The sequence below is a fragment of the Mycobacterium sp. NPDC050441 genome, from assembly GCF_040655355.1.
In the GTDB taxonomy this organism is placed as follows: Bacteria; Actinomycetota; Actinomycetes; order Mycobacteriales; family Mycobacteriaceae; genus Mycobacterium.
On the sequence record NZ_JBFAJS010000013.1, the window covers coordinates 1 to 56,405 of the forward strand.

Genomic DNA, 56,405 nt, shown 5'->3' on the forward strand with positions numbered 1-56,405 from the left:
AACTTCACCGAACTGCCCCGGATCCGTTCGGAGCGCCCGGCGTTCGAGCTGCACTACCCGCACATGGTCGAGCGGATGCGCGCCGAGGCCCACGTGGGCCGTGCGCATCACCCAGAGCTCGAGTCTGCGGACAGCTCCAGCTGACGGGTGACAGCAACCGGGGGTGAGCACGTCGAAGGTGTTTCGATGACCGGTGCTCCCCGAGAGCGCTCGTCGGTCCTGATCACCGTCACCGGAGTCGATCGGCCGGGCGTCACCTCAGCACTGTTCGAGGTGCTCGCCCGCCATCAGGTGGAACTACGCAACGTCGAACAGGTCGTGGTCCGCGGCCGGCTCACCCTGGGTGTGCTGGTCGCGGCACCGATCGAAACGGTTACCGACGCGCTGCGCAGTGACGTCGAGACAGCGATTCACCGCCTCGGCCTGGACGTGTCGATCGAGCGCAGCGACGACATGCCCGTCATGCGCGAGCCGTCGACCCACACGATCGTGGTGCTGGGCCGTCCGATCACCGCCGAGGCGTTCAGCGTGGTGGCCCGCGCGGTCGCGGGACTCGGCGTCAACATCGACACGATCCGCGGGGTCTCCGATTACCCGGTGACCGGCCTGGAACTCCGCGTGTCGGTTCCGGCGGGGGCCGCGTACAGCCAACTGCAGACGGCGTTGGCCCAGGTGGCGGTCGACGAAGGCGTCGACATCGCGCTGGAGGATTACAGCTTGTCCCGGCGGGCCAAGCGTCTCATCGTCTTCGACGTCGACTCCACCCTGATCCAGGGCGAGGTCATCGAGATGCTGGCCGCCCGTGCCGGCATGGAAGCCCAGGTGGCCGCTGTCACCGAAGCCGCGATGCGCGGCGAGCTTGATTTCGCCGAATCGCTGCACCGCCGGGTGGCGACCTTGGCCGGCCTGCCCGCCTCGGTCCTCGACGATGTCGCCGAACAGGTCGAGCTGACGCCGGGCGCCCGGACCACCATCCGGACGTTGCGGCGACTCGGTTTCCACTGCGGCGTGGTGTCAGGCGGCTTCCGTCAGGTCATCGAACCGCTCGCCCACGAACTCATGCTGGACTACGTGGCTGCCAACGAACTCGAGGTCGTTGACGGCAAGCTGACCGGGCGGGTCATCGGCCAGGTCGTCGACCGGCCAGGAAAAGCCAAGGCGCTGCGCGATTTCGCCCAGCAGGTCGGCGTGCCCATGGAACAGACCGTGGCAGTCGGAGACGGGGCCAACGACATCGACATGCTGGCGGCAGCCGGCCTCGGCGTCGCCTTCAACGCCAAACCCGCATTGCGTGAGGTCGCCGACGCATCGCTGAGCCACCCCTACCTGGACACCGTGTTGTTCATCCTCGGCGTCACCCGCGGCGAGATCGAGGCCGCCGACGCTCAGGACGGCGTGTTGCGCCGCGTCGAGATCCCCGAGGACTGACATCGCGCCGGGCCACCACTGACGTAGGGTAGGGGCATGGCGAACATGAAGCACACGGTCGTGGTTGGCGTGTTCGCCGTTGCGGCGGTTCTGGGACAGTTGGCAGTCGCGGCCCCGGCCGAGGCCAAGCGATGCCCGTCGGGAACAGTGCAGACAAAGTTCGAGGGCGTGTGCGTGGCCGGTTCGTCCGGCGGCGGGATGGGCGCGGTGGCACCGCCGGTGATGGCGCCCAGCGCCGGGGGAACCAACATCACGAACCGGCCGGGCGAGCTGCCGACGGTGAACGGGATTCCCTGCACCATCGAGCATTACAGCACCTGCTACGCAATGTCGCAGCAGCCCTGATCGGCTGACTAGACCACCAACGTCTGGGGCGCGGCACTGAGCGTGCCGGTGATGCTGTGCCAGGCCCGCACCAACAGTTGTACGGCCCCTTCCAGTTCCGGTTCCGGCAGCGCATAAGGCAGCCGGATGAACCGCTCCAGCGTGCCGTCCACCCCGAACCGCGGCCCGGCGGGCACGTCCAGACCCAACCGCATCGCGGCGGCCGACAACGCGGTGCTCATGGGCGCGGGCAGCTTCACCCACAACGACATTCCGCCGCGACCGCGGCCCGGCTGCCAGTCCGGCAGCTCACGGGCCAGCAGTGCCACCAGAAACTCCCGACGGGCGCGGATGATCTCGCGCCGTTCCGGCAGCACCTCCGCACGCATCGCGAGTAGTTTCGCGGCGGCGAGTTGTTCGAGGATCGGGGTACCGAGGTCCACCGAAGGCCGGATCGCCGCGATGGTGGCCAGCGTGCCGCGCTCGGCGCGGATCCAGCCGACCCGCAGGCCGCCCCAGAACGATTTCGACATCGAGCCGATGGTCAGAACCAGATCATTGCGGGGCACCGAGGCGGCCAGCGGTTCGGGCGGCGCCTCGTCGATCCACATGTCGGCGATCGATTCATCGACGATGGTGCGGGTTCGCGTGTCGGAAATGATCTGCCCCAACCGCTTTCGCTCGGCGGCGGGCATGGTGAACCCGGTCGGGTTGTGGCTGTCGGGAACCAGGTACGCCAGGCTCGGCGCGAGCTGTCGCAGCGCGGCCTGTACAGCGTCGAGTTCCCAGCCGTCATCGGTGAGTGCGACGGGGACCGCCCGTGCCCCGGCAGTCGAGATCGCAGACAGCGCACCGTGATACGTGGGTTGCTCGACGAGGACCCGGTCGCCGGGCTGGGTGTGGCTGACCAGGATCAGTCCGATGGCGTGCTGGGCGCCGCTGGTCACCATGATCTGGCTCGGATCGGTGGGAAGTCCTCTGCTGCAATATCTTTCCGCGATGGCGGCACGCAGCGGGCCGACGCCCATCAGCTCGTGACCCGGCTCGCGCAGATAGGGCGCGATATCGCGGGCGGCTTCGGCGAAGGCTTCCAGCACGGCGGTACCGGGCGCGGACAGCGCCGCCGCGGCCAGGCTGACCGTCGGCGTGGTGGTGTCGGGCTCGATGTGGCCGGCAGCGGGCAGGGCGGTGACGCTGCGGGCTCCGCGACGGGCGTGCAGGTAACCGTCGTCGCGCAGTTGGGCGAAGGCCGCGGTGACCGTGGTGCGTGACACCCGCAGCGACTCGGCCAGCGCGCGTTCGCTGGGAATGCGTGACCCGACCGGAACGCGGCCGTCCACGATCAGCAGCCGGATGGCGTCGGCCAGGCCGAGGTAGGCGGGGCCACTTTCGCTGGAGGTACGCCAGTTGCCCAGTTCGCGAGCCAACAGGTCCACATCGAGGGCTCTTGCGGCCATATCCGTCGACATAATGAGGCCAGTATGAGCCAACTGGATATTGAAGAGCAAGCCACATGGACGGAACTATCGGATTATGCGAACAAATTGGCTATCTCGACTGGCTAATTCTCTGGCCCGGGTGTTCAACTGGCAGCCGCCGTCCGAGAACTTCGATCACACAGACCGTGACGCGGAACGGATACGCCGTGAGCTGGATCTGATCCGGCTGCGCTTCCAACACCACTCATGACGACCGCACTGCGGCGTGGCGCCCTGCTGCTGGTCGGTCTGTGCGGCTATGGCGTGTCGATGGCGATGATGGTGCGCGCCGGCCTCGGACTCGATCCGTGGGACGTCTTCCATCAGGGCCTCACCCGGCACACTCCGCTGTCCCTCGGGATGGCATCGGCCGTCGTCGGCGTCGTCGTCCTCCTGGCCTGGATCCCGCTGCGCAACCGGCCCGGAATCGGGACCGTCGCCAACGTCATCGTCATCGCTGTCACGGTGGACGCAACGCTGGCGGTCCTGCCGGCACCGTCGGCGTTGCCGGTGCGAATCGCCATGTTGATCGGTGCCGTGGTGCTCAACGCCATCAGCACCGTGCTCTACATCGGCGCCGGCCTGGGGCCCGGACCCCGGGACGGCCTGATGACCGGGCTGGTCGCCCGCACCGGATGGTCGGTGCGGCTGGTGCGCACCGGAATTGAGGCGACTGTGCTGGCCGTGGGCTGGGTGATGGGCGGCACCGTCGGGATCGGCACCCTCGTCTACGCCTTCGGGATCGGGCCGCTGGTGCAGCTGTTCCTGCGGCTGACTCCGCGATCATTGTTGTTCCACGATTTCAGCGGCGGACGTGCCCGGGCGGAACGGGAACCGATCACTACGATGGGCGAGTGGCCTCAGGGGAACGCACCGATTCGACAATCAACGATGACGGAGACGGAACCGACCCCGACCTGTTGATCGACTTCGCCAGGGTGACCCTGCGCCGAGGCGGCAACATCCTCGTCGGGCCGATCACCTGGACCGTCGAGCTCGACGAGCGCTGGGTGGTGATCGGCCCCAACGGCGCAGGCAAGACCTCGCTACTGCGGATCGCGGCCGCCACCGAGCATCCTTCGTCCGGCACCGCGTACGTGCTCGGTGAACGCCTGGGCCGCACCGACATGTCCGAGCTGCGGGCCCGCGTCGGCCTGAGCAGCTCGGCGTTGTCAGAGCGGATACCCGACAGCGAGGTGGTGCGCGACCTCGTGGTTTCGGCTGGCTATGCCGTGCTGGGCCGCTGGCGCGAGGACTACGAGGACGTCGACTACGCACAGGCGATCGACATGCTGGAAAGCGTCGGTGCCGAACACCTCGCCGAGCGCACCTACGGGACGCTGTCGGAAGGCGAACGCAAACGGGTCCTGATCGCCCGCTCGCTGATGACCGATCCCGAACTTCTACTGCTCGACGAGCCCGCGGCCGGACTCGACCTCGGCGGCCGCGAGGACCTGGTGGCGCGGCTGACCGATCTGGCTGCCGACCCCGATGCGCCGGCCATGGTGCTGGTCACCCATCATGTCGAGGAGATTCCGGTGGGATTCAGCCACGCGCTGATCCTGTCGGAAGGCCATGCGGTTGCGTCGGGTCTGCTGACCGAGGTGTTGACTGCTGAGAACCTGTCCAAGGCGTTCGGTCAGTCGATCGCCCTGGATGTGATCGACGGGCGCTACTTCGCCCGGCGAACCAGGAGCCGTGCGGCTCATAGGAGGCGTGAATGACGACCAGCAGCACCGGCGAGGGCTTGCCCGAGGAGCCGACCGGCACCGACGAGGGCTTGCCCGAGGAGCCGACCGGCACCGACCCTCTGGTGCCGCGTCCGGCGGCCACCGTGATGCTGGTCCGGGACACCGCCGAAGCGATCGAAGTCTTCATGATGCGCAGGCACGCGGCGATGGAGTTCGTGGCCGGCGTGATGGTGTTCCCCGGCGGCGGAGTCGACGAGCGTGACCGCAACGCCGACATCGCCTGGTTCGGTCCGGAACCGGACTGGTGGGCCCAGCGCCTCGGCGTGGACACCGGGCTGGCCGAGGCGCTCGTATGCGCCGCGGCCCGGGAGACGTTCGAGGAGTCCGGGGTCCTGTTCGCCGGTCCCCCCAGCGGAACGGGCGATCCGGGCATCGTGTCCGACGCGTCCGCCTACGGCGACGCACGTGCCGCCCTGGCCAACCACTCGTTGTCGTTCGCGGACTTCCTGCGCGACGAGAAGCTGGTGCTGCGTGCAGACCTGCTGCGGCCGTGGGACAACTGGATCACCCCCAAAGAGGAACGCACCCGTCGCTACGACACCTTCTTCTTTGTGGGCGCGCTGCCCGAGGGACAGCGGGCCGACGGCGAGAACACCGAAACGGACCGGGCGTTCTGGAGCACACCGCAGGCCGGCCTCGACGACTTCGAACAGGGCAATTCATTCCTGCTGCCGCCGACCTGGACCCAGCTCAATTCGCTCAGCGGTCGCTCGGTCGCCGACGTGCTGGCGACCGAGCGCAAGATCGTCGCCACCGAGCCCAACCTCTCCCTGGGTGAAGGGAGCTGGCAGATCGAGTTCTTCGACAGCGGCCGGTACAACGCGGCCAGAAACCACCGGGCGCCTTTGGGCCGGGGCGCCGGGGATCCTGCCCAGTGAGCGAGTTCGTCAGCGTGATCACCGGGCTGACGCCGGAACAGGACGGCGTCGGCACCCTGATGCTGTCGCGGCCACCGACCAACGCGCTGACCCGGCAGATGTACCGCGAGATCGTCGCGGCCGCCCATGAGCTCGGTGAACGTACCGACGTCTCCGTGGTGATCCTGTTCGGTGGACACGAGATCTTCTGCGCCGGTGACGACGTACCCGAGCTGCGCACGCTGAACACCGCAGAGGCCGCCGCCGCGGACACGGCGCTGCGCCAGTGCGTCGAAGCGATTGCGGCCATCCCCAAACCCACTGTCGCCGCGATCACCGGCTACGCACTGGGCAGCGGGATGACCCTGGCGATGGCTGCCGATTGGCGGGTGAGCGGCGACAACGTCAAGTTCGGCGCAACCGAGATCCTGGCCGGCTTGGCGCCCCGCGCCGGCGGCGGTGCGCGGCTGGCCCAGACCATCGGAGCCAGCAAGGCCAAGGAACTGGTGTTCAGCGGACGGTTCGTCGGCGCAGAGGAAGCACTGGAGCTCGGTCTGATCGACCAGATGGTGGCACCCGACCACGTCTTCGACGAGGCGCTGGCCTGGGCAAGGCGATTCGTCGACCATCCGGTGGAGGTGTTGGCCGCGGCGAAAGCTGCCGTCGACGGAGTGGTGGACCGGCCCTGACGCCGAGGAGACCCGGGCCGTTAGGCTGCCCTGCATGACTGACATCAAGGATTCCGGCACCGACGCCGATATTGCCGGCATGCCGACTCCTAACCCGCACGCCACGGCCGAGCAGGTCGAGGCCGCGATGCACGACAGCAAGCTCGCGCAGGTGCTCTACCACGACTGGGAAGCCGAAACCTACGACGAGAAGTGGTCGATCTCCTACGACCAGCGGTGTATCGACTATGCCCGCGGCCGGTTCGACGCGATCGTGCCCGAGGCCGAGCAGCGTGAGCTGCCGTACGACCGGGCCCTCGAGCTGGGCTGCGGTACCGGGTTCTTCCTGCTCAACCTGGTCCAGTCCGGGGTGGCGCGGCGCGGTTCGGTCACCGACCTGTCCCCGGGCATGGTCAAGGTGGCGACCCGCAACGGTCAGTCACTCGGCCTGGACATCGACGGACGGGTTGCCGACGCCGAGGGCATCCCGTACGAGGACAACACCTTCGACCTGGTGGTTGGGCACGCCGTGTTGCACCACATCCCCGACGTCGAGCTCTCGCTGCGCGAGGTGGTCCGGGTTCTCAAGCCGGGCGGCCGTTTCGTCTTCGCCGGCGAGCCCACCACCGTCGGCAACAAGTACGCGCGCGAGCTGTCGACTCTCACCTGGCACGCCACCACCAACCTGACCAAGCTGCCCTGGCTGAGCGAATGGCGTCGCCCCCAGGCCGAACTCGACGAGTCCTCCCGCGCCGCGGCGCTGGAAGCCGTCGTCGACCTGCACACCTTCGACCCGGCCGATCTGGAGCGGATGGCCGCCAATGCCGGCGCGGTCGAAGTTCGCACCGCCAGCGAGGAATTCACCGCGGCAATGCTCGGCTGGCCGGTGCGCACCTTCGAAGCGGCGGTGCCGCCCGGGCGTCTGGGCTGGGGCTGGGCCAAGTTCGCGTTCAACAGCTGGACCACGCTGAGCTGGGTGGACTCCAACGTGTGGCGCCGCGTGGTGCCCAAGGGCTGGTTCTACAACGTCATGATCACCGGGGTCAAGCCGTCCTAGATTTCGGCTTGGCCCACGTCTCGTATCTGCGCTCCGATGCGGGACAGCAGGCACTGACCCAGGTCGCCGGGATGTCGCTGGCCGGAGCGGCATTGGTCAGCGATATCGCCTCTGTCCGAGCACAATTCGGTGACCACGCGGCGGTGCTGGTCGAGACCGTGCAACTGCGCAGGCGTGCGAAAGCCAAGTTCACCGACCCGGACCACTGGCTGTTCACCGACGAGGCACTGCAACAGGCGACGGCAGCACCGGTGGCTGCGCACCGGGCCCGCAGGCTGGCCGGGGCCCGGGTTCACGACGCCACCTGTTCGATCGGCAGTGAGCTTGTGACACTGCGTGATTGCGCCGCTCAGCTGGTCGGCAGCGACCTCGATCCGGTGCGGCTGGCGATGGCGGCGCACAATCTGGATGACGGCGGCCCCGCTGTCTCACTGTGCCGCGCCGACGCGTTGGCGCCGGTCACCCGCGACACGGTGGTGATCATCGACCCGGCCCGCCGGTCCGGCGGGCGTCGCCGCTTCGACCCGCGGGCCTACACCCCGGCGCTCGATGCGGTCCTGGACGTCTACGGTGGCCGGGATCTGGTGGTGAAGTGTGCCCCGGGAATCGATTTCGACGAGCTCACCAAGATGGGGTTCACCGGGGAGATCGAGGTGACCTCGGTGGGCGGCAGCGTACGGGAGGCCTGCCTGTGGTCACCCGGTCTGACCGAACCCGGTGTGCGACGGCGGGCCAGCATGCTCGAAACCTCCGAACAGATCACCGACGCCGAACCCGACGACTGCCCGGTCGCCGAGGCGGGCCGCTGGATCGTCGACCCCGACGGTGCGGTGGTGCGCGCCGGGCTGGTGCGTCACTACGCGGCCCGGCACGGCCTGTGGCAGCTCGACCCCGACATCGCCTACCTGTCCGGTGACGAGTTGCCCGCCGGGGTGCGCGGTTTCGAGGTCCTCGAGCAGCTGCAATTTCAGGAACGCCGACTTCGGGCCGCGCTGGCCGCCCGGTCGGTCGGGGCGCTGGAAATCCTGATCCGCGGCGTGGACGTCGACCCCGATGTGCTGCGGACGCGGATGCGGCTGCGCGGCACCGAGCGCCTGGCGGTGGTGATCGCCCGGCTCGGTTCCGGGGCGGCCAGTCGGGCAACGGCATTCATTTGTCGCCCGTCTCGATAACCGCCAAGTAACCTGGACCCAAACACGCCGGTGGATCCACCGGTGTGAGTTGATCGCCTGCGAGGACGACTGACGATGCGAATTCCCCCTGTGACAGCGCTGCTGGCGGCCGGTGCGCTGCTCGGCTGGCTCGGCATGCCCGTGGTGGCTGCTCAGTCGGCCTGTGTCGACCTCGGCGGCACCGTCGACGGCGACCAGATCTGTCAGGTGCACACCGCCAATGCCACCTACACACTGGATTACACGTTCCCGGTCGGCTATCCCGATCAGCAAGCCGTGGCCGGATACCTGACCCAGACCCGCGACGGCTTCGTCAACGTCTCGGATATGCCCGGATCACGCGATCAGCCGTACGTCCTGGACGCCAAGGGCACGGCCTACAGTTCCGGGACGCCGCCACACACCCAGAGCCTGGTGTTCGAGGTGTATCAAAACGTCGGCGGCGCCCACCCGCAGACCTGGTACAAGACGTTCAACTACAACGTCGCCACCCGGGCACCGATCACCTTCGACACCTTGTTCAAGCCCGGATCCAGGCCGCTGGACGTGATCTTCCCGATCGTGCAGCGCGAATTGCAGAAGCAGTCCGGTGTCGAGCAGGCCATCGCGCCGGCCGTCGGCCTGGACCCCACGCACTATCAGAACTTCGCGATCACCGACGACTCGGTGATCTTCTTCTTCGGCCAGGGTGAACTGTTGCCCGAGGCCGCGGGAGCCAGCCAGGCCAACGTCCCGCGGTCCGCCGTGGCAGGCCTGCTGGCCTGAGCTCCGATCACGCAGGCGCGAACCCGTACACCTGACCGTCACTGGTGGCGGTGACGATCCGGTGGTCGGGCCCGATCGAAACCCCGACCGGCCAGCCGGTGGCCTCGGGTACCGGATAACTGTTGAGGGTGTGCCCGTCTCCGGTGTCGAAGACCAACAGCGTCTGGCCGTGCCCACCCTCGCGGGCAATCGTGTAACCCACACCGTCCGCGCGGCTCGACGTGGTCAGCGGTACGACGTCGTCGCGGGTCCAGGCCACCTCGCCGCGGTCTCCGGCATCGCGCACCGCGGTCAGCTTGGCCTCCGGCCCGCCGCCCGCCACGATCAGCCCGTCCGGTGACACCGACGGCGGGGTCTGGGCCAGATAGTTCAGCGGCACCGACCATTTCGGCGAGCCGTCGGCGGAGTTGAGCGCCCACAGTTTCTGATCGCGACCGTTGACGTACACCGTCGAACCGTCGGCCGACAGCACCGGGCTGGCCAGCGGCCCGCGGCCCACGGCGGTGCTCGTCCATTCCTGCGTCAGCAGTGTCTTCTCGCCGGGGTGATAGCGCAATCCGATCAGCACGGGCGCCTCGGCGCCGGGCTGCCACACACTCAGCACCACGAGGCCGGCCTGATGGGAGAACGCCGGTGCGGCGGCCACCGGGCAGCGCGACCGGGCCGGTTGGCAGTCCCCGAGACCGCGCTGTGAATCGGTCGGGTCCACACCGGAGACCAGATCCAGCGGCGTGCCCTCGACCGTTCCGCGATGCCCGTTGAACACCAGCACCTGGCCCAGATGGGTAACCACCAGCAGTTGGCCGTCATCGAGAAGCCTGGGTGTGGTCGGCATGCCGATCACCGGTTGGCGCCAACGGATCCACTGCGTAGGCGGGAAGGACAGGATGGTGCCGGGCTGGCCCACGTAGACGTTGTCGAACCCGTCGAACAGGGGACTGGACCAGCCACCACCCAATACCAGTCGCGTGCACCAGCGTTGGCGGGCGTTGTTGTCGGCCTCCCACACCATCAACGAACAACCCCCGGCGGTCTGCGCGTTGACGGCCAGGCGGCCATCCGAACTCAGCGCCACCTGGGCAGCCAGCTCACCCTTGACCGAGCGGCTCCACTCCAGCCGGAGCGCTTCGGGACCACGGGATCGGATGAAACTGCTGTTGGCGGCGTCTCCGTATTGCGCTGACCAACCCTGTGCGGCGTGTGCGTCCACCCATGAATCGGTGTTCTCACAACCGGCGAGCAGGCCCGTGAACAGCACCGCGACCGCCAGTGCAAGGTATCGCCGGAACACGATGTCCTTTCGTCGCCGAACACGCAGGGCGCTCGTAATTGTGACCTGGTGAGGGTAACCCGACGGCGCTGCGGTACAGGACCCGGAAGCCGTCGGAAGTGCTCGCGTAGGCTGTCCGGCCATGACGACGATGTGGGGCGCCCCGATCCACAAACGCTGGCGGGGCTCCCGGCTACGTGATCCGCGCCAGGCCGACTTTCTGACGAAAGCGTCGCTGAAATGGGTCATCGACAACCGCGCCTACACCCCGTGGTACCTGGTGCGGTACTTCCGGCTGCTGAAGTTCAAGCTGGCCAACCCGCACATCATCACCCGCGGCATGGTCTTCCTCGGCAAGGGTGTGGAGATTCAGTGCACTCCGGAACTGGCCCAGATGGAGATCGGCCGCTGGGTACACATCGGTGACAAGAACACCATCCGCTGCCACGAGGGCTCGCTGCGCATCGGCGACAAGGTGGTGCTCGGCCGCGACAACGTGATCAACACCTATCTGGACATCGAGCTCGGCGACTCCGCGCTGATGGCCGACTGGTGCTACGTGTGCGACTTCGACCACAAGATGGACAACATCGACATGCCCATCAAGGACCAGGGAATCATCAAGGGCCCGGTGCGTATCGGCCCGGATACCTGGATCGCCGCCAAGGTGACCATCTTGCGCAACACCTCGGTCGGCCGTGGTTGCGTGCTGGGCGCGCACGCCGTGGTCAAGGGTGAGATCCCCGATTTCTCGATCGCGGTTGGGGCGCCGGCCAAGGTGGTCAGGAACCGCAAGCTGGATTGGGAGACGTCGGCCGCCGAGCGTGCCGAACTTGCTGCGGCGCTGGCCGACATCGAGCGCAAGAAGGCCGCCAACAGCCACTAGCCGGGCATCACGCCCCGTTGCACACCCCGGAGTCGCGGATCACGTTCCCGTAGACATTGGCCGTGGCGACGTTGGCGTTGATGACGCCGGCCGGCTGTTGCTTCTGGATCTTGTCGCTGATCTGGGTCAGCTGATACCACAGGTGATAGATCGAGTCACCGTTGTACAGCGGTGAATACTCGCTCTGGTCAGGGTAATTGGTGATGTACAGGGTGTGGGCGCGAGGATCCAGGAACGCTGCCGACTGATCGACGTTGGCTCGCACGGCGTCACCCGCGGCCTGCACGCCGGGCTGGGTCCAATAGTCGTGATGGTCGCCCAGGAATTTCTGGAAGCCCACGATCTGACTCATCAGCGTGCCGTACTGGGCGTTGAACCACTGGCAGGACTCCCGCTGGGCGTCGAGCTGCTCAGGAGTGACGCGCACCTGCCACAGGTTGTAGGGGAACACCGTGTAGTTCGGCGACCAGTCCGAAGGGTGGGGCACGAACGCGGGCAAGCTGGGCGTGGCGCCGTTGGGTTCAGCGGTGGCCGGTGCGGCGAGGCCGAGTGAGATTGTTGCGCCGATGAGCGCAGCGCAAGTCTTGCGTAGGTGTCTGCGGGTCCGGGTCACGGCTCGATTGTGCTTGGTGGACACCGCGGTCGACAGCGGTTCGGCAATTCTTGAACGCGCGCGTCAACGGGTGCGTCAACCGGTCCAGTCGATGCCGAATCGGTCGCTCAGGGCGGCGCGGCCGGAATCGGTCACGGTGAGAGCGCGGTGCCGCGGGGCGCGGCGCAGCCACTCCGCGCCCAGGAAGTGGTCGAGAAGCGCCCGGCCCAACCCGCCGGCGATGTGGTGACGTTGTTCGGTCCAGTCGACGCAGTAACGCACCAGTGGCCTTGGGCCGGTGGGTAATTCGATTCCCATCTGACGAAGCAGGCCACGTCCGCCGTCGGTCAGCTGATAGGGCACGTCGTGGCCGGGGCTGCTCAGCCGGTCGGTGCCGCCGGGGTGGAACCACCCGTCCCCGCCGGTGAGTACGCCGCGATCGAGGAGGCTGCCCATGAGCTGTACGCCGAGCCGGCCGGCGATGTGGTCGTAACAGGTTCGGGCGGAGCGTAGCCGCGCCGCGCGGGTGCCCTCGCGTAGCGAGGTGACCGGCCGGGCGGGTGCCAGTCTGCCGAGTTGCTCGATGAGCGCGCCTACCTCGGGACCGGCCAGCCGGTAGTAGCGGTGACGGCCCTGGGTGCGGACCACGAGTAGGCCGGCATCGGTCAGCTTGGCCAGATGACTGCTGGCCGTCGGACGGCTGATACCGGCTTCCTCCGCCAGCACACTGGCAGGCAGGGAGCGGCCGTCGTCGAGCGCCAGCAGCACCTTGCAGCGCGCCGGGTCGGCCAGCAGCGCGGCCACCGCGGCGATGTCCACCTCGGTCGCCGAGGCCAGTTCCTGTGCCTCACGCATGGCATGACTCCTTCCCGACGGTGTGGCCGCCGCGTTGTGCCGGTGCCCGCGTGCGTCGTGTCAGGCGTAGCGCCAACACTGCGGCCGCCAACTGGCATAGCGCCCCGAGCAACAGCGCGGTCCGCACCCCGGCCGCACCGCCGACGCCTGTCATGGCACTACCCAACACCGCGACCCCGACAGTGATACCCAGCAGGCGGGCCAGATTCACCACGCCCGCGGCCAGGCCCGCCCGCCGCAGCGGGATCGCGTCCATGGCCAGCATCACCGCCGGGCCGGTGTTGAGGGCCAGCCCGGCGCCCGCGAGTACGAATGACAGCTCCAGCCACTCGATGGTGCCAAGAGGGCCGGCCGCGGCGTACAACAGCGAGCCTGCCGCCATCAACACCAGACCTGCCGTCATCGGTGGGCGTGGGCCGGCGCGGCGGGCCAGGCTGTTGGCCACCGGAATCAACGCCAGGTAGACGATCGGCATCGGCAGGAACCACACGGCGGTCGTCAACGCGCTGACGCCCCGGAGTTGTTGGAAGGCAAAGCTGTTCACGAGGAGCAGGCCATAGATGCCGAAAGTCATGGCGAAGATTGCCAGCAGAGCGCCGACCAATTTGCGGCTGCCGAACAGGTCCAGCGGCAGCATGGGGTGCGGGCTGCGGCGCTGGGAGGCCAGGAATGCGACGAACGCGGCCAGCGCCATTGCGGCGATCGCCACGGTCTGCTGCCAACGCCAATCATGTCCCTCGACCGACACCAGCGTCGTGGCACCGAGCGCCAGGATGGCCAGGCACTGACCCGGCAGATCGATTCGCGCAGCGCCCGGATCGCGCGAATCGGGCAGATGCGTGGCGCTGGCCGCCAACGCCAGCAGACCCACCGGCACGTTGACCCAGAAGATCCAGCGCCAGCCCACGGTTTCGGCCAGCACTCCGCCCAGCAGCGGCCCCAGCGCGGTACTGCTCGCCGCGGCCATTGCCCACGCCGCGGTGGCGCGGGCCCGTCCTCGCCGGTCCGGAAAGACCGCTGCGGCGATGGCCAGGCCCTGCGGCAGCATCATCGCCGCGCCGACGCCCTGAACCGCGCGCGCCGCGAGCAGCAGGGTCAGCGAGGGAGTCAGCGCGCAGGCGATCGACGCCATGACGAACATCGCCAACCCGATCCGCAGCATGCGGCGCCGGCTGAACCGGTCGCCGAGCGATCCGGCGGTCAGCAAAAACGCCGCGAATGTCACGTTGTAGGCGTCGATGGTCCATTGCGCGCCGCTCACCCCGCCGCCCAGGTCGCCGGCGATCGCGGGGAGTGCCAGGTTGACGGCGTTCGCGTCGACGAGGCCGATGAACAACCCCAGGTACGCGGCGATCAGCGTTATCGCGGCAGAACGTTTTGGTGCCATACCCGCACGCTAGGTGCGGATTGATTCGACGCCGGTCGAATCAGCGGTCGGGCAGCGCGTGCTCGACGATCGGCCGACGCGGATGCGGTTCCCGCTCGGCACGTTTGGCGGCCAGATAAACCTGGCTGGTTTCGGCGGCCACGGTGTGCCAGTCGAAGTCGGCGCTGAGGCGTTCGCGCGCGGCGATCGCCCGGCGCTGCGCGGCCTCGGGATCATCGAGTACTGCACGGACCGCCGCGGCCAGCCCCACCACATCCCGTGGCGCGAAAGACATTCCGGTCTGGCCGTCGATCACCGCTTCGCCCAGACCGCCGACATTGGAGGTCACCAGCGGGGTGCCGGTGGCCGCGGCCTCCAGCGCCACGATGCCGAACGGCTCGTAGTGGCTCGGCAGCACGGCGGCGTCGGCCGCCTGCAGGGCCTGCAGCAACTCCTCGTGGCCGAGCCGCCCGACGAATCGGGTTGCCTTGAGCACCTTGTGCTTTCGGGCCTGCTCGACGAGCCACTGCTGCTGGGTGCCGTCGCCGGCGATGGTCAGTGTGGTGCCGGGGTGCGCGCGGCGGATGCGGGGCAGGGCCGCGATCGCGTCGTGCACGCCCTTCTCGTATTCCAGGCGACCGAGGTAGAGCAACTCGGGCGGCCCCTGTCGGGGACGCCGTGGCGCGAACGGCCAGAGGTCGGCGTCGATCCCGTTGCGGATCACCCTGATCTCGGACAGTTCGGGTCCGAACAGTTCGGTGATCTCATCGCTCATCGACGCCGAACATGTGATCAGTGAATCGGATTCGCGCACCAGCCAGGACTCCACGGCGTGCACCTGGCGGCTGATCGGCCCGGAGACCCATCCGGAATGCCGCCCGGCCTCCGTGGCATGGATGGTGGAAACCAGTGGTACATCGAAATATTCGGCCAGGGCGATGGCGGGGTGGGCGACCAGCCAGTCGTGGGCGTGCACGATGTCGGGCACCCAGCGGTCACCCGAATAGTCTTTGACGGAAAGGCCGGTACGCACCATCGCGTGCCCCATGGCCAGGGTCCAGGCCATCATGTCCGTGCCGAACTCGAACTCGTGCGGGTCCTGCGCGGCGGCCACCACCCGTACGCCCTCACTGACCTCGTCGGTCGAGGGGTGGGTGCTCGGGTCGGTGTCGGTGGGCCTGCGGCTGAGCACCACGACCTCGTGGCCGGCTTCGGCCAGCGCGGTGGCCAAGTGGTGCACGTGTCGGCCCAGACCGCCCACGACGACGGGCGGGTACTCCCATGACACCATCAGGATCTTCATGACTGCGTGCCTTCGTGCCGGTGCGAGCGTGCGCACAATGCTGAGGATTGGCGGGGTGTCGAGCGGCAGACACGCACGCTCGCGCTGATGGTCATTTTGGCAGACGCCGGGCGTCGAGGGCGCCGAACAGGCCGTCGGCCTTGTTCCAGCCGTCGGCCAGGCGTTCGGCATGGTCGCGCCGGCCCGAGGCCAGTGCGTCGGAGATCTCGCGGGTCGCGTGGGCGTGCAGGTGAGCGCGGTACCGCGCGTATTCGGCCGCCGAATCCTTGCTCACCATGAACGGCCAGTCGCTGGACACCGTCAACAGGGTCTCCCGCAGGATCTGATCGGCCACCCGGTCGCGCGGGGTTGGCGCACCGACCGCGGCGTGCTGGGTGAGTGCCTTGTCCACGGTGCTCAGGGCGCCGTCGACCACCTCGCTGTTGAGCTGTACCAGATCGGCCACCTTCTCGCCGTTCCAGACCTGCCAGTTCTTGCCCGAACCCCATGAGCTGGGCGGCAATTCCACGGGGGCACCGACGAAACCCTGGGCCTTGGCGTCCGCGAGGGTTCCCACCCGCACGCCTGCCTCGGGCAGTGCCCGCAGTACCCGGCCCAGCCACTCCGGACCCTCGTACCACCAGTGCCCGAACAGCTCGGTGTCGAACGCGGCCACCACGTGTGCCGGGCGGCCGATCCGTTCGCTCTCGTTGATCAGCCGGCGGCGGACCACCGCGACGAAATCGGCGACGTGCTCGTCGATCGCGCGGTCGGCGCGCTGCGGATCGTAGGGCGCCTTCTCCTCCGACGGGACATTGCGACCGGTCACGCGGGACGGTTTGAGGCCGGTGGTGTGGTCGTACGTGTGGAAATCGCGGTAGGCGGCGTGACCGGGATAGCCCGACTTCGGCGACCACACGCGGTAGCTGACCTGCAGGTCGCGGCCGAAGGCCACCACGTCGGACTCGCCGACGGGCCGGCCCAGCGCCGTGTCACCGTGCAGGGACGGGCCGTCCACCATGAAATGGCCGACACCGGCCGCGGCGTAACCGGTTTCCATGCCGGGCGCGTAGGCGCACTCGGGCGCCCAGATGCCGACGGGGGTGTGCCCGAACCGTTGCTGCGCATCGGCCAGGCCTTCGCGCAGCGCGAACTCACGCAGCCGCGGGTTGAGCAGCGGCTGGAACGGATGCGAGAGCGGGCCGCCGAGCAGTTCGATGGTCTCGGCGTCGATCAGCCGGCGCAGCAGCCCGCTGGCGCCGTGACGCCAGTGGGTGGCGAACTCATCGATGGCCGCACCGGCTTCGGCGTATTCGCGAATCCCGAACTGCCGCAAGTCTTGTTGCTCGCGCAGCGTAGTGGCCTCCTGGGCGCGCAGCTGCCAGTTGGCCAGCCAGTGGTGCATCCCCGTGAGGCAGTAGGGGTCATCGAGCTGGGCGGTGACCACCGGCGTCATGCCGAGGGTGATCAGGTGGCTGCGATCCTCGGCGGCCAGGCCGCGCAGCACGCGCATCAGCGGCAGGTATGCCGCGGCCCAGGACTGGTAGAGCCATTCCTCGCCGACCGGCCAGCGGCCGTGATGGGCCAGCCAGGGCAGGTGGGTGTGCAGGACGAGCGTGAATAACCCCGGAGCCGGATCGCCGGCGACATCGGGCCGGGGAGCCGGATCGCCGGCGACATAGGGCCGGGGTACCGGCTCGGGCTCGGGATTCGAGGTCACGGCCGCACCGCGATTGCCACCAGGTCGAGGCTGTCATCGATGTTCCGGTCGTCGGCGGACGTCAGATCGAAGTCGTCGATGCTCACCGCGGCGACGTCGGCGAGCAGCTGCTCGGGCCACGGCGCGTCGGCGACGGCACGCTGCACCTGCGCCTCGATGATCGAGCCGCCGTGCCGGGCGTCGAGCTCGGCCAGCCCGGCACCGTGAAATACCCCGAGCATCGACTCGACCGTGAATCCGGCGTCGAGCAGCAGTTCGGTGAGCTCCGCGGCGTTGAGCTCACGGGTGTGGAACGGGTTGAGCGGGGTGTCCCGACCGGGGGAGAAGGTGATGCGGTTGGGGGTGGAGACCAGGAACACGCCGCCGGGCCGCAGCACCCGGAAACACTCGGAGACGAATTGGCCCTGATCCCAAAGATGTTCGATGACCTGGAAGTTGACCACGACGTCGACCGACTGGTCGGCCAGGGGTAGCTCGGCAAGGTTGCCGTGCTTGATGTCCACGCGGGGATAGCGGGCACGCACGTGTGCCACCGTCGCCTCGTCGTAGTCCAGCGCGACGACGCGACGCGCGACGTCGGCGATCAGGTCGGCGCCGTAGCCCTCACCGCAGCCGGCCTCCAGGACCTCACGATCGACGCACCGGCCGGCCAATCGCTGGTACACCACCTCATGACGGCGAAACCAGTAATTCTCCTCGGCCAGGCCGGGGATGGTCCGCTCGCCGGTCAGGGGTAGGGCCCCAGATAGGGCGCCGTCCGGGTCTTCCACATAAGCGCTCATTGGAAGGCAGGCTAACCCAGGCTTACCCAGGTTGACGGGGTCGGTGGTGAATCAACCAACGGTTCCCATACCTCAGGGGTGTGGTAGGGGAGGCCGGAATACAAAGTTCGACCAGCTATGGTGTTCCTGCGAACCATCAAAAGTTACCGACCGGTAACATGATGCTAGTTGCCTAGAACGTGATATGAGCCCGGTCCACCGGTCTCATCGAGGAGGACGAACCAGAGTCATGACGAACATCGTGGTCCTGATCAAACAGGTCCCAGACACTTGGTCGGAGCGCAAGCTGTCCGACGGCGATTTCACCCTCGACCGTGAGGCTGCCGACGCCGTGCTCGACGAGATCAACGAGCGCGCCGTGGAAGAGGCGCTGTTGATCAAGGAGCGTGACGGCGGAGACAGCACTGTCACCGTGCTGACCGCCGGCCCGGAGCGCGCCACCGAGGCGATCCGCAAGGCGCTGTCCATGGGTGCCGACAAGGCTGTGCACCTCAAGGACGACGGCCTGCACGGCTCCGACGTGATCCAGACCGGGTGGGCGCTGGCCCGCGCGCTGGGCACCATCGAGGGCACCGAGCTGGTCATCGCCGGTAACGAGGCCACCGACGGTGTCGGCGGCGCAGTCCCGGCCGTGATCGCCGAGTACCTCGGTCTGCCGCAGCTCACCCACGTGCGCAAGCTGACCGTCGAAGGCGGCAAGGTCACCGCCGAGCGTGAGACCGACGAGGGCGTGTTCAGCCTCGAGGCAACGCTTCCGGCCGTGGTCAGCGTCAACGAGAAGATCAACGAGCCCCGCTTCCCCTCCTTCAAGGGCATCATGGCCGCGAAGAAGAAGGAAGTCACCGTGCTCACCCTCGCCGAGATCGGCGTGGAAGCCGATGAGGTCGGCGTCGCCAATGCCGGTTCCAAGGTGCTGTCTTCGACCCCGAAGCCGCCGAAGACCGCCGGTGAAAAGGTGACCGACGAGGGCGACGGCGGCACGAAGATCGCCGAGTACCTGGTCGCGCAGAAGCTGATCTAGCAGAAAGACATAACGAGAACTCATGGCTGAAGTACTTGTGCTCGCTGAGCACTCCGAAGGCGCATTGAAGAAGGTCAGCGCCGAGCTCATCACCGCCGCCCGTGTGCTGGGTGAGCCTGCCGCTGTCGTGGTGGGCAAGCCGGGCACCGCGGCCCCGCTGGTCGACGGCCTGAAGGCCGCCGGCGCCGCCAAGATCTACGTCGCTGAGTCTGACGACGCGGAGAACTACCTGGTCACGCCCGTCGTCGACGTGCTCGCCGGGCTGGCCGAGTCGGCCGCCCCCGCCGCCGTCGTCGTCGCTGCCACCGCTGACGGCAAGGAAATCGCCGCCCGCCTGGCCGCGCGCATCGGCTCGGGCCTGCTGATCGACGCGGTCGAGGTCCGCGAGGGTGCAGTGGGTATCCACTCCATCTTCGGTGGTGCCTTCACCGTCGAGGCCCAGGTCACCAGTGACACCCCGGTGATCACGGTGCGTCCGGGTGCCATCGAGGCCGCTCCGGCCGACGGTGCAGGCGAGGTCGTCAACGTCGAGGTCCCGGCCCAGGCCGAGAACGCGACCAAGATCACCAAGCGCGAGCCCGCCGTTGCCGGTGACCGCCCCGAGCTCACCGAGGCCAGTGTCGTGGTCGCCGGTGGCCGTGGTGTCGGCAGCGCCGAGAGCTTCTCGGTCGTCGAGGAGCTGGCCGACTCGCTGGGCGGTGCCGTCGGCGCCTCCCGCGCCGCGGTCGACTCGGGTTACTACCCGGGCCAGTTCCAGGTCGGCCAGACCGGTAAGACCGTGTCGCCGCAGCTGTACATCGCCCTGGGCATCTCCGGTGCGATCCAGCACCGCGCCGGCATGCAGACGTCGAAGACGATCATCGCGGTGAACAAGGACGAGGAAGCGCCGATCTTCGAGATCGCCGACCTCGGCATCGTCGGGGACCTGTTCAAGGTCAGCCCGCAGCTGACCGAGGCGGTCAAGGCCCGCAAGGGATAGTTTTCCCCCAAGACGTCAACGCAGAACCCCGGTGCACCTCGGTGCGGCGGGGTTCTGTGGTTTCTGGGGGCCAACTGTGTGGGGGAAACGGACGCACACAACGTGCGCCGGGTGTCAGGCTGGAGTAGCGCTCGAGCCCGAGGTCCACTCTCGCGTGAGAAGGCGGTGGTGCGGCACGGTGGCGGTGTGACCGGCCGTCCCGACTACGGACTTTCCAGGGTTTGAATCTCGGCATGCGGTGCCAGTGTTGGTTCAGTCAGCACGCCAGAGAAAGGGATTCGCACAATGAAAATCACAGTCATAGGTGCCAGCGGCCAGATCGGCTCGCGGGTGGTGCGGTTGCTCACCGAGGCCGGGCACGACGTGGTCGCAGCCTCTCTTTCGTCGGGCGCCAATGTTCTCACCGGCGAGGGGCTGGTGGAGGCGCTCAGCGGCGCCGACGCACTCGTCGACGTGGTCAACTCGCCTTCGTTCGACGACGGTCCGGTGATGGACTTCTTCACCGCGTCCTCGCGCAACCTGGCGGCCGCCGCCAAGGAGACCGGTGTGGGGCACTACGTCGCGTTGTCGATCGTGGGGGCGGACGGCCTGCCGGACAGCGGCTACATGCGGGCCAAGGTGGCCCAGGAGAAGAACATCACCGAGTCCGGACTGCCGTACTCGATCGTGCGGGCCACGCAGTTCCAGGAGTTCGCCGAGGCCATCACGGGATCGCTGGTGGTGGGCGACGAGGTGCGGGTCCCCGACGCGCGGATTCAGCTGATCTCGGTCGACGACGTCGCCGGTGAGGTGGCCAAGGTGGCTCAGGGCGCTCCGCTCAACGGGATCGTCAACATCGGTGGGCCCGACAAATTCTCGTTCGCCGACATGGCGCGTGCGGTACTGGTCGAGCAGGGCGACGACAAGCCGGTCGTGGTCGATCCGCAGGCGACGTACTTCGGTACCGCCGTCGACGACAACAGCCTGGTGACCGGCGACGACGGGATCCTCGGTGAAACCCGTTGGGCTGCATGGATCGGAGCGCACTGAAATGCCGGTCACAGCGGAGCAGGAGAAAGCCCTCCATGACGCAATGACGGTGATCGCCACCGCGACACCGCCGTTCATCCCGCCGAATGCCGAGGTGATGACGACGATCATCGAGTGGCCCGCCGGGTCGCCCGGGGCGCCGCCACACCGGCATCCGGCCGGCCCCGCCTTCGGCTACGTGCTGGAGGGCGAGATGCTCTTCGAGTTGGAGGGTGAGGCGCCGCGGGTGGTCAAGGCGGGGGAGGCCTTCTGGGAACCTGGCGGTGACGTCATCCACTACTCGGACGCCAACAATCGCGACGACGTCCCGCTGCGATTCCTCGTCAATATGCTGTGTGTGCCCGGCGAACCGATGCTCGTCATCGTCGAGGACGACGAACTGGAGGCCCGAAAGGACCGGCGAGTCCGGTAATGGCCGAGTTCGGGGACGTCGTCCGGTCGCGTCGGTCATCACGGATGTTCTTGCCGGACAAGCCTGTTCCGCGAGAGCTGCTCGATGAAGCACTCGCACTGGCGATCCGGGCGCCGTCGAACTCCAACACGCAGCCGTGGCACGTCTTCTTCGCCACCGGTGAGCGGCGCGTCCGATTGGTGGACGCGCTGCTCGCCGCGGTGGAGGCCGCACCGCCGGCGGTCGGCTCCGCAGGTCTGCCGCCGCAGTTCGCCCACCGGCGGCGGGAAAGCGGGGCTCTGGTCTACGGAGCCATGGGGATCGCCCGCGACGACGCCGAGGGACGCTGGGCGGCCCAGCGCCGCAACTGGGAGTTCTTCCACGCCCCCGTCGCCGGGGTGGTGTGCATGCATCGAGATTTCACAAACGTCGACGCGGTGGGGGTCGGGATGTTCCTGCAGACCCTGCTGCTGGCGTTGAACGAACGGGGCATCGGCAGTTGCGTGCAGGTGTCGATCTCGTTCTATCCGGACGTACTGCGTGAACAACTCGGCATCCCGGACGATCTGACGGTCCTGTGCGGGCTGTCGATCGGCTACGCGGACCCGGATTTCCCCGCCAACAACCTGGACACCCCCCGCGACCCGATCAGTGAGAACGTGGTGTTCCTCGACGCCTGACCAGGCAGTCCAAAAAGTCACCTGGCGCTCACAGACATGTCATATGGGCGATGCCGTATGGAGACCCGACTGGGCGACCGTGCTGGTTATGAGCACTGCATCTGTACTCATCGCCGCTGATCACACCGACAGCGCGGCGCCCGAAGCGCCCCGCTACACCCTCCTGCTGTCCGCCGACCCCGAACTCATCGAAGCCGCCCAGCGGCTCCGGCACGACGTGTTCACCTCCGAACCCGGATTCGCGCTGAGCGAAGACGTCGATGGACGCTCGTCTGGTCTGGATGCCGACCGGTTCGACGAGCACTGCGACCACCTGCTGGTACGCGAGGACCGCACCGGTGAGCTGGTGGGCTGCTACCGGATGCTGCCGCCGCCGGGCGCCATCGCCGCGGGCGGGCTGTACACCGCCACCGAGTTCGATGTACGCGGTCTCGACGCGCTGCGGCCGTCCCTGGTCGAGATGGGCCGTGCGGTGGTGCGGACCGATCACCGCAACGGAGCCGTCGTCCTGCTGATGTGGGCGGGCATCCTGGCCTACCTCGACCGCTCGGGGTACGACTACGTGACGGGCTGTGTCTCCGTGCCCGTCGCAGGCAACGCCGACGGCCCGCCGGGAACGCAGATCCGCGGGGTCCGTGACTTCGTGCGGCGCCGCCACGCGGCGCCAGAGGAACACACGGTGTACCCGTACCGGCCGGTGGTGCTGGACGGCAGAGGGCTCGATGACATCGACCCGCCGTCGCGGACCACGATGCCGCCGCTGATGCGCGGCTATCTGCGCCTCGGTGCGCAGGTGTGCGGGGAACCCGCCCACGACCCCGACTTCGGAGTGGGGGATTTCCCGGCCCTGCTGGACAAACGCCGCGCTGACGTCCGCTACCTCAAGCGCCTGCGCTCGGTCTCGGCAGCCGCCGACATGGCCGACGGGACGGCCGGGGACGCATCATGACCACCGCCTCGTGTGAGCATTCCTGGCTGCCCAAGGCATCGTGCGACGGCAGTTGCGTACATGCCGGCGGCGCCGACGCCGGCCGCCGGCTCGTGGTCTGGATCCGCACCACGGTTCGGGTGGTCATGGCCGTTGTCCTGGCGCCCGGGGTACCGCTGCTGGCGGTGCCGATGCCGGGCCGCTCCCACGTGCAGCGGTTCTACTGCCGGTTGATGCTGCGTTGCTTCGGAGTCCGAATCGCGTTGTCGGGCGGACCTATTCGCAACCTGAAAGGTGTACTCGTGGTCAGTGGCCACGTGTCATGGCTGGATATCTTCACGATCGGTGCGGTGTTGCCCGGTTCGTTCGTGGCCCGTGCCGACCTGGTCGAATGGCCCGCGGTGGGCCGGCTGGCCCGGGTGATGAAGGTGATCCCGATCGACCGGGGCAGCCTGCGCCGGCTGCCCGCGGTGGTGAACACCGTCGCCGAGCGGCTCCGCGCCGGGCACACCGTGGTGGCCTTCCCGGAGGGCACCACCTGGTGCGGGCTGGCCTACGGACCGTTTCGGCCGGCGATGTTCCAGGCCGCGATCGACGCGGCCCGTCCGGTGCAGCCGTTGCGGCTGAACTACCGGCACCGCGACGGCCGGCCGTCGACCATCCCGTCGTTCGTGGGAGAGGACACGCTGCTGCGGTCGATACGACGAGTCATCACCGCACGTCGCACCGTGTGCCACGTCCATGTCGGGTCGTTGCAGCTGCCCGGAGACGACCGACGGGCGCTGGCCGGGCGCTGCGAGGCGGTGGTGCGCGGCCACCAGGAGCTGCCTGGCGCTCCCGCGCACGTTCTGGTGGCCTGAGGCGGCTGGAGAGCGGGTCGTCTGCCAGCGGCTATCCTGGAGAGGTTATGAGCTCCTCCGCGGGCAGGCCGGTCTATCTCGATCACGCCGCCACCACCCCGATGCACCCAGCCGCCCTTGAAGCGATGACGGCTGCGCTGGCCAGCGTGGGCAATGCCTCCTCGCTGCACGGTTCGGGGCGCCTGGCCCGGCGCCGGATGGAGGAGGCCCGCGAGACCCTGGCGCGCCTGCTCGGCTGCCGCCCCTCGGAGGTGATCTTCACCGCCGGTGGTACCGAGAGCGACAACCTCGCCGTCAAGGGCATCTACTGGGCCCGCCGCGATGCCGAGCCGAAGCGGCGCCGGATCATCACCACCGCCGTCGAGCATCACGCGGTTCTCGACGCCGTGCAGTGGTTGGTCGACCACGAGGACGCCGAGGTGACCTGGCTCCCGGTCGACGCCGAGGGCGTCGTCGCACCCGAGTCCCTGCGTTCGGTGCTCGAGGGTGGCGACGGTCCCGCCGACGTGGCCCTGGTGAGCATCATGTGGGCCAACAACGAAGTCGGCTCGATCATGCCGATCGCCGAGCTGGCTTCCATTGCGGCAGAGTTCGGCATCCCGATGCACAGCGACGCCATCCAGGCTGTCGGCCAGGTCCCCGTCGATTTTGCCGCGACCGGGCTGTCGGCGATGAGCGTCGCGGCGCACAAGTTCGGCGGCCCGATGGGCGTCGGCGCGCTGGTACTCCGTCGTGACACCGCCTGCGTGCCCTTGCTGCACGGCGGCGGACAGGAGCGTGACGTCCGTTCCGGGACGCCCGATGTGGCCGGTGCCGTGGCGATGGCAGCCGCCGCCGAGGTGGCCATCGGTGGGTTGGCCGAGCACAGTTCCCGGGTGCAGGCGTTGCGGGACAGGCTGATCGACGGTGTGCTGTCCGCGATCGAGGACGCCTACCTGAACGGACCCAGGGGAGCCGGCCGGTTACCCGCCAACACACACTTCACTTTTCGTGGCTGCGAAGGTGATTCGCTTCTAATGCTGCTCGATGCCAAGGGTGTCGAATGCTCCACCGGCTCGGCGTGTACGGCCGGCGTGGCGCAGCCGTCGCATGTCCTGATCGCCATGGGTGCCGACCCGGCCACCGCCCGGGGATCGCTGCGATTCTCGTTGGGGCACACCAGTACCGACGCCGATGTCGATGCCGTACTCGACGTGCTGCCCGCCGCGGTCGAGCGGGCCCGGGAGGCCGCGCTGGCCAGCGCGGGGAGGACCTTCTCATGAGAGTCCTGGTCGCGATGAGCGGCGGCGTGGATTCCTCGGTGGCCGCTGCCCGGATGGTCGACGCCGGTCACGATGTCGTCGGAGTGCACATGGCGCTCTCGTCGGCGCCCGGCACGTTGCGCACCGGATCCCGGGGGTGCTGCTCCAAGGAAGACGCGGGCGATGCCCGCCGGGTGGCCGATATCCTCGATATCCCGTTCTATGTATGGGATTTCGCCGACCGGTTCAAGGACGACGTGATCGACGACTTCGTCGAGTCCTACGCCCGCGGCGAGACCCCGAACCCCTGTGTCCGGTGCAATGAGCGGATCAAGTTCTCCGCGCTGGCGGCCCGCGCCCTGGCGCTCGGTTTCGATGCGGTGGCCACCGGTCACTACGCGCGGCTGGCCGATGGCCGGTTGCGACGCGCCGTCGACGCCGACAAGGACCAGTCCTACGTGCTGGGTGTGCTGACGGCCGAGCAGCTGGCCCACGCGATCTTCCCGATCGGTGACACGCCCAAGCCGCAGATCCGGGCCGAGGCCGCCGAGCGTGGCCTGGCGGTCGCGAAAAAGCCTGACAGCCATGACATCTGCTTCATCCCGTCGGGGGACACCCAGGCGTTCCTGGGTGCCCGCATCGGCATCCGGCCCGGCGCGGTGCTCGACAACGATGGCACCGTGCTCGCCGAACACGAAGGCGTGCACGGCTTCACGATCGGGCAGCGCAAGGGTCTGGGTATCCCGGGACCGGGGGCCGACGGTCGACCGCGCTACGTCACCGCGATCGATGCCGAGACGGGCACGGTGCGGGTCGGGTCCGCCGAGGACCTTGAGGTGCGGGAGCTGTTCGGCGACAAGCCGGTATTCACCGGTGGCACCGCGCTGCAGGGGCCGGTGGAATGCCAGATTCAGGTGCGCGCGCACGGCGGCATCACCGACGCGGTGGCCGAACTGCGCGACGGCAGGCTGGTGGTGTCTCTGCGCGCACCGCTGCGCGGGGTCGCGCCCGGCCAGACCATGGTGCTGTACCGTCCCGACGCCGAGGGCGACGAGGTCATCGCCAGCGCGACCATCGCGCGCACGTGAGCGTTTTCGCGGCGGCCACCGGCATCGGATCCTGGCCGGGCACAGAACCGCGGGCCGCAGCGGAAGTCGTCGTCGGTGAACTGCACACCCTGTCGCACCTCGTGGAGCTGCCGGCCCGCGGGATCGGCGCCGACCTCATCGGGCGGGCCGGGGCGCTGTTGGTAGACATCGGGATCGACACCGTGCCGCGCGGGTACCGCATGGCCCAGGGTCGCAGCGCGGCGCTGCGCCGGGCGGTGAGCCTGCTCGGCGAGGACATCGACGCGCTGGAAGAAGCCTGGGAGCGCGCCGGGCTTCGGGGTAGTGGGCGTGCCGTCAAGGTGCAGGCGCCCGGCCCCATCACACTCGCGGCGCAGCTGGAACTGCCCAACGGGCATCGCGCCATCACCGATCACGGTGCGCTGCGGGACCTTTCGGCTTCACTCGCCGAAGGGCTGGCGATCCATCGCGCCGAGGTGGCCCGCCGGTTGGAGACTCCGGTGGTGGTGCAGCTCGACGAGCCGTCGCTGCCTGCCGCGCTGGCGGGGCGGCTGTCCGGGGTCACCAGTTTCACCCCGGTGCATCCGGTGGACGAGCCATTGGCGATGAACCTGATCGACGCGTGTGTGGCGGCGGCCGGCTCCGAGGTGGCGCTGCACAGCTGCGCGGCCGAACTGCCGTGGAAGACATTGTTGCGCAGCGCCGTTCACGCTGTTTCGGCCGACATCTCGACCTTGACGCCGGCGGACCTGGACGGAATTGGGGAGTTCGTCGACTCGGGGCGGACGGTGTTGCTCGGCGCGGTGCCCTCGACGGCGCCCGAGGGCAGGCCCTCGGCCGAGGAGGTCGCCAAAGCGACGGTGGCGCTGACGGACCGTCTCGGGTTCGCCCGGGCTGTCCTGCGTGACCGCATCGGCATCACGCCGGCGTGTGGGCTGGCCGGCGCCACCGCGCAGTGGGCGCGCACCGCGGTGGAGCTCACGCAGAAGGCCGCTGACGCCTTCGCCGAAGATCCCGAGGCCATCTAGTAAAAGCAACCAAAAGGTTGCTCTTTGTCGGGCCTGGCTCTAGGCTAAAGGGCAACTGAAAGGTTGCATATGAGTACCGACCGTATCGAAAAAGAAGTTCTGCTCAAGGCCCCGCTGGACCGGGTGTGGCGGGCGATCAGCAACGCCGACGAGTTCGGGCGCTGGTTCGGGGTGCGTTTCGATGGGCCGTTCGTTGCGGGGGCATCGGTGAACGGGGTGATGACCCCGACCGAGGTCGACGACAAGGTCGCCGCCATGCAGGAGCCCTACGCCGGTGAGGCAGACGCCTGGCACATCGTGGCGGTCGAGCCACCGCACCGGTTAGCCTTCCGCTGGCACCCCTATGCCGTCGAACCCGGCTCCCGCGAACCGGAGGCGCCTACCACCCTGGTGGAGTTCACCCTGGCCGAGGCTGATGGCGGGGTACTGCTGCGCATCGTGGAATCGGGATTCGACGAGATCCCCGCGGCGCGACGGAAGTCGGCATTCGAGGCGAACAGCGAGGGCTGGGCTCACCAGGCCGAGATGGTGCGCAAGTATCTCGCGATCGGCGAGTCGGTGTGACGGCCGCCGTCGGTTCGACCGAACCGCTGTCACCGTTTTTCGACGCGCTCGGCGATCCCAACCGCTTGCGCATCGTCACGCGGCTCTGTGAGGGCGGTCCGTGTTCGACAGTGCAACTGACGCAGGTGATTCCGGTGACGCGTCAGGCCGCGACCAAGCACTTGCTGCTACTGGAGGCGGTGGGTTTGGTGACCAGTGATCGCAAAGGGCGCGAGCGCATCTGGCGGATCCAGCCCGAACCGCTGGTGCAGGCCAGCGACTACCTGACGGCACTGTCGCAGCGCTGGGACACGGCGATCGACCGCTTGCGGGCCTACGTCGAGGACTGACGGGGCTACTTGCCTCGCAGCTCCCGCCGCAGGATCTTGCCGGCGGACGACTTGGGGATCGCGTCGATGAATTCGACCTGCCGCACCTTCTTATAGGGCGCCACCAGACCGGCCACGAACGCCATCACTTCATCGGCGCTCAACTCCGATGAAGGTTGTTTGACGACAAAGGCTTTCGGCACTTCCTCGCCGGACTCGCTGTCCTGCACCCCGATTACCGCGGCATCGGCGATACCGGGATGGCCCAGTAGCACGGCCTCGAGTTCGGCCGGTGGCACCTGGTAGCCCTTGTACTTGATGAGCTCCTTCAGCCGGTCGACGACGTAGACGCAGCCGTGGGAATCGACCTGGGCCAGATCTCCGGTGTGCAGGAACCCGTCGGCGTCGATGGTCTCGCGGGTGGCCGCTTCATTGCCGAGGTAGCCGGCCATCACGTTGGGCCCCTTGAACCACAGTTCGCCGGTTTCGCTCAAACCCTCTGCCGGGATCCCGATTTCATTGCCGGTATCGGGGTCCACCAGCTTGCTCACACCGTTGGGAACGGTCCAGCCGCACGAGTCCAGCGGCGCGGCTGTGCCGACCGACGCCAGGCCGAGATCGTCCGGGGTGATGTGGCTGACCGGGCTCAATTCGCTCATGCCGTAGCCCTGAGACACGGTGCAGTCCAACCGATCTGCCACGGCGCGGCCGAGGTCGGCATCGAGCGATGCCGCGCCGGACAACACGGCCCGCAGCGAGGACAGGTCGTAGGAATCGACGAGTGGGTGCTTGGCCAGGGCGACGGCCACCGGAGGGGCGATGTAGACGAACGTGCACCGGTGGTTGGCGATGTTGCCCAGGAATTCACCGAGATCGAACGACGGCATGATGACCAGGCGGGCGCGCGCGTGCAGAGCAGCGTTGAGCAGCACCGTCATGCCGTAGATGTGGAAGAACGGCAGCACGGCCAACAGCCGGTCATCGGCGGTCAAGCCCTGCAGCGGGCGGATCTGTGCCACGTTGGCCGTCAGGTTGGCGTGGGTCAGCATGACGCCCTTGGGGTTGGCCGTGGTGCCCGAGCTGTACGGGAGCGCGGCCAAGTGGGTGGCCGGATCAAAACTCACATCGGGTGCCGGGCCTGCAGAGCCGACGGCGTCGGAGTCGGGGCCGTCGAGCACGACCACCTGGTCCTCGGTAAGACCGGCGCCTGCTGCTCCCTCCAACGCCTGCGGCAGCAGCGCGCTCACGGTGACCAGCAGGCGGGCGTTCGAATCCTTCAGTTGCTTGGTGGTGTCACGCGGGGTGAACAGCGCGTTGACCGTGGTGGCGGTGGCGCCCGCGCGCAGGATGCCGTGAAAGGCGATCGCGAAACCTGAACTGTTGGGGGACAGCAGCGCCACCACGTCCCCGATACCGATCCCGCGTGCCGCCAGCCCGCCGGCGAACGCGTCGATCCGGCTCACCAGGTCGCCGTAGCTGGTCTCGGTACCAGAATTGGCGTCCACCAGGGCGATCCGGCCGGCGTCGGCCGGCGACAGGTCGGCGAAAAGGTAGTCGTAGACGCTGACGGTCGGCAGGTCGACGTCGGGGAATGGGCTGGCAAAACTCATGGCTTCTTCCGATCAGTTCTCGTCGAGTTGTTTGATGAGCCGGCGCGACGCGATCAGACGGAACGAGGCGTCGATGAGTTCGCGGACCTCGACCCAATCTATCTTCGCCGCAGTGAAGTCCAGACCGAGCCACCCGAAGGGGCCCATGTAGGCCGGGAAGAAGAAACGACTGTCCTGTTCGAGTGCCCGTCGATCGCTCTCGTCGACCTTGATCAGCAGCGAATGCGGATACGGCGCCATCTCGCCGCGGCCCTCGGGTTTGACGTTGCCGCCGTACATGGCGAACATCTTCGGCGCGCAGAACACCGGACGGCCCCACGAGATCTTCTCGAAGGCCTCGGGAAATCCCAGGGCAACGGTGCGGAGTTCGGCCAGGCCCAGGTCGTCGTCGCTGAACATGATCGGGTGCGGCATGCCCCAAGGTTAGTGGGGACGTCAGACGGCTCCGCTAGCCTGCCAGAGTGATCGAGAAGCCAACCCGAGATGCCGACGCCGTGCTGCCTCAGCAGCCCGATTCCGACGTCCGCCGGCAGTGGCAGGAACTGGCCGAAGAGGTCCGTGGTCATCAGTTCCGCTACTACGTCAAAGACGCCCCGATCATTTCCGATACCGATTTCGACGTGCTGTTGCGGCAGCTACAGGCGCTCGAGGAGGAGCATCCCGAGCTGCGGACCCCTGATTCCCCGACGCAGCTGGTCGGCGGCGCCGGGTTCGCCACCGAATTCGCCCCGGCCGAGCATCTGGAACGGATGCTGTCCCTGGACAACGTGTTCGATACCGACGAGCTCACCGCCTGGGCAGCCCGGATCAGCGGGGAGACGGGCGACGCCGCGCACTACCTGTGCGAGCTCAAGATCGACGGCGTCGCGCTGGCGCTCGTCTACCGCAACGGCCGGCTGGTTCGGGCCGCGACCCGCGGCGACGGACGCAGCGGTGAGGACGTGACGCTCAATGCTCGCACCATCGAGGACATCCCCGAGCAGTTGACCGCCTCCGACGAGTTCCCGGTGCCCGACGTGTTGGAAGTGCGTGGTGAGGTCTTCTTCCGGGTCGCCGATTTCGAGGATCTCAACGCCGGGTTGGTCGCCGAAGGTAAGCCGCCGTTCGCCAATCCACGCAACAGCGCGGCCGGCTCGCTGCGCCAGAAGAATCCCGCGGTCACCGCGCGCCGCCGGTTGCGGATGATCTGCCACGGGCTCGGTTATTCCGAGGGCTTCACACCGGCATCGCTGCACGACGCCTATCGGGCGCTCGGTGAATGGGGTCTGCCGGTATCCACGCACACCGCAAAGGTTTCCGGCGTTGCGGCGGTCGCCGAGCGCATCGTCTACTGGGGTGAGCACCGCCATGAGGTCGAGCACGAGATCGACGGCCTCGTGGTCAAAGTCGACGAGGTGGCGCTGCAGCGTCGGCTCGGGGCGACATCGCGCGCCCCGCGCTGGGCGGTGGCCTACAAGTACCCACCGGAAGAGGCCACCACGAAGCTGCTCGACATCCGGGTGAGTGTGGGGCGGACCGGTCGGGTCACGCCGTTCGCGTACATGGAGCCGGTCAAGGTGGCCGGCTCGACCGTCGGCCTGGCCACGCTGCACAACGCGACCGAAGTTCAGCGCAAGGGGGTGCTGATCGGCGACACCGTGGTGATCCGCAAAGCCGGCGACGTCATCCCCGAGGTGCTCGGTCCGGTGGTCGACCTGCGTGACGGATCCGAGCATGCATTCGTCATGCCGACCAACTGCCCCGAGTGCGGCACGGTGCTGGCCCCGGCCAAGGAGGGCGACGCGGACATCCGTTGCCCGAACACCCGCAGTTGCCCGGCGCAGTTGCGGGAGAGGGTGTTTCACGTCGCGGGCCGCGGCGCGTTCGACATCGAGGGGCTCGGCTACGAGGCGGCCACCGCGTTGCTGCAGGCGGGTGTGATCGCCGACGAAGGCGATCTGTTCACCTTGACCGCCGACGAGCTGTTGCGCACCGACCTGTTCACCACCAAGGCCGGCGAACTGTCCGCCAACGGCAAACGGCTGCTGGCCAATCTGGACAAGGCCAAGGCGCAGCCGCTGTGGCGGGTGCTGGTGGCGTTGTCCATCCGCCATGTCGGGCCCACCGCGGCACGCGCGCTGGCCACCGAGTTCGCCAGCCTGGACGCCATCGTCGCAGCGTCGGAGGAGCAGCTCGCAGCCGTGGAAGGGGTGGGCCCGACGATCGCCGCCGCGGTGGTCGACTGGTTCACCGTCGATTGGCACCGCGCCATCGTGGACAAGTGGCGCGTTGCCGGGGTCCGGATGGCCGACGAGCGCGACGCCAGCATCGAGCGCACGCTCGAAGGCCTGTCGATCGTGGTGACGGGGTCACTGCCCGGGTTCTCCCGGGATGAGGCCAAGGAAGCCATCATCAGCCGCGGCGGCAAGGCCGCCAGCTCGGTGTCGAAGAAGACGGCCTACGTCGTCGCCGGGGATGCGCCCGGATCGAAGTACGACAAGGCGGTGGAACTCGGGGTCCCGATCCTCGACGAGGACGGCTTCCGGACCCTGCTGGCCGAAGGGCCGCAGGCGGCGCCGGACGAGGCGGCAACCGGCGAGAGCTAGCTGTACCCGGCAGGGACGTTGTTGACGGTTTCGGTGTGAAAAGGGAGGACCTCCGGGCTTAGTGGAGATGTCTGACGTCTCTACTCACACGGAGGTCCTCTTGCACCACGCTAATGCCCGATTGACCGTTCATGGCCGTCAACTGTTGGTCGATCGAATCCTGATCTGCGGTCGCAAGCCCGCCCATGTCGCCGCGGAACTCGGCGTCTCGCGGCAATGCGCGTATCGGTGGCTGAATCGCTATCTCGTCGAGGGTCCGGCGGGCCTGCTCAACCGGTCCTCGCGCCCGCACCAATGCCCGGGCCGCACCGCAGCACCCGTGGAGAGCGCCGTGGTCGAACTACGTCGCACGTCCCGTCGTGGACAGGACTGGATCGGTGCCGAGCTGGGGGTGCCGGCCCGCACCGTCAGCGCGATCCTGCGCCGACACCAGGTCGCGTACTTGCGCGACTGCGATCCGCTGACCGGTGAGGTCATCCGCGCCTCCAAGGCAACCGCCCTACGGTATGAACGGGCGCGTCCCGGCGAGTTGATTCACATGGACGTCAAGAAGATTGGCCGCATTCCCGACGGCGGCGGATGGAAGGCGCACGGCAAGCAGATGGGCCACACCTCCGCTCACAAGAAGGCTCGAATCGGGTTCGACTTCGTCCATTCCGCCATCGACGATCACTCTCGGCTGGCCTACTCGGAGATCCTGCCCGACGAGAAGGGCGCGACCTGCGGGGCCTTCCTGGCCCGCGCCGCAGCGTACTTCGCCGACCAGGGCATCACCGTCGAACGCGTCATCACCGACAACCACTTCAGCTACAAACGGTCCAATGACGTCGCCGCCGTCATCGCCGCGCTCGGAGCCAAGCACGTCTTCATCAAGCCACACTGCCCATGGCAGAACGGGAAGGTGGAGCGCTTCAATCGCACTCTGCAGACCGAATGGGCCTACCGGCAGGTGTTCATCACCAACGACGAACGCAGCGCCGCCCTTGCCCCCTGGCTCAACTACTACAACAATCGACGCCGCCACTCAGCAATCGGAGGCAAAGCCCCGATCAGCCGACTGTCACCAACCTGACTGCCGAGTACAGCTAGCCGCCGGGCGCCGGCGTCTCAGCGCAGGATCGTGGCGACGATCCCGGCGAGGTAACCCAGCCGGGCCACCTCCGAGGGCCGGAATCCCGGACCGCCGGGGCGGCCCAGCACGACCGCGGTGTCGTGGTCGCCCAACGGCGCGGCGGCCAGTGTGGTGTCCATGTCGCGCCACACCTGCGGCACCCAGTCCTCGGTGCCGTCGAGCGCGGCGGCCTGCTGCAACGGCAACCACGGCGCCGACTGGGCCTGCGTCTCGGGAGCGCCGTGACTCCCGGCGATGCGCTCCACCCCGGTTGCGGTGGATCGGACCACGACACACCAGCTGACGCGCAGAACCCGGGGCGCTTCCTCGGCGAGCACCCGCAGCCGGTCAGCCTTGGAACGTGCGGCCGCGACATGGTCGATCAACTCGAGCTCGCGGTGCGCCTCGAGCAGTCCGATGTGGGGGCGGATGCTGTCGACGTAGACGCCGGACAGGTTCTCGGCGGCGGTGATCAAGGTGTCCGGCATGGAGCCCGGCGGCAGGTCGACGACCAGATCGTCGATCGCGTAGCCGGTTCCGCGCTCGACGACGTCGAGCGACAGGATGTCGGCGCCGACCGACCCGAGCGCCACGGCGAGAGAGCCGAGGCTGCCTGGTCGGTCCTCCAGCTGGACCCGCAGCAGATACGAAGGCACGCGCATCACCTTTGCACAGCGGGCCCGCCGGGGCATGCCGGTGGGCGGGCTGAGCCCTCGCCGGACGGTGAGTTCGAGTGGCCGATCGGGATTGACATTGGCGTCATGGCCCTGGTCCATGTGTGGCTACGATCCTTGCAGGGGTATTCCCAGTGAACTTTCAACCGTGATCCGGGGGGGCTTGTCGCGCGATGACGCAGTGGGGAAGCGGTTGGCCCGCCGACAACGGCTCATTCGGAGGCACATTCGAGCCTTTCGGTACGCCGCCGGAAGCGTCGCCATCGCCGCGGCCGCCTGGGTCCCGATGGCCGTTGACTGCGTTGTTCGCCGGACTCTGTGCCCTGGCCGTGGCGTTCTTTCCCGCGGGTATCGGATTCCTCGCAATTCCCCTCGGGATCTTCGGCATCGTCGCGGGCGTCCTGGGAGTGCAGGCCGCTGGGCGCGAGGGGCGCGGCGCGGGCAGCGCAATCACCGGGATTGTGGTGTCGGTGCTGGCGATGGCAGTGGCAGCGGTGATGTTCTTCGGTTTCTACCGGTCACCCACACCGTCACCCGCAGCGTCAACGTCGCCGTCGGCCCCGAAGACAACGACATCAAAGAAGTTGGGCCCGGCGACGGCGATCCCCAAGTACAACCGCGATATCCAATCGGTCCTCACCGACGAGGTTGCGGTCAGTTTCGGTCCGTACAGCGACGATGGCGGCGACCCCAATGCACAGCATCCGGTGGCTGAGATGACGATCGTCAGCAAACGGGACATCGCCCGCTTTTGCATCTTCACCGTGCGCGCGCTCGACAGCGCGGGAGCTGAGGTCTATCCCGGACTCGGGGTGCAGGTGACACTCAGCCCCGGTACCACGGCGCGCGAGAACGTGTTCGGATTCTCGGCTCCGTCCAGTATTCCGCGCAGCAAGGCAGATCGCCTGAAGGGCGGGACATTTGAAGTGGCGAAGGCCAGTTGCTCGTGATGACGGACATGCCAAGGGGTGCGCGATGACGGGTTTCGGGCAACAGCCGTCCGGCGGCGGCGGGTTCGGTTCGCCGTTCGGTGATCCGTTCGGGGCGGGTGGTCAGGGCCTTGGACATCAGGGCGGACATCCCGATGCGGGGTTGGCGGCACCGCCGCCGGTGGGTCAGCAGTTGCCGCCGCGAGCCAACTCGGGCGGTGCGCTGTGGCCCATTCTGTCCGCGGTGGTCGGAATGGTCGGTGTTGCACTCGTATTGGTTCCGTTTTACAGCGGTGCACCGTTCTGGCTCGGTCTGATCGGGGCGGCCATCGGCTTGGCAGGTCTTGCCGCCGGGATCATCGGGATGCGCCAGGCTCATCGCGATCGGGAAGAGGTTCCCGCACTGGCGATTTCCGGCCTGGTGGCGGCCGGTGTTGCCATTGTCCTTGCGGTCAGTTCGGTCCTGGTTCAGGTCAATTCGCACGCTGGGAGCTCACCCGCCCCGTCGACGGCGGCGGCCGGCGGCGACGCGACCAGCAAGATCTTGCGAGACGAACTCGAAGTGACATTCGGGGCCTTCGAGTACACGCTCGACGGCAGCGGTGACCGGGTCAGGACCACCCGAATGCCGGTCACGTTCCACAACAAGCTGAACGACGCCCGCAACTTCTCGGTCGACATCGCGGCATTCGCCGACGAGCACACCCAGATCGGTGGCAAATTTTTTGGTAAGGGCGGTAGTCCGGGGACGTTGGAAGCCAACGCCACCACCACGGTGGACTATTTCACCTTCGAGACCGATCCCGCAGTCGCCGAGAAGCTCAAGTCGGCAGAGTTCAAGGTTGTCACCGCCCGGGGTTGGAAGGTCTGACGTGACGGGACCGTTCGGCGGGCAGCCGCCGGAATTCGGAAGCGGTTTCGGCGCCTATCCACCCCTCACGCACGGACAAACAGAGTCAGCGCCGCGGCAGACCCACGGTGCCGGGTCGCCGCTGGCGGTCATTTCCGTGTTCTTCGGTGTAGGTGCACTTCTGCTGGCGTTTGTGCCCTATTACGTCGGTTTGATTGCGGCGGTGGCCGGTATCGCCGGACTGACGGTCGGCATCGTCGCTCTGGTGCGCCGGGGAACCGACGGGCCGAGCCTTGCTGCGATCGGCACTGTCACCTCAGCACTTGCCCTCATCATGGGCATCGTCATGACCATCGTCTACTCAGGTTCGGGTGATGCGGTCGAGACGCCCGCAGTGCAGACGGCGGCCCCGAGTGCGGGCAGGCCGAACACGCAGAAAGTGCTCGCCGACGAGCTCGAGGTGACGATAGGGGACTTCGTGATGTCGACCGAGAAAACGGGTGAGTTGTCGGTCAGCGTGAGGAATCGACTGAAGGAAGCGCGGACGTTCTATGTGCTGATCGGGGCCTTCGAAGGAAACGCCCAGTTGGCGAGCTCTTCGATCGAGGAGACGCTGAATGCTGGGCAGACGAAGAAAGCCACGGCTTTTGACGGTTCCGGGCAACCTGTGGACTACATCCGGATCAAGAATGCGACCTTCCGAGTGATCGAGGCGGGGTCGCGTGAACCGAACTAGCCGCGACGAAACGCGCATCGACAGTTGGGAAGCAATCCGATGACCGGACCAGGCCGATGGGGAAATTCGCCCGGATATCCACCCGCAGGTGGCGTTGGGGGGCAACAGTTCCCACCGCATCCCGGAACCTCGGGACCCGGTCTCGATCCTTCCTGGGGTTACGGAGCGCCCCCGCCGATGTACGGCGCGACGCCGCAGCCCGCACCGATGGGATACGGAGCTCCGCCGGCAGGCTACGGCCCACCACCTGGCATTCCTGGCGGTGACACTGGTTGGCGGCGGATTTGGCCACTGGTTTCGGTTGTCGTCGCGGTGTGTGGGATAGCGCTTGCCTTCGCACCGCCACCGGCCGGTTGGGTTGGCGTCGTGGCCGGCATTTTCGGGATTGTCGCCGCTGTCATCGGCTGGCTGCGGCGTGAACGGGTACGCGACGAATCAGCACTTCCGGTCGCGCTGGGCGGCGGTCTGTCTGTGCTGGCGATTGTGGCGGCGATCGTCATGAGTTTCGTGTACGGCGGACCCGAGGGCGCCTCGGCTACCAGCAACGGACTTGACGTCGAGATCGGCACCTATGAGTTCGATTTCACGCCCGCCGCTGACGGCTACGCGGATCGAGTCACGAACAATCGTTTGAAGGTGAAGGTGACGAGCAAATCTGCAGTCGCCGGACAGTTCACGTTGTCGATCGGCGCCTATGAGGGCGAGTCCGACAATCAGATCCAGGCCGACCGGACTGTCATGGATATGGTTCCGGGTGCCTCGCAGGACATCGAGATGTTCACCGGGCCGGTGAGCCAGGAACGAGCTGAGAAGCTCAAGGGCGCCAACTTCCGGGTCATCGGTGTCCACGCCCCGGGTATCTGAGAGGTAGACGATGTACACCCCGACTCCGATTCCCGCTGCACCGGCAGGCCCGAATCCCGGTGGCAGCACACCGCATCTGTGGTCGGCTGCCGCGATCGTCGCCGGATTGATCGGCATGGCGCTGGCCCTGTTCTCACTGGTTCCGGCAGCCACCGTGGTGGCCGGTATCGGCGTTGCCGCAGGCATCGTGGCTCTGCTCCGCACTGCCGCGGCGCACCCGCTGCCCGCTGTCGCGGGCACGGTGATATCTGCACTCGCGGTTGCCGTCAGCGTTGTCATGCTCGTGGTGCCGGCGCTCGTGCCCCCGGCGACAGCCCCGGATCCGGCGGGTTCCTCAGCGGCCCGCGATGAAGGGTTTTTCAACGAGGATGTCGAGGACGTCCTCGCGAATGAACTGCAGGTGGATTTCGGCGAGGTCGCTGTCACCCCGTCGGGAACAGCCGAGTTGCCCATCACGCTGACCAACAAAACTGACACGGTACGAAGCTTCTTCGTCACGCTCGGTGCATTCGACAGCAGTGGCGTCCAGATCGCCACCGACTCGGGTGCCGGAGCACTCCTGGGGCCGCACGCCATCCAGAAGAAGACTGCGTTCAGGGCGGTGTCCGACAAATCGACTGTCGAAAAGCTGAAGTCGGCGACATTCAAGGTCGTGGCGGTCAAGCGCACGCTGTAGCACCACACCACGTCGGGTGCTGCCGCTGTGTGGCACCTCCGGTGCTTTGACTAGGCTGCTTTGTCGTGTCGAAGATCTCCCGAGACGAGGTTGCCCATCTGGCGCGTCTGGCGCGTCTGGCGCTGACCGACGAAGAACTGGACAGTTACGCCGGCCAGCTGGATGCCATCCTCGGCCACGTCAGCCAGATCCAGTCCGTCGACGTCACCGGCGTGGAACCGACGGACAACCCGCTCAAGGACGTCAACGTCAGCCGGCCTGACGTCGTCGTGCCGTGCCTGACGCAGGAGGAAGCGCTGGCCGCCGCGCCGCGTGCCGAAGACGGGCGCTTCGCCGTGCCGCGGATTCTCGGAGAGGGTGAATGACGAGCATGAGTGAGCTGACCCGTCGCGATGCGGCGACCCTGGGTGCCCAGATCGCGGCCAAGGAGGTCTCCTCGACCGAGGTGACCCAGGCCCACCTGGACCAGATCGCCGAGACCGACGACCGCTTCAACGCCTTCCTGCATGTGGCGGCGGATTCGGCGCTGGCCGAGGCGGCCCGGATCGACGCGGCCGTGGCCGCCGGTGAAACGTTGCCCTCGCCTCTGGCCGGGGTGCCGCTGGCGCTCAAGGACGTCTTCACCGCCACCGATATGCCGACCACCGCGGGATCCAAGATCCTGGAAGGTTGGCGTTCGCCGTATGACGCGACCGTCACCGCCAAGCTGCGCGCCGCAGGCATCCCGATCCTCGGCAAGACGAACATGGACGAGTTCGCCATGGGGTCGTCGACGGAGAACTCGGCCTACGGACCGACGCGTAACCCGTGGAACACCGAGCGGGTGCCCGGCGGGTCGGGCGGCGGTAGCGCCGCGGCGCTCGCTGCTTTCCAGGCGCCGCTGGCCATCGGCACCGACACCGGCGGGTCGATCCGTCAGCCGGCCGCGCTGACCGCGACCGTCGGCGTGAAGCCGACCTACGGCACGGTCTCGCGCTACGGCCTGATCGCGTGCGCGTCGTCGCTGGACCAGGGCGGCCCTTGTGCCCGCACGGTGCTCGACACCGCGCTGCTGCACCAGGTGATCGCCGGTTATGACCCGCGCGACTCAACCTCCGTCGATGCCCCGGTGCCCGATGTGGTCGGTGCCGCCCGGGCCGGCGCGGCGGGCGATCTCAAGGGCGTGCGCGTCGGTGTGGTCAAGCAGCTGCGCGGTGAGGGATACCAGCCGGGCGTGCTGGAGTCGTTCAATGCCGCAGTCGCCCAACTGACCGCGCTCGGTGCCGAGGTCACCGAGGTCGACTGCCCGCACTTCGACCATGCGATGGATGCCTACTACCTGATCCTGCCGTCGGAGGTGTCGAGCAACCTGGCGCGGTTCGACGCAATGCGGTTCGGGCTGCGCGTCGGCGACGACGGCACGCACAGTGCCGAGGAGGTCATGGCGTTGACCCGGGCCGCCGGATTCGGGCCGGAGGTCAAGCGCCGGATCATGATCGGCACCTACGCGTTGTCGGCGGGCTACTACGACGCCTACTACAACCAGGCGCAGAAGGTGCGGACGCTGATCGCCCGCGACCTGGAGCAGGCCTACCAGAGCGTGGACGTGCTGGTGTCCCCGGCGACGCCGACGACGGCGTTCCGGCTGGGGGAGAAGGTCGATGATCCGCTGGCCATGTACCTGTTCGATCTGTGCACACTGCCGTTGAACCTCGCCGGGCATTGCGGCATGTCGGTGCCGTCGGGACTGTCACCCGACGACGGACTGCCGGTCGGTCTGCAGATCATGGCGCCGGCCCTGGCCGATGACCGGCTCTACCGCGTCGGAGCTGCCTATGAGGCGGCCCGCGGTCCGCTGCCCAGCGCGTTGTAGGCGGTCACGGCCTATCCCCGGCACGGTTGTGTCGGGCGGGGCAAGATGGTGCGCATGCGCATCGGAGTTCTCACCGGCGGCGGTGATTGTCCTGGCCTGAACGCGGTGATCCGGGCGGTGGTGCGTACCTGCGACCAGCGCTACGGCTCGTCGGTGGTCGGTTTTCTCGACGGCTGGCGTGGCCTGTTGGAGGATCGTCGTATCCAATTGGCCAACGACGATCGGAATGATCGGCTGTTGGCCAAGGGCGGCACCATGTTGGGCACCGCGCGGGTCAACCCCGACAAGCTGCGGGCGGGCCTGGACCAGATCAAGCAGACCCTCGAAGACAACGGGATCGACGTGTTGATCCCCATCGGCGGTGAAGGCACGTTGACTGCCGCGCACTGGTTGTCAGAGGAGAACGTGCCGGTGGTCGGGGTGCCGAAGACCATTGACAACGACATCGACTGCACGGACGTGACTTTCGGCCACGACACGGCCCTTCAGGTGGCCACCGAGGCCATCGACCGGCTGCACAGCACCGCCGAATCGCACCAGCGCGTCATGCTGGTCGAGGTGATGGGCCGGCATGCGGGCTGGATCGCGCTGAACGCCGGGCTGGCCTCAGGTGCGCACATGACCTTGATCCCCGAGCAGCCCTTCGATGTCGAGGAAGTGTGCCGGCTGGTCAAGAAACGGTTCCAGCACGGATCGTCACACTTCATCTGTGTGGTGGCCGAGGGGGCGAAGCCGGCCGAGGGCACCATGCAGCTGCGCCAGGGCGGCATGGACGAGTTCGGGCACGAGAAATTCACCGGTGTGGCACAACAATTGGCGTTCGAGGTGGAGAAGCGGATCAAGAAGGACGTCCGGGTGACCGTGCTGGGGCACGTGCAGCGCGGCGGTACCCCGACGGCCTACGACCGGGTGCTGGCCACCCGGTTCGGCGTGAATGCGGCCGATGCCGCGCATGCCGGCGAGTTCGGGATGATGGTGTCGTTGCAGGGGCAGGACATCGGCCGGGCATCGCTGGCCGACGCGACCCGCCACCTCAAACTGGTACCGCAGTCCCGTTATGACGACGCCGCGGAGTTCTTCGGCTAGGCCGAGTCATGCACTCTTGAGCGCTTCGCGGCGTAGCAGCTGCCACATGGACGGGGTGTCGACTATCGTCGAAATCGTCACGGTAGCACCGGTTTCGGGTGATTCGGCCAGCGTCAGCAGGTAGTCGGCGAGATCGGTGCGCGAGGTGAACGCGCCCACCGGGTCGCACTGGCCGGCGATGTATTCGGTGACCTCGGGCAGGTCGAACAGGCCGGACGGCCGCACGATCGTCCAGTCCAATCCGCTGCCGGTCACGATGTCCTCCATCCGGCGCATGTCGGCGTAGAGGGTCTTGCCGAAGATGCGACTGATCACGGGCTGGACCACGCGCAGGGCGAACGGCGTATCGGTCCGGCCGGGGTAGTCGGCGATCGCGGTGGAACTCACGACGGCCAACCTCTCGACCCCGGTCCGGTGCATCGCCGCGACGATGTTGCCCACGCCGACCGAATACGTATCGACGGCATCCATGGTGAACGTGACGCCCAGGGCGGACAGCACCGCGTCGGCGCCGTCGACTGCGGCGGTGACCGCGTCCGCGTCGCGCACGTCGGCCTCGGCCACCGTGAGCCCTGCGCCGGTGACGGGGAACGCCTCGGGGTGGCGGGTGACCGCCACGACACTGTGGCCGGCGTCGAGGGCTCGACGGGTGAGCAGACGTCCGGTTGCCCCGTTGGCGCCGAAGATGGCGAGTCGCATGTTGCCTCCCAATTAGTCACTAATAGTGACAATCACGCTATATGACAATCACCAACAGTGCTAGTGTTCGCATCGTGGCTGAGGAACCGACCGGCGTGTCCGCTCTCGACGAGCGCATACCGTTCCTGCTGTCCCAACTCGGCGCGTATGTGGCCGATGGCTTCAAGGCGAGGCTGGAACCGCTGGGCCTGCATCCCCGGGCCACCGCGGTTCTGCTGGCGCTGGCCGGTGCCGACGGGCAGTCGCAGCGCGAACTGTGCGAGCGTCTCGGCCTGCACCGCAATGTCATGGTCACGCTGATCGACACCCTGGAAGCCGAGGGGCTCGTCGAACGCCGGCCGCATCCCGAGGACCGCCGGGCATTCGCTGTATCTCTGACCGGGCGGGCGCGCGAGTTGGTCCCGGCCCTCGACTCCGCAGGCCGTGCACTCGAGGACGAGGTGACCGCGTCGCTGTCCGACGATGAACGGGCCGCGCTGCGGCACATGCTGCGCCGACTGTCGGCCGCGGCCGGCCTGATCCCTGGCGTCCACCCCGGACTGACCTGATCCGAGGCCCAACTAGGATCGACAGCATGTCTGTCGCTACCGCTGAACTCGTTGACTACGACGACGTCATCGCCGCCTACGAGCCCGTGATGGGCATGGAGGTACACGTCGAGCTGTCCACGGCCACCAAGATGTTCTGCGGCTGCGCCAACCAGTTCGGCGCCGAGCCCAACACGCTCGTCTGCCCGGTATGTCTGGGCCTGCCCGGCTCGCTGCCGGTGCTCAACGAGGCGGCGGTCGAGTCGGCGATCCGCATCGGCCTGGCGCTCAACTGCGACATCGCGCCGTGGGGCCGGTTCGCCCGGAAGAACTACTTCTACCCCGACCAGCCGAAGAACTACCAGATCTCGCAGTACGACGAGCCGATCGCGGTCAACGGTTATCTCGACGTGCCGCTCGACGACGGCACCACCTTCCGCGTGGAGATCGAGCGCGCTCACATGGAGGAGGACACCGGCAAGCTGACCCATTTGGGCAGCGACACCGGCCGCATCTCGGGCGCGACGACCTCGCTGGCCGACTTCAACCGTGCCGGCGTTCCGCTCGTCGAGATCGTCACCAGGCCCATCGAGGGGACCGGGGCACGGGCACCGGAGATCGCCCGCGCCTATGTCACGGCACTGCGAGACCTGCTGCGCGGCTTGGGTGTATCGGATGTGCGGATGGACCAGGGATCGATGCGGTGCGACTCGAACCTGTCCCTCAAGCAGGTTGGGGCCACCGAGTTCGGTACCCGCACCGAGACCAAGAACGTGAACTCACTCAAGAGCGTCGAGGTGGCGGTCCGGTACGAGATGCGCCGTCAGGCAGCGGTTCTCAATTCCGGCGGCACGGTCACCCAGGAGACGCGGCATTTCCACGAGGACGGCTACACGTCGCCCGGCCGCAGCAAGGAGACCGCGGAGGACTACCGGTACTTTCCCGAGCCCGACCTTGAGCCCGTCGCCCCCGCCGCAGAGCTCGTCGAACGCCTGCGCGAGACCATCCCTGAGCTGCCGTGGTTGGCGCGCAAGCGGATTCAGCAGGACTGGGGCATCTCCGACGAGGTGATGCGCGACCTGGTCAACGCCGGTGCGGTGGAGTTGGTGGCCGCTACCGTCGAGCAAGGCGCCTCCAGTGAGGCTGCCCGCGCCTGGTGGGGCAACTTCCTGGTGCAGAAGGCGAATGAGTCCGAGGTTGAGCTCGAGGCGTTGCAGATCACGCCGGCCCAGGTGGCCGCCGTGGTCAAACTCGTCGACGAGGGCAAGCTGTCCAACAAGCTGGCCCGCCAGGTCATCGAGGGAGTGCTGGCCGGTGAGGGTGAACCCGAGCAGGTGATGACCGACCGGGGGCTGGCGCTCGTACGCGACGACTCGGTGATCCAGGCTGCCGTGGACGAGGCGCTGGCGGCCAACTCCGACGTCGCGGACAAGATCCGCGGCGGCAAGATCCAGGCCGCCGGGGCGATCGTCGGCGCGGTGATGAAGGCGACCAAGGGCTCGGCCGACGCGGCCAGGGTTCGCGAATTGGTCCTGGCCGCCTGCGGCCAGAGCGGGTAAGCCCGCCCGTCAGCTCACCGTGCGGGCGAACATCGTCATCGCCGCAGTCGCATATTGTTCGAGCCGTTCGCGCGGGTAGCTGGCCGGGTCGTGCACCGCCAGGCGGCCGAGCATCTCGGCGAAGGACAGCAAGGTGTGGCCGAGAAGCTCGGGATCCAGTGCGGAAAGTCGGGGATCCACCGCTATGCCCGCTTTTGCCATTTGCTCGATCTGCGCGAGGATCTGGTTGCGGGCGTTGCGGACCGCCGCATGAAAGTCCCGCGGAGCGCTGTCGGGCACCGTGAGGATGAGCCGCCAGCGCGCCGGGTGCTCCAACACGCAGCGCAGGAAACCGGTGACGGTTGCGGTGTAGGCGTCTGCCGGTCCGGTTACCGAAAGATTTTTGGGCAGGGTGGTCAGGACCTGGCTCAGTCCGTGCTGATGCTCGCGGATGAGCAACGCGGTCACCAGCTCGGTGCGTGTCCGGAACGCGGTATAGAGGACGGGTTTTCCGACGCCGCCGGCCTCGGCGACTGCCTCCATCGTCAGCTCGTGCAGGGGGCAGTCGTGGAGCACGGTCAAAGCTGCGTCAAGCAGTTGCTCGCGGCGTTCTGCACGCGGTAGCCGCGGAGCATATCTGCGGCGCTGGCGGTCAGGCACCCGGACAATGTTACGTCATCGTTATCGGACCGTGATGCGCACCGCGCCGTTTTTGTATTCATATCGCCACGTCCGGACGAATGTCCCGAGCGGCGTCCGGGCGGCCGATCTACGTTGAAAAGTCTTGTGCCTCAGGTGTTGTCGGCATTGCTCCGCGGGAAGCCGCCGCCCTGCGGGAACAGTGGGAAGACGACATCGTCGAAGCTTTCGGCATCTCCGGCGGTCCGGTTCACAGTCGCCCCCCACACGTTGCCGTCGGGCGAGAGCTGCAAGGCCCACGCATGCCCGCGCACGTTCTCCCGCACCACCTCCGGGTCGCCGGTGACGGCGCCGGTGTCAGGTGCCAGTCGCACTGCGACGGTCTTCTTGGAGTTGACCAGGTTGACTAACACCGTGCCCTCCAGGGCGGCGCAGCCGGCGACGCCGGGTCGGTCCGGCCAGGTCCACACCGTAGACACCTTGGAATCCTTGGTGATCCGCTGCAGCCGATCGGCGCTCGGAGTGCGGTCGGTGACGTAGAGCGAGCCGTCCGACGCATCGACACACATGGCGCCGGCGGCCCCAAGGCCGCTGAGCGCCGTGGTGACCGGGGCCTGGTTGACGGTGGTGGGCTGCTCGATGCGCAGCACCTTGCCGGCCAGCGACCCGGGATCGGCGGCCAGTGCCGGATCACCCGCATCCCCGGTCTGCACCAACAGGGTGGTCTTGCTGGTGAAGGTCAACGACCCCATATTGCCGCCGGCGCCCTTGGGGATGCCGGTGAGAATCGGCTTCGGCACGTCGCCGTCGGCGATGCGGATCACCCGGTTGTCGGTCGGCGTGCTCACGTAGGCGTACATCAGCCGGTCCTGGCCGTAGGTCGGCGACAACACGATGTCCATCAGGCCGCCGTCGCCCGACGGATCCACCGGGATCATCACTTTGACCTTCGGTTCGGCTTTCACCGACACCTGCTTGACCGCGCCGGTGAGCCGCTCGGCGACCAGGGCGGACTGGCTGTCGGGCAGCATGATCAATCCGCTGGTGCTGTCCAGGCAGCCCTGCATCACACCCGTCGCCTTGCATTCCTTGGGGAACGGCTTGGCCGGCAGCGGTGGCGGCGGCGGCGGAGTCGTGGTCGGCCCAGGTGCCATCTTGGGCTCAGTAGTGAAAGGTTCGGACTGGGCCGCGTCGAATCGGGCACAGCCCGACCCGACAAGCATCGCGGCACACAGAACGGCGGCCACCCCCGTCATCCGCCGGCGCGATTTCATGCCCGCAAGATTACGGATTGCTCGGCGGTGCGCGCCACGTCGGGACCGCGCGTCGTCCCGGTAGCAGGTCGATACCAGGCGGAAGCGCCGGGGTAAATACCCGGATCGGACCCGACTTGCACTTACTCTGGCAGCTGTGACCAGCCACTCACAGGACCCACAAGCCTGGCAACGACCGGGTTACTCGGACGATTCCGCCAGGCCGGCCGGGGCCAGCCTGGTCGATCCCGAAGACGACCTGCCGTCGGAAACGTACGGCGGCGACTTCGAGACCACCGCGATTCCCCGCTACGACTCGAAATCAGGCGACCAGTCGGCGTTCAGCCTGGTCTCCGACCCGGAGCCGCTGCCGTACGTGCAATCCGGCGGGCCCGCTCCGATGGGCACCTTCGCGGCCGAACCGGCCGAGATCGAGCGCGACGAGTTCATCGATGACCGCGTCCGGGCAGCCGGCCGACGCGGCACCCAGGACTTCGGCCTACTGATCCTGCGCGTGGCGCTGGGCGGGCTGATGATCATCCACGGCCTGCAGAAGGCCTTCGGCTGGTGGGGCGGCCCAGGGCTGGACGGGTTCAACTCATCGCTGGACGAGATGGGCTTCAAGAACGCCGACATCCTGACCTACGCGGCCACCGGAGGACAGATCGCCGCAGGCGTGCTGCTGGTTCTCGGGTTGTTCACCCCCATCGCGGCGGCCGGCGCGCTGGCCTACCTGATCAACGGCGTGCTGGCCACGGCGATGGCGGCCCACGAGCAGGCCCGCCTTGCGGAAGTCATCACCGACGGCACCGAATACCGGTTGATCGTCGTCGTCGCCGCGGCCGCGATCATCCTGACCGGGCCGGGTCGCTACGGATTCGACGCCGGCCGCGGCTGGGCCCGGCGCCCCTTCGTCGGATCCTTCGTGGCACTGGTGCTCGGCGTGGCCGGCGGCATCGCCATCTGGGTGCTGCTCAACGGCGGCAACCCCCTCGGTTGAGGCGGCGCCGAACGTCGTTGAACTGTCAGGCGTACGGATTCGGTACGCGGCCGCCACTCACCTCGGTGAGCAACGGCAATGTTGCGAACGTCACGGCAGGCAGGCGTAGGTCGGTCCCGTCGTTCAAATCTGCAATCGCCCACGACGACCGGTCGAATCGCAGTCCCTTGATATCCGTCCATGACACCGTGCGGCTGCGAGTCAGCGACCGCGCGGTGACGGTGACGGCATCAGCGGTCGTGCGGTACCGGATGACGGCCGCCGACAACGCGATCGGGATCACCAGCAGCACCGAGAACCAAGTCGGATTGCTCAGAACCAGCGTCAGCAGGCCGAGCGTCAGGAATCCGACCGCCAGGTGCGCCATGGGCGATATCCGGATGACGACAGGGGAGGTTGCCGATCGTGCGCTCACGTGTTCATCCTTGCACCACCTGGAGGGCCGCCCCGCCGGCCTCACCGGGTGTCCGGCCCCGTGCTGAACCAATTTGACCTTTAACCTGTACGGCAGCTACCGTCAGGTGCTATGCAGACCCCCGGATTGCTCGTAGTAATTGGTTGGCGCGTTGATGCCGCGCTAGCCCTCTGCCGGGCATAGCAACCGCATCGACGCGCCACCCTCGTACAGCTACCGGCTGACGGGGGTTTTTTATTTGCCCAACAAGCGCGCCGGAATCAATGAAAATTGAAACTTCCTGAAGAGGAATGTGACGCAAACCGTGAAGAGGACATCGTGAGCGCACCGACAACGCGACCGCCAGCCCGGTCGGGAACCGCGCCTGCCAGCGGCGCAGGCAACGCCAAATCAGATTCGGGACAGCCCAATCGGGTTGCACCGCAGCAGCTCACCGGCGCCCAGGCGGTCGTCCGGTCGCTGGAAGAGCTCGGTGTCGACGTCGTCTTCGGCATCCCCGGTGGCGCCGTGCTGCCGGTCTACGACCCGCTGTTCGACTCGCAGAAGCTGCGGCACGTGCTGGTCCGGCATGAGCAGGGCGCCGGCCACGCAGCCAGCGGCTATGCGCATGCCACCGGCAAGGTCGGCGTGATGATGGCGACGTCGGGCCCCGGCGCGACCAACCTGGTCACCCCGCTGGCCGATGCCCAGATGGACTCCATCCCGGTGGTGGCCATCACCGGGCAGGTGGGCCGCAGTCTGATCGGCACCGACGCCTTCCAGGAAGCCGACATCTCCGGCATCACCATGCCGATCACCAAGCACAACTTCCTGGTGCGCAACGGTGACGACATCGCCCAGGTGATGGCCGAGGCGTTCCACATCGCCCGCTCGGGGCGCCCGGGCGCGGTGCTCGTCGACATCCCCAAGGACGTCCTGCAGGGCCAGTGCACCTTCGCGTGGCCGCCGCAGATGGACCTGCCCGGCTACAAGCCGAACACCAAACCGCACAGCCGTCAGGTGCGTGAGGCCGCCAAGCTGATCGCCGCGGCGCGCAAGCCGGTGCTCTACGTCGGCGGCGGTGTCATCCGCGGTGAGGCCAGTGCGGAACTGCTCGAACTGGCCGAGCTGACCGGCATCCCGGTCGTCACCACACTGATGGCCCGCGGCGCATTCCCCGACAGCCACCCGCAGAACCTGGGCATGCCGGGTATGCACGGCACCGTGGCCGCGGTGGGCGCGCTGCAGAAGAGCGATCTGCTGATCGCGCTGGGCACCCGATTCGACGACCGGGTGACCGGGCAACTGTCGTCCTTCGCCCCGGACGCCAAGGTGATCCACGCCGACATCGACCCTGCCGAGATCGGCAAGAACCGGCACGCCGATGTGCCGATCGTCGGCGACGTCAAGGCGGTCATCACCGACCTCATCGAGGTGCTGCGCCGCGACGGAACCACCAGTGCCGCACTGAAAATGGACAGCTGGTGGGAGTACCTGACCAACCTCAAGTCGACCTACCCGCTGAGCTACGGCCCGCAGAGTGACGGCAGCCTGAGCCCCGAGTACGTCATCGAGAAGCTGGGCCAGATCGCCGGACCCGAGGCGATCTATGTCGCCGGTGTGGGCCAGCACCAGATGTGGGCCGCGCAGTTCGTCAAGTACGAGAACCCCAAGACCTGGCTGAACTCGGGTGGTCTGGGCACCATGGGCTTCGCCGTCCCGGCGGCCATGGGCGCCAAGTTCGCACGCCCCGAGGCCGAGGTGTGGGCCATCGACGGCGACGGCTGCTTCCAGATGACCAACCAGGAGCTGGCCACCTGCGCCATCGAGGGTGCGCCGATCAAGGTGGCGTTGATCAACAACGGCAACCTGGGCATGGTGCGGCAGTGGCAGACGCTGTTCTACGACCAGCGTTACAGCCAGACCGATCTGGCGACGCACAGCCGGCGTATCCCTGACTTCGTGAAGCTGGCCGAGGCGCTGGGTTGCGTGGGGCTGCGCTGCGAGCGGGCCGAGGATGTCGAGGACGTCATCAACCAGGCCCGGGCCATCAACGACCGCCCGGTGGTCATCGACTTCGTCGTCGGTGCCGACGCGCAGGTGTGGCCGATGGTCGCCGCCGGCACCAGCAACGACGAGATCATGGCGGCCCGGGACATCCGGCCGCTGTTCGACGAGAACGACGACGAGGGGCATGCCTGATGAGCAACACCACCCCCACTCACACCCTGTCCGTGCTGGTCGAGGACAAGCCCGGCGTTCTCGCCCGGGTGGCCACGCTGTTCTCTCGTCGTGGCTACAACATCCAGTCCCTGGCGGTTGGTGCCACCGAACAGAAGCACATGTCGCGGATGACGATCGTGGTCAGTGTCGAGGAATCGCCGCTGGAGCAGATCACCAAGCAGCTCAACAAGCTGATCAACGTGATCAAGATCGTCGAGCAGGAGGACGACAGCTCGGTCTCCCGCGAGCTCGCCTTGATCAAGGTGCGCGCCGACGCGACCAACCGCGGCCAGGTCATCGAAGCGGTGAACCTGTTCCGCGCCAAGGTCGTCGATGTTTCGACCGAGTCCCTGACGGTCGAGGCGACGGGCACGGCGGAGAAGCTGGAGGCCCTGCTGCGGGTCCTGGAGCCCTACGGTATCCGTGAGATCGCACAATCGGGCATGGTGTCGGTCTCGCGCGGGCCGCGTGGTATCAGCGCAGTGAAGTAAGCACGTCAAGTAGCGTTAGTCGGCTGTAGAGCTAGAAAGAGAAGGAAAATTTCGCATGGCAGTTGAGATGTTTTACGACGCCGACGCGGACCTGTCGATCATCCAGGGTCGCAAGGTCGCCGTCATCGGCTACGGCAGCCAGGGGCACGCCCATTCGCTGTCGCTGCGCGACTCGGGTGTGCAGGTCAAGGTCGGCCTGAAAGAGGGCTCGAAGTCCCGCGTCAAGGTCGAGGAGCAGGGCCTTGAGGTCGACACCCCGGCCGAGGTGGCCAAGTGGGCCGACGTGATCATGGTGCTGGCGCCCGACACCGCTCAGGCCGAGATCTTCAAGAACGACATCGAGCCCAACCTGGAGGACGGCAACGCGCTGTTCTTCGGCCACGGCCTCAACATCCACTTCGGCCTGATCAAGGCCCCGGCCAACGTCACCGTCGGCATGGTCGCCCCCAAGGGCCCCGGCCACCTGGTGCGTCGCCAGTTCGTCGACGGCAAGGGTGTGCCCTGCCTGATCGCCGTCGACCAGGACCCCAAGGGTGAGGGCCAGGCCCTCGCGCTGTCTTACGCCGCCGCCATCGGCGGTGCCCGCGCCGGCGTCATCAAGACCACTTTCAAGGAAGAGACCGAGACCGACCTGTTCGGTGAGCAGGCCGTGCTGTGCGGCGGCACCGAAGAGCTGGTCAAGGCCGGCTTCGAGGTCATGGTCGAGGCGGGCTACGCCCCGGAGATGGCCTACTTCGAGGTGCTGCACGAGCTCAAGCTCATCGTCGACCTGATGTACGAGGGTGGCATCGCCCGCATGAACTACTCGGTGTCCGACACCGCGGAGTTCGGTGGCTACCTGTCGGGTCCGCGGGTCATCGACGCCGACACCAAGCAGCGCATGCGCGACATCCTGACCGACATCCAGGACGGCACCTTCGTGAAGCGCCTGGTCGCCAACGTCGAGGGCGGCAACAAGGAGCTCGAGGCGCTGCGCAAGGCCAACGCCGAGCACCCGATCGAGGTCACCGGTAAGCAGCTGCGCGACCTGATGAGCTGGGTCGACCGGCCGATCACCGAAACGGCCTGATTTTCGCACCGACTGGCCAGTTATTGCACGCGAGCTTTTGAAAAAGCGTGCAGTAACTGGCCTTTCGGCATTTTTGGGCCGGCGTCTTCAGGTGATCGTGTAGCCGATCGCGGCCAGTGTGCGGGCCACACTTCGGCCGTCGGCGCTGCCCGGGAGCTTCTCGGTGCTGTCGATCTGCAGCCCTTCGCCGACCACTCCGTAGAGTTCGGTCGACACCGGATCGTCGGGCTCCGGCGGCTCGATCCGGCCGTCCGGGTAGATGCACTGCGCGCGCATTGCCCACAGCTGTTGTGACGCGGCGACGACGTTGTAGCCGCACAGTGGCGGGCTCACGTGATAGAGGTCCAGGTCGCCCACCGCGAACAACTTCATGACCGGGTCGGTGTGCGGGACGGAACCCACCAAGCGTGCGATGCCAGAGTTCACCGCTCAAATCTAAGGGCCGGTCGAGGGGCGCGGACGCACCAGTTTTTCTTACGAACCCAGCCGCGCAGCCACACTGACCACACGGCGGGCCAGGTGATCCAGCGCGTCGTAGGTGGCGTCGTCGAATTCGCCGATGTTGTCGTGATTGGCGATCAGGCTCGCGCCGTACGGGTTGCCATCGACGAACTTGAGCGGGTCGGTGTACCCGGGCGGCACGATGATCCCGCCCCAGTGCATGAGCGTGACGTAGAGCGTCAGGAGCGTGGTCTCCTGCCCGCCGTGTGCGGTGTTGGTCGAGGTGAACCCGGCATAGACCTTGTCGGCGAGCTTGCCCTGCGACCACAGGCCGCCGAGCGAATCCAGAAAGCTGCGCAATTGCGAAGCGACAGAACCGAATCGGGTGGGGGAGCCGAAGATCACCGCATCCGCCCACACGATGTCGTCACCGGTGGCGCTCGGAAGATCCTTGGTGGCTTGGTAATTCGCGGTCCAGGCCGGATTGTGGGCGAACGACTCCGGGTCGGCGGTCTCGGCGACGGGGCGCAACCGCACCTCGGCACCCGCGGACTCCGCGGCGGCGGTGACGCGCTGGGCCATGGTGGTGCCGTGGCCTGTCGCGGAGTAGTAGATGACGGCAACCTTGGGCGCAGGAGTGGTCATGGCGCCAGCTTAGGCACGTCCCGCACACCGAACTCGCGTTTCAGTACGGTGCGGGCCGCGTAGAACCCGGCCATCCCATGCACGCCGCCGCCCGGCGGTGTGGCCGACGAGCACAGGTATGCCTTGGGAATCGGTGTGGTCCATGGGTCGAGCCGTGGCGTGGGGCCGAGCAACGCGCTCGTCATGTTGTTGCCGCCGACGCCGATATCCCCGCCCACCAGATTGGCGTTGTGTTCATCCATCCGGGAAGCAGGCACGCTGCGCACCGCAACCACCAGATCCCGGAAGCCCGGGGCAAATCGTTCGATGATGTCGGTCACGGTCGCGGCCATGTCGAGCGTCGAATTGTTGGGTACGTGGACATAGGTCCACAACGGGCGACGACCGGCGTCGTCGATGCGGGACGCGTCGGCGATGTGGGGGAGCGCGGCCAACACCATGGGCCACTCGGCGTGACGGCCCGCGGCGATCTCGGACTCGGCCAGTGCCATCTGTGCCCGGCTGCCACCCAGATGCAGTGTCGGCGCCTGCGCCAGACGCGCGTCACGCCAAGGGATCTCGCCGCTCAGCACGAAATCGACCTTCGCCACCCCAGGCCCGTAGGTGTAGCGGCTCAACGCCCGGGCGTAGCGAGGCGGCAGGGCCTTGCCGTAGATCGACAGCAGCGCGGTCGGTGAGGTGTCGTAGATGACCACGCCCGACGGTGGTTCGGTGACCTCGTGTCCGAGGACCAATTCGCCGCCGTGCGCGGTGAGATCGGCGATCAGCGCATCGGGAATCGCCTGGGATCCGCCGATCGGGATCGGCCATCCCACAGCATGTCCCAGCGTCGCCAGCATCAAACCCGCGCCCCCGGAAACCAGTGACGGCATTCTTGAAATCGTATGTGCCGCAACGCCACTGAACAGCGCGCGGGCGTCCTCGCCCGCCAGTGACCGCCACAGCGGGGTGCCCTGGGCCAGGAGTCGGGGCGCGACGCGCGCCGCCGCGCCCAACGACGGCGGTATTGACCGCTTGTCGCCGAGGATGAGGCCGACCACGTCATCGCAATCGGCGGCCAGCGGACCGAGCAGTCGTCGCCAGGAATCTCCCGACTCCAACTCGGCGCACGTGCGCTCGATGTCGCGGTAACCGATCGCCGCGGGGCGGTGCGGCAAGGGGCTGGCGTAGGAGATCTCGGGGACGGCCAGCTTCACGCCGCGGGCGGTCAGGTCGTAGGCGGCGAAGAACGGCGAGGCCAACGCGAGCGGGTGGACCGCCGAACAGATGTCATGGCTGACGCCGGGAAATTCCGGATCGGGCAGCGTGCGCGCGCCGCCACCGGGGGTCGGCTGCGCTTCGATTACACGTACCGACAATCCGGCTCGGGCACAGATGACCGCGGCTGACAGGCCGTTGGGGCCGCTGCCGACGATTGTGACGTCCACGCCCATCAGTACACCGCACGCGGTTCGGCTGTGGTAGGGCACACACATTAGGCTGTCCGCGTGAGTCTCCCCGTTGTTTTGATTGCCGACAAGCTCGCGGAATCGACCGTCGCCGCCCTCGGTGACCAGGTAGAGGTCAGGTGGGTCGACGGTCCGGACCGCGAGAAGCTGCTCGCTGCCGTGCCGGAAGCCGACGCGCTGCTGGTGCGCTCCGCCACCACGGTGGACGCCGAGGTCATCGCCGCGGCCCCCAAACTCAAGATCGTCGCCCGCGCGGGCGTCGGCCTGGACAACGTCGACGTCGACGCCGCGACCGCGCGCGGGGTGCTCGTGGTCAACGCGCCGACCTCCAACATCCACAGCGCCGCCGAGCACGCGCTGGCGCTGCTGCTGTCCACGGCCCGGCAGATCCCGGCAGCCGACGCGACCCTGCGCGACCACACCTGGAAGCGGTCGTCGTTCTCGGGCGTCGAGATCTTCGACAAGACCGTCGGCGTCGTCGGCCTGGGCCGCATCGGGCAGCTGGTCGCCCAGCGCCTGGCCGCCTTCGGCGCGCACATCGTGGCGTACGACCCCTACGTCTCGCAGGCTCGCGCCGCCCAGCTCGGTATCGAGCTGCTGCCGCTGGACGAGCTGCTCGGCCGCGCCGACTTCATCTCGGTGCACCTGCCCAAGACCAAGGAGACCGCCGGCCTGCTCGGCAAGGAAAACCTGGCCAAGACCAAGCCGGGCGTCATCATCGTCAACGCCGCCCGCGGTGGTCTGATCGATGAGCAGGCCCTGGCCGATGCGATCAACAGCGGCCATGTGCGTGCCGCCGGCCTCGACGTCTTCTCGACCGAACCGTGCACAGACAGCCCGCTGTTCGAGCTGCCCCAGGTCGTCGTGACCCCGCACCTGGGTGCCTCGACCGCCGAGGCGCAGGACCGGGCCGGAACCGATGTGGCCGCCAGCGTGAAGCTGGCGCTGGCCGGCGAATTCGTGCCGGACGCCGTCAACGTCGGCGGTGGAGCCGTCGGCGAAGAGGTGGCGCCGTGGCTGGACCTGGTGCGCAAGCTGGGTCTGCTGGCCGGTGCCCTGTCCGATGCGGCTCCGGTGTCGTTGTCGGTGCAGGCGCGCGGCGAGCTGGCGTCCGAAGATGTCGAGATCCTCCGGCTTTCGGCACTGCGCGGCCTGTTCTCCGCGGTCGTCGACGAGCAGGTGACGTTCGTCAACGCACCGACGCTGGCCGCCGACCGTGGCGTGGCGTCGGAGATCAGCACCGCCACCGAGAGCCCGAATCACCGCAGTGTGGTCGATGTACGCGTCGTGCACGCCGACGGCAGCTCGCTGAACGTGGCGGGCACCCTGTCCGGGCCGCAGCTGGTCGAGAAGATCGTCCAGATCAACGGACGCAACTTCGACCTGCGTGCCGAGGGATACAACCTCATCGTCCACTACAGCGATCAGCCGGGCGCGCTCGGCAAGATCGGCACCCTGCTGGGCGGGGCGGACGTGAACATCCTCGCCGCGCAGCTGAGCCAGGACGTCGACGGTGACAGCGCCATCGTGATGCTGCGCCTGGATACCGATGTGCCCGAGGATGTGCGCGCCGCGATCGCCACTGCGGTTGCCGCGACGACGCTGGAAGTGGTCGATCTGTCATGAAACTCGCTGTAATCGCCGGTGACGGCATCGGTCCGGAGGTCATCGCCGAGGCAGTGAAGGTGCTCGACGCGGTACTGCCCGGTGTGGACCGGACTGAATACGATCTGGGCGCGCGTCGCTACCACGCGACGGGGGAGACCCTGCCGGACGGCTTCGTCGATGAGCTCAAGGGCTACGACGCAATCCTGTTGGGCGCCATTGGCGATCCCTCTGTACCCAGCGGCGTGCTCGAGCGTGGACTGTTGCTGAACATGCGGTTTGCGTTGGACCACCACGTGAACCTGAGGCCGTCGAGGTTGTTCGCCGGGGTGTCCAGCCCGCTGGCCGGTAGCCCAGAGATCGACTTCGTGGTGGTGCGCGAGGGCACCGAAGGTCCCTACACCGGAACCGGCGGCGCAATCCGGGTGGACACCCCGCACGAGGTTGCCACAGAGGTGTCCACCAACACCCGATTCGGTGTGGAGCGGGTGGTGCGTTACGCGTTCGAGAAAGCCCGCGCGCGGCGCAAACACCTCACACTGGTGCACAAGAACAACGTGCTGGCGTTTGCCGGCTCTTTGTGGAAGCGCACAGTCGATGAGATCGGTGCGGAATATCCTGACGTCGAGACCGCCTATCAGCACATCGATGCCGCAACCATCCACATGGTCACCGATCCCGGCCGGTTCGACGTGATCGTCACCGACAACCTGTTCGGCGACATCATCACCGACCTGGCGGCCGCGGTGTCCGGCGGTATCGGCCTGGCCGCATCGGGCAATATCGATGCGACGGGCACCAATCCGTCGATGTTCGAGCCCGTGCACGGCAGTGCACCCGACATCGCCGGCCAGGGGATCGCCGATCCGACTGCTGCGGTGATGAGCGTGGCGCTGCTGCTCGCACACATCGGTGAGACCGAGGCGGCGGCACGGGTCGACAAGGCTGTCAGTGAGCACCTCGCCACCCGTGGCGACGCGAAGCTCTCGACCAGCGAGGTCGGCGAGCGGATCCTGTCGCTGCTCTAGACGTCGACCCTGCGCTGAGTCGGCCGTGACTGCCCGCTTCGCCACCCTGACGCGGCAGTGCTGGCTGTTCGCGATCGGATCGT

Annotated in this window: 59 protein-coding genes and 1 pseudogene (1 of these 60 running past the window's edge); 42 read left to right on the plus strand and 18 right to left on the minus strand. The window is 67.6% G+C overall.

The features are described from left to right. The 3 genes from AB0I14_RS29170 to AB0I14_RS29180 form a co-directional block, all read left to right on the plus strand. The coding region (locus AB0I14_RS29170; RefSeq protein ID WP_358029886.1) for a hypothetical protein at positions 1-144 on the plus strand (144 nt) is incomplete at its 5' end. Positions 145-186: 42 nt separating this feature from the next. Beyond that, positions 187-1,428: a phosphoserine phosphatase SerB gene (gene serB, locus AB0I14_RS29175; RefSeq protein WP_358029485.1), complete on the plus strand. Its 1,242-nt coding sequence runs from the start codon at positions 187-189 to the stop codon at positions 1,426-1,428. Positions 1,429-1,464: 36 nt separating this feature from the next. Then, positions 1,465-1,773 carry a hypothetical protein gene (locus AB0I14_RS29180; RefSeq protein ID WP_358029487.1) on the plus strand — a complete coding sequence of 103 codons (309 nt, stop codon included), beginning with the start codon at positions 1,465-1,467 and terminating at the stop codon, positions 1,771-1,773. An 8-nt stretch (positions 1,774-1,781) separates the two neighbouring features. Here the strand turns inward: AB0I14_RS29180 and AB0I14_RS29185 are convergent, their stop codons facing one another. Continuing rightward, positions 1,782-3,221, minus strand: a complete 1,440-nt coding sequence (locus AB0I14_RS29185) for a PLP-dependent aminotransferase family protein (protein WP_358029489.1) — start codon at positions 3,219-3,221, stop codon at positions 1,782-1,784. 216 nt (positions 3,222-3,437) lie between these two features. On the opposite strand from AB0I14_RS29185, the gene AB0I14_RS29190 reads away from it, so the two are divergent. From AB0I14_RS29190 to AB0I14_RS29220, 7 genes are all read left to right on the plus strand, one after another. Further along, positions 3,438-4,154, plus strand: a complete 717-nt coding sequence (locus AB0I14_RS29190) for a hypothetical protein (RefSeq protein WP_358029491.1) — start codon at positions 3,438-3,440, stop codon at positions 4,152-4,154. Next, on the plus strand, positions 4,085-4,954 hold the full coding sequence (locus tag AB0I14_RS29195) for an ABC transporter ATP-binding protein (protein ID WP_358029494.1): 870 nt from the start codon (positions 4,085-4,087) through the stop codon (positions 4,952-4,954). The genes AB0I14_RS29190 and AB0I14_RS29195 overlap by 70 nt, the downstream gene beginning before the upstream one ends. Before the next feature lie 113 nt (positions 4,955-5,067). Continuing rightward, positions 5,068-5,859 carry an NUDIX hydrolase gene (locus AB0I14_RS29200; protein ID WP_358029889.1) on the plus strand — a complete coding sequence of 264 codons (792 nt, stop codon included), beginning with the start codon at positions 5,068-5,070 and terminating at the stop codon, positions 5,857-5,859. Continuing rightward, positions 5,856-6,527, plus strand: a complete 672-nt coding sequence (locus tag AB0I14_RS29205) for an enoyl-CoA hydratase (protein WP_358029497.1) — start codon at positions 5,856-5,858, stop codon at positions 6,525-6,527. The genes AB0I14_RS29200 and AB0I14_RS29205 overlap by 4 nt, the downstream gene beginning before the upstream one ends. Positions 6,528-6,606: 79 nt before the next feature. After that, positions 6,607-7,563 (plus strand): methyltransferase domain-containing protein, encoded by a 957-nt coding sequence (locus AB0I14_RS29210; protein ID WP_358029892.1) that lies wholly within the window; start codon positions 6,607-6,609, stop codon positions 7,561-7,563. After that, positions 7,497-8,735, plus strand: coding sequence for a class I SAM-dependent methyltransferase (locus tag AB0I14_RS29215; protein ID WP_358029499.1), 1,239 nt, complete (start codon positions 7,497-7,499; stop codon positions 8,733-8,735). Before AB0I14_RS29210 ends, AB0I14_RS29215 begins: the two co-directional genes overlap by 67 nt. Positions 8,736-8,810: 75 nt before the next feature. Further along, entirely contained in the window at positions 8,811-9,500 is a 690-nt protein-coding gene (locus AB0I14_RS29220) for an esterase (RefSeq protein ID WP_358029502.1), read from the plus strand. A 7-nt stretch (positions 9,501-9,507) separates the two neighbouring features. Here the strand turns inward: AB0I14_RS29220 and AB0I14_RS29225 are convergent, their stop codons facing one another. After that, on the minus strand, positions 9,508-10,791 hold the full coding sequence (locus AB0I14_RS29225) for a PQQ-binding-like beta-propeller repeat protein (protein WP_358029505.1): 1,284 nt from the start codon (positions 10,789-10,791) through the stop codon (positions 9,508-9,510). A gap of 121 nt (positions 10,792-10,912) precedes the next feature. Here AB0I14_RS29225 and AB0I14_RS29230 point away from each other — a divergent pair, with 121 nt between their 5' ends. Then, entirely contained in the window at positions 10,913-11,656 is a 744-nt protein-coding gene (locus tag AB0I14_RS29230; RefSeq protein ID WP_358029507.1) for an acyltransferase, read from the plus strand. A 7-nt stretch (positions 11,657-11,663) separates the two neighbouring features. Here AB0I14_RS29230 and AB0I14_RS29235 read toward each other — a convergent pair whose 3' ends face one another. The 6 genes from AB0I14_RS29235 to AB0I14_RS29260 all read right to left on the minus strand — a co-directional run bounded on the left by AB0I14_RS29235 (position 11,664) and on the right by AB0I14_RS29260 (position 18,253). After that, a complete protein-coding gene (locus AB0I14_RS29235) occupies positions 11,664-12,269 on the minus strand; it encodes a hypothetical protein (protein ID WP_358029510.1) in 606 nt (201 codons plus the stop codon). Between the two features lie 75 nt (positions 12,270-12,344). Beyond that, on the minus strand, positions 12,345-13,103 hold the full coding sequence (locus AB0I14_RS29240; RefSeq protein ID WP_358029513.1) for a metalloregulator ArsR/SmtB family transcription factor: 759 nt from the start codon (positions 13,101-13,103) through the stop codon (positions 12,345-12,347). Then, positions 13,096-14,490 (minus strand): MFS transporter, encoded by a 1,395-nt coding sequence (locus AB0I14_RS29245; protein ID WP_358029516.1) that lies wholly within the window; start codon positions 14,488-14,490, stop codon positions 13,096-13,098. Before AB0I14_RS29245 ends, AB0I14_RS29240 begins: the two co-directional genes overlap by 8 nt. Positions 14,491-14,530: 40 nt before the next feature. Further along, positions 14,531-15,772, minus strand: a complete 1,242-nt coding sequence (locus AB0I14_RS29250) for a glycosyltransferase family 4 protein (protein WP_358029519.1) — start codon at positions 15,770-15,772, stop codon at positions 14,531-14,533. Positions 15,773-15,863: 91 nt separating this feature from the next. Continuing rightward, a complete protein-coding gene (locus tag AB0I14_RS29255; protein WP_358029895.1) occupies positions 15,864-17,360 on the minus strand; it encodes a glycoside hydrolase family 57 protein in 1,497 nt (498 codons plus the stop codon). Between the two features lie 107 nt (positions 17,361-17,467). Continuing rightward, the gene (locus AB0I14_RS29260) at positions 17,468-18,253 is read right to left on the minus strand and encodes a class I SAM-dependent methyltransferase (protein WP_358029522.1); all 786 of its coding nucleotides are present in this window, start codon (positions 18,251-18,253) and stop codon (positions 17,468-17,470) included. Positions 18,254-18,482: 229 nt separating this feature from the next. On the opposite strand from AB0I14_RS29260, the gene AB0I14_RS29265 reads away from it, so the two are divergent. The 12 genes from AB0I14_RS29265 (at position 18,483) to AB0I14_RS29320 (ending at position 28,370) form a co-directional block, all read left to right on the plus strand. Beyond that, a complete protein-coding gene (locus AB0I14_RS29265; protein ID WP_358029524.1) occupies positions 18,483-19,274 on the plus strand; it encodes an electron transfer flavoprotein subunit beta/FixA family protein in 792 nt (263 codons plus the stop codon). Positions 19,275-19,296: 22 nt separating this feature from the next. Then, the gene (locus tag AB0I14_RS29270; protein ID WP_358029527.1) at positions 19,297-20,253 is read left to right on the plus strand and encodes an electron transfer flavoprotein subunit alpha/FixB family protein; all 957 of its coding nucleotides are present in this window, start codon (positions 19,297-19,299) and stop codon (positions 20,251-20,253) included. A gap of 285 nt (positions 20,254-20,538) precedes the next feature. Next, a complete protein-coding gene (locus AB0I14_RS29275; RefSeq protein ID WP_358029529.1) occupies positions 20,539-21,282 on the plus strand; it encodes an SDR family oxidoreductase in 744 nt (247 codons plus the stop codon). Between the two features lies 1 nt (position 21,283). Next, a complete protein-coding gene (locus AB0I14_RS29280) occupies positions 21,284-21,694 on the plus strand; it encodes a cupin domain-containing protein (protein WP_064931371.1) in 411 nt (136 codons plus the stop codon). Beyond that, the gene (locus AB0I14_RS29285; RefSeq protein WP_358029531.1) at positions 21,694-22,353 is read left to right on the plus strand and encodes a nitroreductase; all 660 of its coding nucleotides are present in this window, start codon (positions 21,694-21,696) and stop codon (positions 22,351-22,353) included. Before AB0I14_RS29280 ends, AB0I14_RS29285 begins: the two co-directional genes overlap by 1 nt. A gap of 88 nt (positions 22,354-22,441) precedes the next feature. Beyond that, positions 22,442-23,302: a GNAT family N-acyltransferase gene (locus tag AB0I14_RS29290; protein ID WP_358029533.1), complete on the plus strand. Its 861-nt coding sequence runs from the start codon at positions 22,442-22,444 to the stop codon at positions 23,300-23,302. Continuing rightward, positions 23,299-24,141 carry a lysophospholipid acyltransferase family protein gene (locus tag AB0I14_RS29295; RefSeq protein ID WP_358029535.1) on the plus strand — a complete coding sequence of 281 codons (843 nt, stop codon included), beginning with the start codon at positions 23,299-23,301 and terminating at the stop codon, positions 24,139-24,141. Before AB0I14_RS29290 ends, AB0I14_RS29295 begins: the two co-directional genes overlap by 4 nt. A 47-nt stretch (positions 24,142-24,188) precedes the next feature. After that, positions 24,189-25,403, plus strand: a complete 1,215-nt coding sequence (locus tag AB0I14_RS29300) for a cysteine desulfurase family protein (protein WP_358029536.1) — start codon at positions 24,189-24,191, stop codon at positions 25,401-25,403. Further along, positions 25,400-26,470, plus strand: a complete 1,071-nt coding sequence (mnmA, locus tag AB0I14_RS29305) for a tRNA 2-thiouridine(34) synthase MnmA (RefSeq protein WP_358029538.1) — start codon at positions 25,400-25,402, stop codon at positions 26,468-26,470. Before AB0I14_RS29300 ends, mnmA begins: the two co-directional genes overlap by 4 nt. Continuing rightward, on the plus strand, positions 26,467-27,477 hold the full coding sequence (locus AB0I14_RS29310; RefSeq protein WP_358029541.1) for a methionine synthase: 1,011 nt from the start codon (positions 26,467-26,469) through the stop codon (positions 27,475-27,477). The genes mnmA and AB0I14_RS29310 overlap by 4 nt, the downstream gene beginning before the upstream one ends. A 69-nt stretch (positions 27,478-27,546) precedes the next feature. Next, positions 27,547-28,041, plus strand: a complete 495-nt coding sequence (locus tag AB0I14_RS29315; RefSeq protein ID WP_358029543.1) for an SRPBCC family protein — start codon at positions 27,547-27,549, stop codon at positions 28,039-28,041. Continuing rightward, positions 28,038-28,370, plus strand: coding sequence for a metalloregulator ArsR/SmtB family transcription factor (locus tag AB0I14_RS29320; protein ID WP_358029545.1), 333 nt, complete (start codon positions 28,038-28,040; stop codon positions 28,368-28,370). The genes AB0I14_RS29315 and AB0I14_RS29320 overlap by 4 nt, the downstream gene beginning before the upstream one ends. A gap of 5 nt (positions 28,371-28,375) precedes the next feature. Here the strand turns inward: AB0I14_RS29320 and AB0I14_RS29325 are convergent, their stop codons facing one another. Together AB0I14_RS29325 and AB0I14_RS29330 are read right to left on the minus strand one after the other, a co-directional pair. Beyond that, complete coding sequence (locus tag AB0I14_RS29325; RefSeq protein ID WP_358029548.1) at positions 28,376-29,959, minus strand: 4-coumarate--CoA ligase family protein; 1,584 nt, start codon at positions 29,957-29,959, stop codon at positions 28,376-28,378. A gap of 12 nt (positions 29,960-29,971) precedes the next feature. Further along, positions 29,972-30,373 (minus strand): MmcQ/YjbR family DNA-binding protein, encoded by a 402-nt coding sequence (locus AB0I14_RS29330; protein ID WP_358029551.1) that lies wholly within the window; start codon positions 30,371-30,373, stop codon positions 29,972-29,974. Between the two features lie 80 nt (positions 30,374-30,453). Between AB0I14_RS29330 and ligA the strand changes: the two genes are divergently transcribed. Both ligA and AB0I14_RS29340 read left to right on the plus strand, forming a co-directional pair. Further along, the gene (ligA, locus tag AB0I14_RS29335) at positions 30,454-32,544 is read left to right on the plus strand and encodes an NAD-dependent DNA ligase LigA (RefSeq protein WP_358029898.1); all 2,091 of its coding nucleotides are present in this window, start codon (positions 30,454-30,456) and stop codon (positions 32,542-32,544) included. A gap of 100 nt (positions 32,545-32,644) precedes the next feature. Then, positions 32,645-33,616: an IS481 family transposase gene (locus AB0I14_RS29340; RefSeq protein WP_358029554.1), complete on the plus strand. Its 972-nt coding sequence runs from the start codon at positions 32,645-32,647 to the stop codon at positions 33,614-33,616. 35 nt (positions 33,617-33,651) lie between these two features. Here AB0I14_RS29340 and AB0I14_RS29345 read toward each other — a convergent pair whose 3' ends face one another. Further along, a complete protein-coding gene (locus tag AB0I14_RS29345) occupies positions 33,652-34,311 on the minus strand; it encodes an amino acid-binding protein (protein ID WP_358029901.1) in 660 nt (219 codons plus the stop codon). 311 nt (positions 34,312-34,622) lie between these two features. Here AB0I14_RS29345 and AB0I14_RS29350 point away from each other — a divergent pair, with 311 nt between their 5' ends. The 8 genes from AB0I14_RS29350 to AB0I14_RS29385 all read left to right on the plus strand — a co-directional run bounded on the left by AB0I14_RS29350 (position 34,623) and on the right by AB0I14_RS29385 (position 41,322). After that, complete coding sequence (locus tag AB0I14_RS29350; RefSeq protein WP_358029557.1) at positions 34,623-35,279, plus strand: hypothetical protein; 657 nt, start codon at positions 34,623-34,625, stop codon at positions 35,277-35,279. Positions 35,280-35,304: 25 nt separating this feature from the next. Beyond that, positions 35,305-36,129, plus strand: a complete 825-nt coding sequence (locus AB0I14_RS29355; RefSeq protein ID WP_358029559.1) for a hypothetical protein — start codon at positions 35,305-35,307, stop codon at positions 36,127-36,129. A 1-nt stretch (position 36,130) separates the two neighbouring features. Then, positions 36,131-36,844 (plus strand): hypothetical protein, encoded by a 714-nt coding sequence (locus AB0I14_RS29360; protein ID WP_358029562.1) that lies wholly within the window; start codon positions 36,131-36,133, stop codon positions 36,842-36,844. A 366-nt stretch (positions 36,845-37,210) separates the two neighbouring features. After that, a complete protein-coding gene (locus AB0I14_RS29365) occupies positions 37,211-37,708 on the plus strand; it encodes a hypothetical protein (protein ID WP_358029565.1) in 498 nt (165 codons plus the stop codon). A 10-nt stretch (positions 37,709-37,718) separates the two neighbouring features. After that, complete coding sequence (locus AB0I14_RS29370; protein WP_358029567.1) at positions 37,719-38,384, plus strand: hypothetical protein; 666 nt, start codon at positions 37,719-37,721, stop codon at positions 38,382-38,384. A gap of 65 nt (positions 38,385-38,449) precedes the next feature. Then, positions 38,450-38,749 (plus strand): Asp-tRNA(Asn)/Glu-tRNA(Gln) amidotransferase subunit GatC, encoded by a 300-nt coding sequence (gene gatC, locus AB0I14_RS29375; protein ID WP_358029570.1) that lies wholly within the window; start codon positions 38,450-38,452, stop codon positions 38,747-38,749. Positions 38,750-38,754: 5 nt separating this feature from the next. Beyond that, on the plus strand, positions 38,755-40,236 hold the full coding sequence (gene gatA, locus AB0I14_RS29380; protein ID WP_358029572.1) for an Asp-tRNA(Asn)/Glu-tRNA(Gln) amidotransferase subunit GatA: 1,482 nt from the start codon (positions 38,755-38,757) through the stop codon (positions 40,234-40,236). Positions 40,237-40,290: 54 nt separating this feature from the next. Further along, entirely contained in the window at positions 40,291-41,322 is a 1,032-nt protein-coding gene (locus tag AB0I14_RS29385; protein ID WP_358029575.1) for an ATP-dependent 6-phosphofructokinase, read from the plus strand. Positions 41,323-41,328: 6 nt separating this feature from the next. Here AB0I14_RS29385 and AB0I14_RS29390 read toward each other — a convergent pair whose 3' ends face one another. Beyond that, positions 41,329-42,021 (minus strand): NAD(P)H-binding protein, encoded by a 693-nt coding sequence (locus AB0I14_RS29390; protein WP_358029578.1) that lies wholly within the window; start codon positions 42,019-42,021, stop codon positions 41,329-41,331. Between the two features lie 74 nt (positions 42,022-42,095). Between AB0I14_RS29390 and AB0I14_RS29395 the strand changes: the two genes are divergently transcribed. Both AB0I14_RS29395 and gatB read left to right on the plus strand, forming a co-directional pair. After that, complete coding sequence (locus AB0I14_RS29395; protein ID WP_358029582.1) at positions 42,096-42,569, plus strand: MarR family transcriptional regulator; 474 nt, start codon at positions 42,096-42,098, stop codon at positions 42,567-42,569. Positions 42,570-42,595: 26 nt separating this feature from the next. Further along, positions 42,596-44,107, plus strand: a complete 1,512-nt coding sequence (gatB, locus tag AB0I14_RS29400) for an Asp-tRNA(Asn)/Glu-tRNA(Gln) amidotransferase subunit GatB (RefSeq protein WP_358029586.1) — start codon at positions 42,596-42,598, stop codon at positions 44,105-44,107. 9 nt (positions 44,108-44,116) lie between these two features. Here gatB and AB0I14_RS29405 read toward each other — a convergent pair whose 3' ends face one another. Both AB0I14_RS29405 and AB0I14_RS29410 read right to left on the minus strand, forming a co-directional pair. Continuing rightward, complete coding sequence (locus AB0I14_RS29405) at positions 44,117-44,746, minus strand: helix-turn-helix domain-containing protein (protein WP_358029589.1); 630 nt, start codon at positions 44,744-44,746, stop codon at positions 44,117-44,119. A 131-nt stretch (positions 44,747-44,877) separates the two neighbouring features. Continuing rightward, the gene (locus AB0I14_RS29410; RefSeq protein WP_358029592.1) at positions 44,878-45,999 is read right to left on the minus strand and encodes a PQQ-dependent sugar dehydrogenase; all 1,122 of its coding nucleotides are present in this window, start codon (positions 45,997-45,999) and stop codon (positions 44,878-44,880) included. A 136-nt stretch (positions 46,000-46,135) separates the two neighbouring features. Here AB0I14_RS29410 and AB0I14_RS29415 point away from each other — a divergent pair, with 136 nt between their 5' ends. Beyond that, entirely contained in the window at positions 46,136-46,978 is an 843-nt protein-coding gene (locus AB0I14_RS29415; RefSeq protein ID WP_358029596.1) for a DoxX family protein, read from the plus strand. A 25-nt stretch (positions 46,979-47,003) separates the two neighbouring features. Here the strand turns inward: AB0I14_RS29415 and AB0I14_RS29420 are convergent, their stop codons facing one another. Continuing rightward, the gene (locus AB0I14_RS29420; protein ID WP_358029905.1) at positions 47,004-47,345 is read right to left on the minus strand and encodes a PH domain-containing protein; all 342 of its coding nucleotides are present in this window, start codon (positions 47,343-47,345) and stop codon (positions 47,004-47,006) included. A gap of 366 nt (positions 47,346-47,711) precedes the next feature. Here AB0I14_RS29420 and AB0I14_RS29425 point away from each other — a divergent pair, with 366 nt between their 5' ends. From AB0I14_RS29425 to ilvC, 3 genes are all read left to right on the plus strand, one after another. Then, positions 47,712-49,574, plus strand: a complete 1,863-nt coding sequence (locus AB0I14_RS29425; protein WP_358029599.1) for an acetolactate synthase large subunit — start codon at positions 47,712-47,714, stop codon at positions 49,572-49,574. Further along, complete coding sequence (gene ilvN, locus AB0I14_RS29430; RefSeq protein WP_044517446.1) at positions 49,574-50,086, plus strand: acetolactate synthase small subunit; 513 nt, start codon at positions 49,574-49,576, stop codon at positions 50,084-50,086. Before AB0I14_RS29425 ends, ilvN begins: the two co-directional genes overlap by 1 nt. Positions 50,087-50,153: 67 nt before the next feature. Further along, entirely contained in the window at positions 50,154-51,155 is a 1,002-nt protein-coding gene (ilvC, locus tag AB0I14_RS29435) for a ketol-acid reductoisomerase (RefSeq protein ID WP_210115643.1), read from the plus strand. Positions 51,156-51,242: 87 nt separating this feature from the next. On the opposite strand, the gene AB0I14_RS29440 is transcribed toward ilvC, so the two are convergent. Genes AB0I14_RS29440 through AB0I14_RS29450 form a run of 3 tightly spaced genes read right to left on the minus strand, consistent with a single transcriptional unit; the run spans position 51,243 to position 53,668 of the window. Next, positions 51,243-51,581, minus strand: a complete 339-nt coding sequence (locus AB0I14_RS29440) for a hypothetical protein (protein ID WP_358029602.1) — start codon at positions 51,579-51,581, stop codon at positions 51,243-51,245. Between the two features lie 48 nt (positions 51,582-51,629). Next, positions 51,630-52,241 carry an NAD(P)H:quinone oxidoreductase gene (gene wrbA / locus AB0I14_RS29445; protein ID WP_358029605.1) on the minus strand — a complete coding sequence of 204 codons (612 nt, stop codon included), beginning with the start codon at positions 52,239-52,241 and terminating at the stop codon, positions 51,630-51,632. Continuing rightward, on the minus strand, positions 52,238-53,668 hold the full coding sequence (locus AB0I14_RS29450; protein ID WP_358029608.1) for an NAD(P)/FAD-dependent oxidoreductase: 1,431 nt from the start codon (positions 53,666-53,668) through the stop codon (positions 52,238-52,240). Before AB0I14_RS29450 ends, wrbA begins: the two co-directional genes overlap by 4 nt. A 60-nt stretch (positions 53,669-53,728) precedes the next feature. On the opposite strand from AB0I14_RS29450, the gene serA reads away from it, so the two are divergent. The 3 genes and pseudogenes from serA to AB0I14_RS29465 form a co-directional block, all read left to right on the plus strand. Then, positions 53,729-55,315 carry a phosphoglycerate dehydrogenase gene (serA, locus tag AB0I14_RS29455; protein ID WP_358029611.1) on the plus strand — a complete coding sequence of 529 codons (1,587 nt, stop codon included), beginning with the start codon at positions 53,729-53,731 and terminating at the stop codon, positions 55,313-55,315. Further along, entirely contained in the window at positions 55,312-56,322 is a 1,011-nt protein-coding gene (locus tag AB0I14_RS29460) for a 3-isopropylmalate dehydrogenase (RefSeq protein WP_358029614.1), read from the plus strand. Before serA ends, AB0I14_RS29460 begins: the two co-directional genes overlap by 4 nt. A 25-nt stretch (positions 56,323-56,347) precedes the next feature. Further along, positions 56,348-56,405 (plus strand): annotated as a pseudogene (locus tag AB0I14_RS29465) (hypothetical protein); it runs 528 nt beyond the window's last position.

Bases quoted from the DNA above. Each gene is read 5' to 3' on its own strand.
- serB (WP_358029485.1), top strand. From the start codon at position 187: ATGACCGGTGCTCCCCGAGAGCGCTCGTCGGTCCTGATCACCGTCACC.
- AB0I14_RS29180 (WP_358029487.1), top strand. From the start codon at position 1,465: ATGGCGAACATGAAGCACACGGTCGTGGTTGGCGTGTTCGCCGTTGCG.
- AB0I14_RS29185 (WP_358029489.1), bottom strand. From the start codon at position 3,221: ATGTCGACGGATATGGCCGCAAGAGCCCTCGATGTGGACCTGTTGGCT.
- AB0I14_RS29190 (WP_358029491.1), top strand. From the start codon at position 3,438: ATGACGACCGCACTGCGGCGTGGCGCCCTGCTGCTGGTCGGTCTGTGC.
- AB0I14_RS29200 (WP_358029889.1), top strand. From the start codon at position 5,068: ATGCTGGTCCGGGACACCGCCGAAGCGATCGAAGTCTTCATGATGCGC.
- AB0I14_RS29210 (WP_358029892.1), top strand. From the start codon at position 6,607: ATGCCGACTCCTAACCCGCACGCCACGGCCGAGCAGGTCGAGGCCGCG.
- AB0I14_RS29220 (WP_358029502.1), top strand. From the start codon at position 8,811: ATGCGAATTCCCCCTGTGACAGCGCTGCTGGCGGCCGGTGCGCTGCTC.
- AB0I14_RS29230 (WP_358029507.1), top strand. From the start codon at position 10,913: ATGACGACGATGTGGGGCGCCCCGATCCACAAACGCTGGCGGGGCTCC.
- AB0I14_RS29240 (WP_358029513.1), bottom strand. From the start codon at position 13,103: ATGCGTGAGGCACAGGAACTGGCCTCGGCGACCGAGGTGGACATCGCC.
- AB0I14_RS29245 (WP_358029516.1), bottom strand. From the start codon at position 14,490: ATGGCACCAAAACGTTCTGCCGCGATAACGCTGATCGCCGCGTACCTG.
- AB0I14_RS29250 (WP_358029519.1), bottom strand. From the start codon at position 15,772: ATGAAGATCCTGATGGTGTCATGGGAGTACCCGCCCGTCGTCGTGGGC.
- AB0I14_RS29260 (WP_358029522.1), bottom strand. From the start codon at position 18,253: ATGAGCGCTTATGTGGAAGACCCGGACGGCGCCCTATCTGGGGCCCTA.
- AB0I14_RS29265 (WP_358029524.1), top strand. From the start codon at position 18,483: ATGACGAACATCGTGGTCCTGATCAAACAGGTCCCAGACACTTGGTCG.
- AB0I14_RS29270 (WP_358029527.1), top strand. From the start codon at position 19,297: ATGGCTGAAGTACTTGTGCTCGCTGAGCACTCCGAAGGCGCATTGAAG.
- AB0I14_RS29275 (WP_358029529.1), top strand. From the start codon at position 20,539: ATGAAAATCACAGTCATAGGTGCCAGCGGCCAGATCGGCTCGCGGGTG.
- AB0I14_RS29280 (WP_064931371.1), top strand. From the start codon at position 21,284: ATGCCGGTCACAGCGGAGCAGGAGAAAGCCCTCCATGACGCAATGACG.
- AB0I14_RS29285 (WP_358029531.1), top strand. From the start codon at position 21,694: ATGGCCGAGTTCGGGGACGTCGTCCGGTCGCGTCGGTCATCACGGATG.
- AB0I14_RS29290 (WP_358029533.1), top strand. From the start codon at position 22,442: ATGAGCACTGCATCTGTACTCATCGCCGCTGATCACACCGACAGCGCG.
- AB0I14_RS29295 (WP_358029535.1), top strand. From the start codon at position 23,299: ATGACCACCGCCTCGTGTGAGCATTCCTGGCTGCCCAAGGCATCGTGC.
- AB0I14_RS29300 (WP_358029536.1), top strand. From the start codon at position 24,189: ATGAGCTCCTCCGCGGGCAGGCCGGTCTATCTCGATCACGCCGCCACC.
- mnmA (WP_358029538.1), top strand. From the start codon at position 25,400: ATGAGAGTCCTGGTCGCGATGAGCGGCGGCGTGGATTCCTCGGTGGCC.
- AB0I14_RS29315 (WP_358029543.1), top strand. From the start codon at position 27,547: ATGAGTACCGACCGTATCGAAAAAGAAGTTCTGCTCAAGGCCCCGCTG.
- AB0I14_RS29325 (WP_358029548.1), bottom strand. From the start codon at position 29,959: ATGAGTTTTGCCAGCCCATTCCCCGACGTCGACCTGCCGACCGTCAGC.
- AB0I14_RS29330 (WP_358029551.1), bottom strand. From the start codon at position 30,373: ATGCCGCACCCGATCATGTTCAGCGACGACGACCTGGGCCTGGCCGAA.
- AB0I14_RS29355 (WP_358029559.1), top strand. From the start codon at position 35,305: ATGACGGGTTTCGGGCAACAGCCGTCCGGCGGCGGCGGGTTCGGTTCG.
- AB0I14_RS29370 (WP_358029567.1), top strand. From the start codon at position 37,719: ATGTACACCCCGACTCCGATTCCCGCTGCACCGGCAGGCCCGAATCCC.
- gatA (WP_358029572.1), top strand. From the start codon at position 38,755: ATGAGTGAGCTGACCCGTCGCGATGCGGCGACCCTGGGTGCCCAGATC.
- AB0I14_RS29385 (WP_358029575.1), top strand. From the start codon at position 40,291: ATGCGCATCGGAGTTCTCACCGGCGGCGGTGATTGTCCTGGCCTGAAC.
- AB0I14_RS29390 (WP_358029578.1), bottom strand. From the start codon at position 42,021: ATGCGACTCGCCATCTTCGGCGCCAACGGGGCAACCGGACGTCTGCTC.
- gatB (WP_358029586.1), top strand. From the start codon at position 42,596: ATGTCTGTCGCTACCGCTGAACTCGTTGACTACGACGACGTCATCGCC.
- AB0I14_RS29410 (WP_358029592.1), bottom strand. From the start codon at position 45,999: ATGAAATCGCGCCGGCGGATGACGGGGGTGGCCGCCGTTCTGTGTGCC.
- AB0I14_RS29420 (WP_358029905.1), bottom strand. From the start codon at position 47,345: ATGGCGCACCTGGCGGTCGGATTCCTGACGCTCGGCCTGCTGACGCTG.
- ilvN (WP_044517446.1), top strand. From the start codon at position 49,574: ATGAGCAACACCACCCCCACTCACACCCTGTCCGTGCTGGTCGAGGAC.
- ilvC (WP_210115643.1), top strand. From the start codon at position 50,154: ATGTTTTACGACGCCGACGCGGACCTGTCGATCATCCAGGGTCGCAAG.
- wrbA (WP_358029605.1), bottom strand. From the start codon at position 52,241: ATGACCACTCCTGCGCCCAAGGTTGCCGTCATCTACTACTCCGCGACA.
- AB0I14_RS29460 (WP_358029614.1), top strand. From the start codon at position 55,312: ATGAAACTCGCTGTAATCGCCGGTGACGGCATCGGTCCGGAGGTCATC.